We start from the raw sequence: 57,423 nt of genomic DNA, 5'->3' as shown, positions 1-57,423 counted from the left end.
ATCTGCGCGCAGAGCTCGTCCATGCGGACGGGGAAGCTCGGCGCGGCCATCTGCGTCGAGAGCACCTCGCGGAGGCTCCCGACCCCGTGCGCGCTGCCCACGAACGACAGCCGCGAGCTCGGCAGGTACGCCGGCACGAAGAACGGCAGGCCCTGGATGTGGTCCCAGTGCAGGTGCGACAGCAGCACCGTCGCCTCGACCGGTCCCTCCCGGAGCAGGGCATCTCCGAGCTTGCGTACGCCCGTCCCTGCATCGAGGATGATCCGCGACGATCCGCAGCGAACCTCGACGCAGCTTGTGTTTCCGCCCACCGCAGCCGTCTCCGGCCCAGGCGAAGCGATGCTCCCGCGAACTCCCCAGAACTTGATCTCCATCGTTGTTGTGAGCCTCCTGGGCCCTCTTCAGCGAGCGGCGTGCCAGGACGCATGCCCTTGAAATCTCTCCGCTTTTCTGCTGCGCCCGCGGAGGTCGATCGAAGTTGCAGCGCGAGGTCCGGATCGCCGCTTCAGAATGGAGCGCGTCGAGGGGACGGCCTGCGGCCCCTCGCGCCTCCATTTGCGCGGAGCGGCGCTTCGCGATTGACGCGCTCGCAGCGACGTGGAGAAACGTGGGGCGCGGGGGACGGGCCTGGCGTCGCGCCTCGGATCGCGCTGTGCGTCGCGTCAAGGCTGAGCTCCCTCGCTGGTTGGGGACTGCGCCGACGCTGGAAGGTTCGTCTGACCCGAGCGTTGACCAAGGTCCTTCCTGAGGCCTAGCATTCCTGCACCGCTCTCTTTCCCGCATCGTTACCGCTGCTCCGCACAATGACCGTTGCCACCTACGCCGCCGCACAGCTGTTGCGGGTGCTTCCGCGAGAGCGCATTACCCGGGCCGTTGGCCGCCTCTGCGACGCCAGAGCACCCGCCGCCGTCTTGAACACGGTGGTGAAGCTCTACGCGCGCGCGTACCGCGTCGACATGGACGCCGCCGAGGTGCTGACGAGCCCTTACGAGAGCTTCGACGCGTTCTTCACGCGCAAGCTCCGCGAGGGGATGCGCCCTGTCTGCTCCGATCCCGGAGCCATCACCAGCCCTGCCGACGGACGGGTCGAAGACATCGGCCCCGTGACCGAGGGCGGGCGGCTGACCATCAAAGGGCAGCCCTACCGCGTGGAAGACCTCGTGGGCGACCCCGCAGAAGCCGCGCGCTATGACGGCGGGCAGTTCGCGATCGTCTACCTGTCGCCCCGCGACTACCACCGGGTCCATTCGCCCGTCGCCGGGCGGGTGAGCCTCATCCGCTCGATGCCGGGGGAGCTGTTCCCGGTGAACGCGATCGGCGAGCGCCACGTCCCGGGCCTCTTCGCGCGCAACCGGCGCGTCGCGATCGTGATCGACACGGAGCGCCAGGGGCGCGTTACGGTGGTGATGGTGGGCGCGATGATCGTCGGACGGATCACGGTGAGCGCCGTCGACGCGCGCGACGTGCCGCTCGGCCTGCACACCATCTCGCCGGCCCTTCCGGTCGCGTGCGGCGAGGAGATCGGCAAGTTCCACCTCGGATCCACCGCGGTCATGTTCGTGGAGCGCGGGGTGGCGCCCCCCTGGAGCAGGGCTCCTGGGCCGATCCTCTACGGCGAGCCGCTGGACGGAGGGGGCCAGCGATGACCAGCGAGCGGCCGCGCAACCCCCTGGCTACGCCCGCCCAGGAAGGCGGCGCCTCCGGAGAGCCCGGCGCGCCGCTGCCGGGCGAGGCAGGGAGCGCGGCCGCACCGGCGCCGCAGGGAGACCAGGGCTCGCTCCCCGCGCGAGCGTCCGCTCCACGGCCCGAGCGCTCGCCCAGCGCGCGCCCGCAGCTCGCGACGACGACGCCGCTGCCGCGCCTCGATGTCATCGCGGGCATCGCGGACGGGAGCTCCGGCGGGCAGATCGCCGAGATCCCGGACCTCGATCTCGACCCGCGGATCGCCGGACCGCCCACCGAGCGCTCGCGGCACGGCGCTCCCCTGCCGACGAACCCCGGCTCCAGGCGGTCCTGGCAGTCGCTCGCGGCGGAGGTGGAGCGGGCGGCGGAGGTGGAGCGCGGCGAGGGCGCGAAGACCGGGCGACGGCGCTCGCGGCGGCTCGTGAACGTGTCCGGAGACGCAGCGCAGCAGGGTGACGATCAGGTCGCCACGCACGACCGCGCCACCGTGCCCGAGGACGCCGCGGCGCAGCGCTCGGGCGCGCGCGACGAGGCGGACGACGACGGGTGGCCGAGCGCCTCCGAGAGGCGGCCCAGCTACCCGACGCTCGATGCGCCCAGGCATCCCAGCGAGCCCGCGCTGGATGGATCCAGGCCCCCCGGCAAGCCGGCGGCGGCGGCGACGGCGGCGAACCTGGCCGAGCTGGTTCCGCCCCGTGCCGTCCCGCGCCCGTCACCGAAATCCTCGAGCATGCCGCCGATGCCGGCGCCGAGCGGGCTCATCATCGATCCCGATTCTGTCGCGGTGATCCGGCCGCTCCAGATTGTCAGCATCGAGTCGGACCTGCCGCCGGTGCCGCCGATCACCTCGGCCCCCGAGCCCGCCAGACCGCCGCTCTTGACCGATCCGGCGGAGCACGAGTGGCCGCCGCTCCAGTTCAGGATCCGGCCGGACGACGTCCCGACCGGGATGGGCCTCGAGTCGTTCCAGGAAGGCCTCCCCGAGGGCCCGCCGACGGCGCGCGACGCCGCCTTCGACGCCCTCCAGCCACAGCCTCGGAGGCGGCCCAGGAGGCAGGCCTCGGCGCCGGAGATCGACGCGCACCCCTTGGACTGGCCGCTGGGGGCGGGCGCGGACGAGGTCGCGGAGGTCGAGCCCGAGTCCGAGCCCGTCACCGAGGCGAAGGCCGAGCTATCGAGCGATCCTCCCGCGGGCGGCGAAGGCCAGCAGGCGCAGGGCGACCCGACGCGCATCACCGTGCCGCCCAGGAGCACCGAGGTCGAGCTCGAGGAGGTCGAGCCCGAGCGCGACGCCGAGCTCGCCGACGCGGGCTCGGCAGCGCAGGCCGATCCGCACGCCGCGCACCCCAAGAAGCCACCGCCGCCTCCCTTGCCGCCGCGGCGCCCGCGCGCGCAGGCGCTGGCATCGCCGGATCTCGCGACGTTCACGAGCTCGGTGCCGCCGCCGCCCGCGTCGGCGCCGCCCGTGTCGGCGCCTTCGTCGCACGGCGAGCCGTCCGCGTCCGCGCGGCCCGCCGCTCCCGCCGCGGCGCCCGCGGCGCCCGCGGCGAAGCAGGTCGAGCACGATTCCGGACCCTCGACCGAGCCCGCCGCGCGCCGGAAGCGCCCGTGGTGGGAGGAGCTCTTCGGCGACGACTTCCTGCGCACGCTCGACAAGATCGACAGCAAGGTGGTTCGCCGCGAGGTCGATTTCATCGAGGAGCGGCTCGGCGTCGAGAAGGGCGCGGTCATCCTCGATCTCGCGTGCGGCGCAGGCGGCCACGCGATCGAGATCGCCAGCCGCGGCTACAGCGTTGTCGGCTACGACCTGTCGCTCGCCATGCTCGCCCGCGCCGCCGACGAGGCGCAGGACCGCGGCCAGAAGCTGAACTTCCTCCAGGGCGACATGCGCGAGATGACGTTCGAGGAGACCTTCGACGGCGTCTACTGCTGGTCGACGAGCTTCGGCTACTTCGACGACGAGAAGAACGCGGATGTCCTCGCCCGCATCCGCCGCGCCCTCCGCCCCGGCGGGATGCTCCTGCTCGACATCGTCAACCGCGACTATGTGGCGTCCCGCCAGCCGAGCCTTGTCTGGTTCGAGGGGGAAGGCTGCGTCTGCATGGATGAGATGCACGTGGATTTCTTCACGAGCAGGCTCAAGGTGAAGCGCACCGTCATGTTCGAGGACGGCCGCTCGCGCGAGCTCGACTACTCGCTCCGCCTCTACGGGCTGCACGAGCTCGGCAAGGTGCTCCACGAAGCGGGCTTCAAGGTCACCGAGGTGACCGGACACCCTGCGCACCCCGGCGTCTTCTTCGGCTCCGAGTCGCCGCGGCTCATCGTGCTTGCCGAGCGGAGCTGAGGCGCTAGGGCTCCCCGGGAATGAGCTTCGAGGCCGCGATCGCGCGCGCGCTGCCGGGGATCCCGCGCAGCGCCTCCCCCGTCGATCAGATCGCCTACGCCCGCGATCTCTGGCCGCGGCACCACCTCGCGGTGACGGAGGGCCGCATCGCCGAGCACCGGCCCGGGATGATCGTCTGGCCGTCCTCCGCGGAGGAGGTCGCCCAGGTGGTGCGCTTCTGCGCGGACGAGGGGCTCCCGCTGGTGCCTTTCGGGGCGGGCTCGGGCGTGTGCGGCGGCGTCTTGCCGGACGAGCGCACGGTCGTGCTCGACCTCAAGCGGCTCTCCCGCCGCCGCTCGCTCGATCGTCAGGCCCCGTCGGTCGAGGTCGAGGCCGGCGCGCTCGGCATCCGCTTCGAGGAGGAGCTCAACGCCGAGGGCTTCACGCTCGGCCATTTCCCGTCGTCCATCCTCTGCTCGACCGTGGGGGGCTGGGTCGCGGCGCGCAGCGCCGGCCAGTGCTCCGGGCTCTACGGCAAGATCGAGGACATGGTTGCGTCGCTCGAGTGCGTCGTCGGCCGCGGCGAGATCGTCCGCTTCGATCGGCGCGCGCGAGGTCCGGATCTCACGCCGCTCCTCATCGGCAGCGAGGGCGTGCTCGGCGTGGTCACCGCCGCGACGCTCCGGCTGCACCCGGCGCCGCCGGCGCGCGCGTTCGCCGCGTTCTCGTTCCCCAGCGTCGAGGCCGGATGGGACGCGATGCGGGCGATGTTCCAGGCCGGCCTCCGCCCGGCGGTCTCGCGGCTCTACGACCCGTTCGACTCCTTCATGGCCCGGCTGGGCGCCGTGCGCCGGCAGCGCGCCCACGCCGGCGCAGCCGATGAATCCTCCGAGGGGGCGGCCGCGCGGGGGCACGGCGCGCGCGGCCCCGGGGCCGGCGCCGCGGTGCTGCGCGGCCTGCTGCGCGCGCCGGGGCTCCTCAACCAGATCGTCGACGGCGTCGGGTCGCGCGTGCTCCGCGGCGCGACGCTCATCCTCATCTTCGAGGGCACGGCGCGCGCGAGCGCGGACGACCTCGCCCGCGCCGCGGCGATCGCGGAGCGCGGCGGCGCCAGGCCGCTCGGCGAGGAGCCCGCGCGCCACTGGCTCGCGCACCGCTACAGCGTGAGCTACCGCCAGGCGCCCGTGTTCATGGCGGGCGCGTTCAGCGACACCATGGAGGTCGCCGCGCCCTGGTCGCGCCTCGACGGGCTCTACCGCGCGGTGCGCGGCGCGCTCGGGCGCCACGTGTTCGTGATGGCTCACCTGTCCCACGCGTACCCGGACGGCTGCAGCATCTATTTCACCTTCGCTGGCAGCGCGCCGAGCGTCGCGGCGGCCGAGGCGAAGTACGACGCGGCCTGGCGAGCGGCCCTCGACGCCGCGATCGACGCCGGCGGGACGCTCTCGCATCACCACGGGGTCGGCCGGAGCAAGGCGCCGCGGCTCGGCGCCGAGCTCGGCCTCGGCGTCGACGTCATCCATGCGCTCCGCGGCGTCTTCGACCCCGCCGGCGTCATGAACCCTGGCAACCTGCTCCCGCGCGAGGCGCCCTCCGCCGCGCGCCGCCCGCTGCCACCGCCGCCCGCGGCGCCTATGCTCGACGGCGACTCCATGCTCGTGCACGCCGCCGGTACCGCTCGCCTCGGCGAGATCGAGCGCGCCCTCGAGCAGCGCGGCCTCACGCTGGCGATCGACTTCGGCGCGACCTCGCCCGAGCTGACGCTCGACGCGTGGATCGCGGCGGGCGCCCCCGGCGCCCCGGATCCGTGGAGCGATCCGGTCGATCACCTCGTCGCCGGGTTCACCGCGCGGCTCGCGTCCGGCGCCGAGCTCGCGGTGCGGCCCGCCCCGCGGCGCGCGGTGGGCCCGGATCTCTTCGCGCTGTTCCTCGGCGTGGGGGGGCGCGTCGGCGCCATCACGTCCGCGCACCTCCGTGTCCACGGCGCGTCGCGGTCCCGCGCCCTGCCGACCGCGCTGCCGAGGCAGCCGTCGCTCCGCGACGACGAGGCGGCGTGGCTCGACGCGGCGGTGAGCGCCGCCCGCGGCGTCCGCTGAGCGCGGTCGGCGCCGCGCTCGCTCGGAGCGCGGACGGCGCGGACGGCGTTCAGCCGGGAGGCCAGGCCATCGGCCTTCCACCCATCACGTGGACGTGGATGTGGAAGACCGTCTGGCCGGCGTTCGCGCCGCTGTTCACCACGGTCCTGAAGCCGCTCTCCGCGATGCCGGTGAGCTCCGCGACCCGCCGCGCGGCGAGGAGCAGCCGGCCGAGGACGGCCTCGTCCTCGGGCGTGGCCTGGGCGATGCCCGCGATGTGGCGCTTCGGGATGATGAGCGCGTGCGTGGGCGCATGCGGGTTCACGTCGTGGAAGGCGATGACGTGCTCGTCCTCGAACACGACCTTCGACGGGATCTCCTTGTTCGCGATCTTGCAGAAGATGCACATGGCCGCCTCCTACTCCCAGGGTGCTTGCGAGTCACGCCGCGCCCGGTCACGCGGCAGCGCCCTGGTCCCGGGGTCCGGCTCTCCCGGCTCCCCCTCGCCAGGAGACTCCAGCGCTCCGCCGGGCTTCCCCTCGGGCAGCAGCCGGGCGAGCGCGCGCTCGATCCGCGACGTGTCCGCCGGCTCGGGGAGGAGCGCATGCGGCAAGGCGGCGCCTGTCGCCGAGCTCGGCGCGGCGTCCCCGCCGCCCGGCTGCTCGGCCCGCGGGACCGCCCCGCGCGCGACCGCGATGCGGAGCACCGCGAGCTCCAGGGCGTCGAGCGCGGCGGTGCGCTTCAACCCGAGCGACGGCACGTCGTAGGTGAGCAGCGCGCCGCCGCTCGCGGCGGGCGCGAGCCCGGCGCGGTCCGCGCCCGCGACCAGCTGCCGCACGATGCTCCTGAGCAGCGCCGCCCGCCGCCGCACCCGGCGCGCCTCCGGGTCGGCGTAGAGCGAGAAGAAGCGGTTTCGCGAGAAGGTCGACGGCGCCAGCACGAGCGCGACGAGCAGCGCCTCCAGATCGACGGGCGGCGCCCCTCTCTCGATGGACGGCGCCCCCATCACGTGGCGGGCTCCAGCGCGGGCCCCGAGAGCCCGCCGCGGCGCAGGAGCTCCGCCTGGCGGTGCGTGCGCAGCGCGCCGATGAGCTCTTCGAGGTCCCCTTCGATGATCTTGTCGAGCTTGTGCAGCGTGAGGCCGATCCGGTGATCCGTCACGCGGTTCTGCGGGAAGTTGTAGGTCCGCACCTTCTGCGCCCGCTCCCCCGTGCCGACCATGGTCCTTCGCTCGGCGCTCTGGGCCTCTTCCTGCCGCCGCTGCTCGAGCTCGAGCAGCCGGCTCCGGAGCACCTTCATCGCCTTCGCCTTGTTCTTCAGCTGGGAGCGCTCGTCCTGGCACTTCACGATCATGCCCGTCGGCAGGTGCTTGATCTGCACGGCGCTGTTCGTCGTATTGACGCCCTGGCCGCCGGGGCCGCCCGACGCGGCGATCGAGATCTCCAGGTCCTTGTCGTCGATGTGCACGTCGACCTCGTCGGCCTCGGGCAGCACGGCCACGGTCGCGGTCGAGGTGTGGATCCGCCCCTGCGTCTCCGTCGAGGGGACCCGCTGAACGCGGTGAACGCCGCCCTCGTACCGGAGGTGGGAGTAGACGTCCTGCCCCGTGATCAGCGCCGCGACCTCCTTGTAGCCGCCGGCGGAGGCCTCGCTCAGGTTGAGCACCTCGACCTTCCACCGCTTCGTCTCCGCGTAGCGGCAGAGCATGCGGAAGAGATCGGCGGCGAAGAGCGCCGCCTCCTCGCCGCCCTCGCCGCTGCGGATCTCGATCACGGTGTTCCGCGTGTCGTTGGGGTCCTTCGGCAGGAGGAGCACCTCGAGCTCGGCGGCGAGCCGCTCGCGCTCGATCTCGAGCTCGGGCAGCTCCGCCTGGGCGAGCTCGGCCAGGTCGGGATCGCTCAGCGCCTCGCGATCCTCGGCGATGCGCCGCTCGACGTCCCGCAGCCGGGCGAAGGCGACGACGACGGGCTCGATCTCGGTCCGCTCGCGGTTGAGCCGCTGGAGCTCGGCCGGCGCGGAGAGCACCGCCGGGCTGCACATGAGGTGCTCGAGCTCCTGAAAGCGGCGCTGAACCGCCTCGAGTTTCGCGATAGGTAGCATCTGCAATCCGAAGACGACGCGGGGTTGGACGGCGGCGAGGGGCCCGGCGGAGCCGGCGCGCGCTAGCCGTGAGCGCCTGCGTAGCCGGGATCGGCCAGCAGCTTGGAGTAGTCGGCGAACACCCGATCAGGCTGCGCGGGAGCGGCCACCGAGGCCTCGCGCCAGAGCGTCGCACGGAGCGACGCGAGGGCGATCTCCAGCTGCGCGTCGTCGGGCTCCGCCGTCGTGATCTTCTGGACCAGGAACCCCGGCCAGAGCAGCGCGCGGAGCGGGCCGGTGGTGCAATAACGCGCGAAGATCCGCTGGATCTCGAAGGTGACCGCGGCGATCAGCGGGAGGAACGGCAGCTTCATCAGGAAGAACGTGACGCTCTCGACGAGCCGGCCGCCGGGGAGCTTGGGCAGGAGCGCCCCGAGGGACGCCCCGGCCACCGAGAACACCACGATCGACACGAGCGCCACCATGACCAGGAACGTCGTCCCGCAGCGGGGGTGCATGGCCGTCTTCCGGCGCGCGTTCTCGACCTCGAGGACCTCGTGCGCCTCGTAGGTGGAGATCGCCTTGTGCTCGGCGCCGTGGTACTGGAAAACGCGTCGAACCTCGGGGATCTGGCGGATCAGCAGGAGGTAGCCGACGACGATGGCGAGCTTCGCCACGCCGGTGATCGCCTGGAACGCCGGCGACGTGACCTCGAGACCGAGGCCCAGGAGCTTGTTGATCAGCTCGGCGCCGGCCTGGGGCGCCGCCACGAAGAGCAGGACCGCGAAGAGGATCGGGATCATGCCCATCCCTCCTCCCCGCTTCTTCCCCTCTGCGCTGCCGCCCGGCGCGGGGCTGCCCGTGACCTGCGCGGGCTCCACGTCCTGCGCCGCGATCGCCGCCATGCTGAGCGCCAGGGAGGTGAGGTTCACCCCGCCCGCCTGCCCTGCGCTCGGGCGCTTCGACTCCGGCCCCTTGGCCGAGCCCGCTTCCTCGGCCGAGAGATCTTGCTCGTAGAGGTCCGCGGACCAGCGGAGCGCCTGGGATCCCAGGCGGAGCGATTCGACGAGGGTCGCGACCCCACGCACGAACGGCCACGTGCGCGGCCCCTTCGAGACGGCGGTCATCGGCTGCTCGCGGACAACCAGCTCTCCCGAGCGGCGCCGGCAGACGATCGCGACCGAGCTCGGCGACCGCATCATGACCCCTTCGATGACCGCTTGGCCGCCGATATACGGACGTGCAGGCTGATCGCTCATACGCGTTCCAATCTAGCGCATAACACGGCCAGCGCATCGGCCCGACCGACCATCGCCGCACAGGTGAATGTGCCGGCGTCGTTCGATCCGCGTCCGCCCCCGCGTCCGCGACGCGCGACGTCTCGGCCGCTCACGCTCCGCACAGGGGGCGAGCGAGCTCTGCGCGAACCAGCCCATTCGCCACGCCCCGGGCGGGCGCGGCGTGACGGGCGAATCCGGTAAAAGAAGGGAGTTTGGGGGTAGAGGGACGATCGGCCCGGCTACTTGCCTGCGGTCGCGTACTTCTTGCGGAAGCGGTCGACGCGGCCGGCGACGTCCATGATCTTGTGCTTGCCCGTGTAGAACGGGTGGCAGGCGGAGCAGACGTCGGTGGTGAAGCTGCCGCGGGTGGAGCGGGTCTCGACGACGGCGCCGCACGCGCAGGTGATCGTGGAGGCCTTGTACTCGGGGTGGATGCCGGGCTTCATGGTGAGTCCTTCGGGTGTTGCGAGGGAGGGCGCCTATAGCTCAGCGCGTCTTGGACCGCAAGAAGCCCCTCAGACGCGCCCGCTCTTCTATCTCTCGTCCGGTTCTCGTCCGGTCCGCTCGGCATTGTTTGCGCGAGTTCGCACGGGTTTGCGCGAAGCTGCGCAGCGAGGCGGCCCTGGCGTTGCCGGCCGAGCCCGCCGCGCTTCCCCCAGGAGCTAGGCCCCCGGCTCGAGACGCTGGCGGTGCGAAGCGCGGACCCATTAGGTGCGGCGCGACCGGGCTCCGGTCAAGGTGCGGGCAGCCCCAGCCCGCGCGCACGGCAATTGCTAGAGGCGGCGTTGACGCTCGGGCGCACATGGTTAGTTTCGCGGTCGCGAGCCAGCGAGCTCGCGAAAACTCGGCGAAAGTATCCGGATTCCCAGCGGTTTTTGACGGCTCTGGAGCGGTGGCTCGCGGCAGCTGTCAGCTGAGCCCTGCTGGCCGGTCGGGTCTTCTCGCCCCCCGTGGTCATCAGGCCGTCGCGCAAACAGTTCTCGGAGGGTTCAACGTCATGGGCAAGATCATCGGCATCGATCTCGGCACGACCAACAGCGTCGTCGCGGTGATGGAGGGCAAGGAGCCCAAGGTCATCGTGAATGAGGAGGGCTCCCGCCTCACGCCGTCCGTCGTGGCCTGGGACGACAAGGGCGAGGTGCTCGTCGGTCAGATCGCCAAGCGCCAGGCGGTCACGAACCCCACCAACACCATCTACTCCGCCAAGCGCTTCATGGGGCGCCGCTACGAGGAGGTGCAGGAGGAGGCGAAGCGCGTCCCGTACACGGTCAGCAAGGGCAAGAACAGCGACGCCTCGATCGCGGTGCGCGGCAAGCAGATGTCGCCCCCCGAGGTCTCCGCGAAGGTCCTCCAGAAGCTGAAGAAGGCCGCGGAGGACTACCTCGGCGAGAAGGTCACCGAGGCCGTCATCACGGTGCCGGCGTACTTCAACGACTCGCAGCGCCAGGCGACCAAGGACGCGGGCCGCATCGCCGGGCTCGACGTGAAGCGCATCGTCAACGAGCCCACGGCCGCCGCGCTCGCGTACGGGCTCGACAAGAAGAACGAGCAGGTCATCGCCGTGTACGACTTCGGCGGCGGCACGTTCGACATCTCGATCCTCGAGGTCGGCGACAACGTCGTGCAGGTCATCTCGACCAACGGCGACACCCACCTCGGCGGCGACGACGTCGACCACCTCGTGATGGACTGGCTCGCGGCCGAGTTCAAGAAGGACACCGGCATCGACGTCTCGAACGACAAGATGGTCGTGCAGCGGCTCAAGGACGCCGCGGAGCAGGCGAAGATCGAGCTGTCGAACGTGCAGGAGACGACGATCAACCTGCCGTTCTTGACCGCGGACGCCTCGGGGCCGAAGCACCTCCAGAAGCAGCTCACCCGGGCGAAGCTCGAGCAGATGATCCGGCCGCTCATCGACCGCACGCTCGAGCCGACCCGCAAGGCGCTCGCCGACGCGAAGAAGTCGCCGCAGCAGATCGACGAGATCGTCCTCGTCGGCGGCTCGACCCGCATCCCGCTCGTCCAGGAGACGGTCAAGAAGTTCTTCGGCAAGGAGCCCCACAAGGGCGTGAACCCGGACGAGGTCGTGGCCGTCGGCGCCGCGGTCCAGGCGGGCGTGCTCTCGGGCGACGTGAAGGACCTCGTGCTGCTCGACGTCACGCCGCTCTCGCTCGGCGTCGAGACGCTCGGCGGCGTGATGACCGTGATGATCTCGAGGAACACCACGATCCCGACCCAGAAGAAGGAGATCTTCTCGACCGCGACCGACAGCCAGCCCAGCGTCGAGGTCCACGTGCTCCAGGGCGAGCGCACCGAGGCCCGCTACAACCGGACCCTGGGCCGCTTCCACCTGGAAGGGATCATGCCGGCGCCCCGCGGCGTGCCGAAGATCGAGGTGACGTTCGACATCGACGCGAACGGCATCCTCTCGGTCCACGCCAAGGACACGGCCACCGGCAAGGATCAGCGCATCACGATCACCGCGTCGGGCGGCCTGAAGGAGGACGAGATCAACCGGATGGTCAACGAGGCGGCGGCGCACGAGGCCGAGGACAAGCGCCGGCGCGAGGAGATCGAGCGGCGCAACAAGCTCGATAACCTCTGCTACACGCTGGAGAAGACGATCAGCGAGAACAAGGACAAGCTGCCGGAGGGCGACGTCTCGGCGCTGAACGGGGTCATCGCCGAGGGGCGGTCGGCCATCGAGAAGCAGGACGACGCGGCCGTGAGCGCGGCGCTGGAGAAGCTCGAGAAGGAAGCGCACCGCATCGCGAGCGTCATGTACGAGAAGGCCGGCCCGCCCCAGGACGGCGGCGGCGCCGCGCCCGGCGGCGCGCCGGGTGGCCAGCCGCCGCCCCCCGCCGGCGGCAAGGGGAAGGATTCGGTCATCGACGCGGAGTTCGAAGAGTCGAACTGATCGCCGCGAGGAGCCCGCTCCTCGACGGTGTGCGACGAGCGCGGATTCCTCCGCGCTCGTTCGCCGAGCGGCAAACGCTAAACGCAACGAGCGCGGATTCGTCCGCGCTCGTTCGCATTTGGAGCGGCCGCCGCGCGCGAGGCGGCGCATGCGGCCGTCGCCTGCGCGGCGCGCTCCTTGGGCGTCGACTCGGATGTCCGGGAGCCGTATAACCGGCGCTCATGCGAACCCTCCTGCCGATCGCCCCCCTGGTCCTGATGGCCGGTTCCCTCGCCTGCGGGCCGTCGCCCGCGCCTGTCGCGCCGACAGCAGGACAAGGCGAGGTCAAGGCCGGGCCTGCCCAGGTCGCCGCCAGCCCAGCGTTCGATCTATCGCCCGTCGCCGAGCCGGCCGACGTCGTCGGCGTGCTCCGCTGGAGCAACCCCGCGGCCACGCTGTCGAGCATCGCGACGTGCGCGGGGCTGCCTCCGGCGCTCGCGGAGACGGGCGCGCAGGCGTTCTCCTCGGCTGTGCTGGGCGAGCTCGTGAGCCCTTCCATCGACACGGACCAGCTCGCCACGGTGCTCGCGCTCGACGCGCCGGTGCACCTGATCGTCGCGCTCGATGACAGCTCGAAGCGGGGCAAGCCCGTGGCGGCCGTGTCGTTCGGGCTCACGTCGCTCGAGCGGGCGAGGGGCGCGCTCGAGGCGGGCGCCGCCCTCACCGAGGTGAAGCCCGGCATGTGGAAGATCGGCGGCAAGGAGCCCTCGTCGTCGAGCTGCTTCCTCGCCGCGTCCGCCGGATCGGCGCCCGCGCGGCTCCTCTGCGGCGATCGGGACCGCGACGTGACGACGCTCGGGCCGTACCTCGCGCGCACGCTGCCGACGCTCGCGCCCGAGGCTCGCGACCTCCACGGCGAGGTCCGCTTCGTCCCGCTCAGCACGAAGTTCGGCGGCATGGCGAAGCAGCAGCTCGGCGGGCTCCCGATCCTCGCGCAGAGCCAGCTCTCGATCGGGCAGCCCCAGTTCGACCGGGCGCTCACCGACGCGGCGACCTCCGTTCAGCAGGAGCTCGAGGCGCTCATCAACGACGCGAGCAAGGCGGTCGTCGATCTCCAGGTCGACAACCAGTCCTGCGTGAACCTCACGGCTGCCCTGGAGCTCCGGGGCCAGTCGTCGTGGGTCGCCAAGACGATGGCCGACAGGGCGAACCGCGCCGCGGCCGCGCCGGCGCTGTACTGGCGCGCGCCGAAGGACAGCGCCGGCGCGTTCTTCGACCACGGCTACGACCCGGCGCACTACGGCGGCATCCTGAAGACGCTGCGCGAGATGCTCGAAGGGTGGCTGGAGAAGGAGAAGATCGGCAAGCCCGCCGATCGCAAGGCGCTCGCCGATCTCCTCTCGCTGCCGATCAACCAGGGGCCGAGCGTGTCCGCCCACGGGTACCCGGACGCGCCTCCTCCCGCTCCTCAGGCCGGAAAGCCGACGCCGAACGAGGCGCTCGACAAGATGATGGGGAGCTTCGTCGGCTGGAACCTGTTCGGGTTCGAGGAGGCGCCCGACGCGCTCATCAAGTACGTGAAGAACGCCGTCACCGCCTACAACACGCCCGGGCTGCGCAAGCGGCTCCCGGAGATCGACGTCGATCCGAAGGATTTGCCGACGGTCAAGACGGTTCAGGCGCCGAAGGAGCTCGGGAAGACGTCGCTCGCCGTCGAGATCCAGATCGTCCGCGATCTCCCGGCGCTCGACGGAGAAGCGAGCTCGACCCCCGCCGCCAAGGGCAAGCAGAGGCCCAAGCTGACGATGACGCTCTACCTGCTCCTCATGGGTGAAGAGAAGACGACGTGGGTCGCCTTCGGAAACGACAAGGGCGACCTGCTGAGGCGGCTCGCCATGGTGAAAGCGGACGCGCCCGCCGCAGCGACGCTCGCGTCACGTCCGGGGCTCGAGAAGCTGAAGACCGGGAAGTTCGCCTGGGGTGGATTCTCGACGCTCGCCCCGATCACCCGCACGTTTCAGAGCGTGCTCTCGACGTTGGATCAGCCCGGCGCGGCGCCGGTGGCGCTGCCTCAGGAAGCTCGCATCTTCGGCGAAGCGCTGGCAAAGCTCCCCCACAAAGGGGAAGGGCTGATGTTCGTCACGACCCAGCAGCAGGGCGGCGCCGCGCCGCGAGCCGAGATCTCGATCAATGTGTCGAAGCCCGTGCTCGAGGACATCGGCGCGCTCGTCGCGGCAGGGCTTCGAATGGCCGGCATCACGAAGCCATAGGCTCGTGGATGCGCTATCACCACAGCCAGTAAGCCGGCGCGGCTGCTCCTGCTCGGTCGTGTTCCCTGGTCACCGCGCCGCGCGTGCTTCGTCCGCCCATGTTCAAGATCGGTACGCGAATTGCCACCGAAAAGATGAGAGGAAACAATGAACAACCGTGAAGGTGCGAGTCGCGACGGAATGAGCCCGGCGCAGCCAGAGACGTCTGCCACGACGGCAGCCGCCATGCCGAGGCCGCCCGTGCGCCGCGCGACGCCCGAAACGGACGACTCCGATCTGCCGGATCTGACGCAGGAGCAGCTCGACGAGCTCAGGAAGGCGCTCGAGGAGCGCCGGGCGAGCCTCGTCGCCAACATCGATGAGCGGCAGCACGCGGAACGCGACATCTCGCGCGAGGTGGGCGACGAGATGGACGAGGCCAACGCCGAGGGCGCGACGTCGCTGACGTCGAAGCTCCTGGAGCGCGATGTCCGCGTGCTCGCCGAGATCGACCGTGCTCTCGCGAAGATGAAGGAAGGGAGCTACGGGATGTGCGAGGGCACCGGCGAGCCCATCGGTTACCGGCGCCTCAAGCTGCGTCCCTGGGCGCGCTACAGCGTCGCCTACCAGGAGCAGATCGAGCGCGAAGAACGGACCGGCGGCGGCGCCTGATTGCTCCCCGCCAGCAGGCACCGCACGTCCCTCCCCGCCAGCGCGGGCGAGGGACGTGCGGCCTGCGCTAGCGGAGGCGCATGTCCGCGTGAGCGCTCGATCTCGTGCCGAGCGCCCTGGTCCGCAGAGCGATCACACGCTCGAGCAGGACCCGCGCGACGAGGCACCTCAGCCGCCCATCCGCTGGATGAACGGGACGATGCGCTCGACGAAGGGCTGCTTGTGATAGCGGTCGAACTCCGCCCAGGTGCAGAGCGTCCGCGGATCCTTCACGCGATCGACGAAGAGCACGCCGTCGACGTGATCCTTCTCGTGCTGGAAGGTGCCCGCCGATAGCCCGCGCACGACGCGGTCGATCGGCCTCCCGTCGCGATCCAGGCCGGTGAGCCGGATCTCGGTGGTGCGGTCGACGACACCCCTCAGGTTCGGGACGCTCAGGCACCCTTCGTAGTTCTCGAACGTCTCCTGCGTGAGCGGCTCGATCACCGGATTGACCACGACGGTGAGCGGGATGTTCGGCTTGTACGGATAGCGGGGGTTGTTCTGCACCTCGACCGCGAAGATGCGGACCGGCACATGGACCTGGGTGGCGGCGATCCCCGCGCCGTTCGCGTCGCGCATCGTCTCCACCAGATCGTCGATGAACGCCTGCATCGCAGGGGAGGAGAGCTCTTCTGGCGTGACCTCACGCGCTCGCTGCCTGAGGACAGGGTTGCCGATGTGGGCGATTTTCAGGAGCGTCACGCGGCGATCGTACCATGGACCCGCGCCGTCGGCCTGGCCGGCCATGGCGGCGATCAGGCGCTGATCCATGCGGCGCGCGGCGGCGTCAGCTATGGAGACGGGGCATGCACTACTTCCCTGACGAGCCTTGCGTCCCCGAGCAGCAGCAGGCGACCGCCGTCATGCATCTTCGCTTCGAAGACGTCAGCCAGAACGGACGGGTGATGCTGGACGCGCTGCCGCACGGCCTCGGGCCCGCGGTCTGGATGAAGCTCCTGCGGGCGAGCCCCGTCGAGGCGCTCATGCTCACGCAAGGGATCGTCCCGATCCTCACCCGCCTCATCATCGAGGGCGGAGAGGGGCCGATCGCGACGCGGGAGCCGCTGGAGCTGCAGGGCCGCTACCAGCTGGCGCACACGGAGGACGCCACCTCCCAGGTGAACCGGCTGATCCTGGCCATGTGGCTCTCGGCCAGCGGGCGCCGCAGCCGGACCTACGGCCCGCCGCCGCCCGGCGCGGGCGAGCCGATCCAGGTCGGTCGCGTGTTCGCGGAGCACGTCTTCACGCGGCCCTTCGCGGCGCCCGAGGCGCGCAAGGTGCTGCGCTTCGAGTCCCCGGATCTGCCGGCGGTGCCGCCCGAGCGCTACGAGTTTCGCCCGCCGGAGGCGTTGATGGGCCTGCCCGAGGGCGCGGAGCTGCTCGACGCGAAGCCGACCCTGGATCCGATCCCGGTGGTGTTCGGCCTGGATCACACGGACGGGAACCAGCACGTGAACTCGCTCGTGTACCCGCGGCTCTTCGCGGAGGCCGCGCTGCGACGTCTCGCGGCGCAGGGCCACAGCACGGCGGTGCTCGCCCGGAGGGTGGAGATCGCCTACCGCAAGCCGTGCTTCGCGGGCACGCAGGCGAGGATCATGCTGCGCACGTTCACCCTCGGCGGCGCGCTCGGCGCGCTCGGCGCGTTCGTGCCGGACGCGCCGGAAGACCCCGCCGGCGCAGCCCCCGGGGCGCGCGCCTATTGCTACATCCGCACGCTGTTCCAGGGCTGAGCCGGCGCGAACGCGACGACGGCGCGCCCTCTGGGAGGACGGGCGTTCCGGGTCGGCGCCGCGCGCAGCGGCGCGCGCGATGATCGGCCCGCTACGCGCTCACCGTGCGGGGAAGGCCGGCGCGATCGGCGATCTCGTCGTGGAATGCGCGGAACGTCGACTCTTGGGGCCATGAGGGCGCGTCGGCGAGGAGCTCCTCGACGCGGGTGAGCTCGCCCTCGTCGATGGCGACGACGGCCGCGGCGTAGCGCATGGCCCAGAAGACGAGCGGGCTGGCCTCGCTCGCGCGCTCCAGCAGCGCGCGGTCGCCCGGCACGCTCGTGTGAGCGAAGGCGCGGGCGAGCGCGCCGGCCGCCGATCGCAGGGTGACCACCCGGCTGCGAAAGGGCGAGCTGATGTCCGGGAGAGGGAGGCGCTCCAGGCGACCTGCCTGCGCGAGCGCCGTGTCGCGATCGCCCTCGAAGGTGCAGAGGAGCGTGTCGAGGAAGAGGCGGTGCTCGAGGGCCGCTTCCCACGCGGGCCCCCGCTCGGCGGCGGCCATGGCCGCGCGCGCCTTCTCGACCCAACCATAGGCCGCGAACGCCGTCGCCGTCATGAGCGGCGCCATCGTGGCGGGGTGCGGGACGCGGTGGAGCGACGACGACCAGCGCCGCAGCACCGAGCCCACATCGCCCGAGCGCAGCAGCCGGCGCAGCTTGCGGCGCGCGAGCCAGCGGGCCGCGGCGAACACGAGAACCACGCTGAGCACCGCCGCCATGATCACCGGCTGCTGCCAGGCGAACCGGAGCGCGGCCGCTGCCAGCGCTGCGGAGCCGATGAAGAGAAGCACCGGAATCAGCCGGCTGCCCCGTCCCTCGTCCTCGGAATCGAACGGATTCACGACACCTCCAAGCGTACGGGGCTTCCTGAACGAGGCAAGTCCTGGCCGATGCCGCTCCAGGTCGATCGCTCCGCGCTCACACCGCCACCCTTTGCACACTCCGATCGCAGCTCACGCTCACACCTCACTCGCACCGCGCTCACCCCCGATGGCTCCGAGGAGGGAACCAAACGTAGGCGACGTGGGCGACGTGGGCGGCGCTGCGTTCGCGAAGGAGCCGAGGCGCCCTGGCCCACGAATCGCCGCCGCGCGCGCCATGGGGCTCGACAGAGGGACGAGGTTCGACTACGAAGTCCCTGCGTCAGGCAACAGCGCCTGGACCTCATGGGTCCGCCGACAGCGCGCCGTGAACCCCGCCAGGCCCGGAAGGGAGCAACGGTAGCGGAAAGCGAGTGTGGCGGGCCCACTTACTTTTTGTCGGTCCAGTTGTGGGCCCAACGCGCTCCCGCGCTCACCTCGGGACGCGGTCCGGAGCCGGGCCGTCGCCGCGCCGATGCAGGCCTCACGGGGCGTCGAGCGCCGCCGGCGCGATGGGCGCGACGGGCACGGAGAACAGCGCCTCCGGGCTCGTCACGATGCGCGGAACATCCGCGTCGCGCAGCGGGCTTACGCCGTCAGCGGGCAGACGCTGCTGCACGATGCCCGCCGCTTCGTCGCCGCCCTCCAGCGTCACGGCGGAGAGGCGGCTGTCCAGACCGACGCCGCCGTCGATGAGCACGCTCGCGCGGCGTGACGGGCTGATGGAGGGGTTGAGGGACTCGAGCCCGTTGCCGCTCAGGACGAGCCCGAAGATCGCGGCCTGCGCGCGCTCCTGCCAGCTGACGCCGTCGCCGACGACTTCCTGGGCGAGCCCGCCATCCGCGCTCACCACCGCCGAGTCGGCGAAGGTCCCGGCGATGCGCATGCCGTCGATGATGATGCCGCGCGCGTCGCCGCTCATCCCCAGGCCGATGGCCCGGTTCTTCTCGAGGAGGCCTCCCGTGAGCTGGACGGTCTGCTCCGGCGTCGTGTGCTGGATCCAGATCCCGGGCTGGTTGCCGCTCACCTCGAAGCCCTCGCCGCTCTCGCCGAGGGCGGCGTTCGCTCGATCGATCAGGAGACCGAACCCGGTGTTGTCGGCGACTTTGAGGGCCGCCGCGTCGAGGGTCGAGCAGCCGGACACGGAGATGCCGCCGCTCGGATCGAACCCGATCAGGCCATTGCCGCTGACCTCGACGAAAGACATCGAGGCGCGCGCCCCGACGAGCGACACGCCGACCACCTTGCTGTCGCGGACGAGCGCGTCCTCGACGTGGAGCTCCACCGGCGCCTCGCAGTCACAGCCGCCGGTGCACTGCGCCCACAGCCCCGGCCCCTGCGAGCCCGAGACGACGGACCGCACGACGGAGACGCGGCCGGCGTCGAACGCGCTCAGGCCGTACCGCGCGGAGCCCTCGATCGCCGACGCGACGAGGTCGAGCGACGCGCCGAGGCCGAGCGTCACGCCGTCGGACGCGCTGCCGACGACGCGCACCGCCTCGATCCGCGCCCGGGCGCCGGCCGCGATCCGCACGCCGCCCTCGCCCACGGTCAACGCCCGGAGGACGGCGCCGTCGCCGGCCGCGAGCGAGACCGCCGCGACGCTCACCGAGCCAGCGCCGCGGCCGAGCAGGCTCACGCCAGGGGGCAGATCGATCGGGCCGTAGGCGCCAGGGCCGAGCGCGATGCACGCCCCAGGTCGAGCGGCGTCGGTGGCCTGCGAGAGCGCGGCGGCGCTCGAGACCTCGATCACCTCGGCGCAATCGACCGACGCGGCGCAGAAGTCCCCGTCGCAGAGCGCTCCCGCGGGGACACCGATGCACGCGCCAGATGCGGCGCGCGCGCCAGGGCACCCGCCCGGCGGCGCGGGATCCGACGCGCACCCGAGCGCCGCCGAGCCGAGCGCGGCCGCGGCGGTCAGAACGATAGCTGCCTGATTCCAAGCCTTGATCATGACGAACGTCTCCCGCGCGGCACGTCGCGCTACCTGACGAGAAAGGGTCGGCGCCTCAGGGATCCGAGAGCAGCGCGCGGCACTCGGCCGCCCGCGCCGCGAGCTCGCCGTCCCGGAAATGCGCCTCCAGCGAGGCGGAGAGCTGCGCCACGGCCGCCTCGGCGCGAGGGCGCGTCGAGGCGTCGCGGAGGGCCGCGCGGCAGATCCGCGCGAGGCCGAGCGCGACGTCCGCGAGGTACACGCGCCCGCCGCCCACCTCGGCGAGCCGCAGCGCCGCGCAGCCGGAGTCGAGCGCCTCTCCGACGTGGCCGGCCGCGAGCAGCGCGGCGGCGAGGTTGCGGTACGCGTCCGGGAGATCGGCGCCGGCGCCGGCCTGCTCGCCGAGCCTCACGGCGCGCCGCGCGTGCTCCAGCGCGGCGTGAGGGCGCGCGAGGCGGAGCTCGACCTCCGCGAGGTTGTTGTGCCCCGACGCGATCGCCTGGAGATCGCCGAGCCGCTCCTTCAGCGCGAGCGCTCGGGCGAACACCTCCCGCGCGCCGCCGAGATCGCCCTTCGCGAACAGCACGGCCGCGACGCCGTTCAGCGCGAAGCCCAGCGCCTCTGGGTACGCGCGCTCGTCGACGGCCCGCGCGGCCTGGCGGTAGCAGCGCTCCGCCTGCGCCAGCCGACCGCGCGAGTAGAACACCGTCCCGAGCGCGAGGAGCAGCTGCGACGCCGCCGCGCGGCGGCGGTCGTCGCCTCGATGCAGCGTCCGGCAGATGCGCAGGCTCCGGAGCGCGACCGCGCGGCACGCGTCGAGATCGCCGGCGCGCCGGTGGAGCGCCGCGAGCAGCCCGTACATGGGGAGCGTCTCCGGGGCGGCGCCGCCGCGCTCCGCGAGCGAGATCGCGCGCTCGACCAGCGCGCGCGCGTCGGCCGTCGCGCCGCGCACCTTCAGCACGAGGGCGAGGCGGAAATCCACGCGCGCATCCCAGAGCAGCGCCGCCTCCGGGCCTTGCGCGGCCTCCGGGCCTTGCATGGGGAGCGCGGAGGCGCGCCGCTCGACGCGCAGGATCCGCGTCCGCGCCTCGAGGTACGCGCGCTCCGCCTCGTCGAGTCGGCCCGCCCTGCGGAGGGCGTCGCCGACGTCGAGCAGCAGCGCCGCGCGCTCGTCCCAGGTGAACAGCCGGCGCTCGTCGCCCCCCGGCGCGGCGGCCGACGGGGCGCGCGCCGCGGAGCCCCTCGCCGGGGCGCCGTCCGCCGCGCTCGCGTGGATCTCCCGAGCCCGCTCGAAGTGCCGCAGCGCCTCGGCGTTCTGCCCGAGCGACGACGCGCTCGCCGCCGCGCGCGCGTAGGCGAGCGCCGCGCTCCGCGCGTCGCCGCCGCGATCATGGTGGAGCGCCGCGAGCGCCTCCCCGAGCGCCCGCGGCGCGCGCGCAGGCGAGCGCCCCGCCGAGACGCCGTCGACCCAGGCGGCGACCGCGCGGTGCATGGCCCGGCGCACCTTGAGGCTGAGCGTCTCGTAGGCGATCTCCTGGGTCGCCGCCTCGGCGAAGACGTACTCGCAGTCCTCGGGGAAGGTCGACGCGTCACGCGCCTGGATGATCTGCTGATCCCGGAGCCGCCGCAGCACGTCCGCGGTGCTCGATCCGCCGCCGTCGAGCGGCGCGGCGCCGCGGAGGTGGTCGATCGCGCCCTTCCAGAACGTCCTGCCGACCACCGCCGCCTGCGCCAGGACCGCGCGCGCCTCGCCGTCGAGCCGATCGAGCCGCGCCTGGACGATGCCCTGGATCGTCGCCGGCAACGAGAGCCGGGCGAGCTGCTCCTCGTGCAGGATCCAGGGCTCGCCGAGGCGCCGCTCGAGCGCGCCGGCGTCGATGAGCAGGTACAGCGTCTCGGTCAGCGTGAGCGGGTTGCCCTCGGCGCGCTCCGCCAGGGCGCGGATGGCCTCGGCGGAGCAGCGCGCGACGAGCCGGAGGCGCTCGCGCGCCATGTCCTCGATGTGCCGCCGAGGCAGCGGGCCGAGATCGAGGCGCGCGTGGCTCGCCTTTCCTTCGCCCCAGTGCGGCCGCCGCTCGTAGAGCTCGGGCCGGGCCGCGCCGACGAGCAGCAGGGGCGCGTCCGACAGGCGCACGGCGAGATCGTCGAAGAGGTCGAGGCTGGCGTCGTCAGCCCAGTGGATGTCGTCGAGCAGGACGACGACGGCTCCGCGCGCGGCCATCGCTCGCAGCAGCATCGCGACGGCCGCGGCCACCCGCTTCGCCACCTCGGCGCCGCCCTCGTCGGGGACGATCGCCGTCGCGGGCGCGGCTTGCGCCGCCGGGCACGGGCAGAGCACGGCCGCGACCTCCGCCAGCGCGTCCTCCAGGGCGAGCGGGTGCGGCGCGCCGCCGGCCTCGCTTCCGGCATCGACGCCGAGGACGCCGCTCGCGAGCTTGCGCAGCACGACGTCGCGCGCGTCGCCGTCCTGGACGCGGAAATGAGCGCGGACGAGCGACGCGGCGAGGTGATAGCTCGCATCCATCGACAGCGACGAGCACGCAGCGCCGAGCACGATGCACGGTTCCGCCTGCGACAGCGCCCTCGTCCGGACCTCGGCGAGGAGGCGGCTGCGGCCGATGCCGCCCGCGCCGATCACCGAGACGAACGTCGCGCGCCGCTCCGCGATGACCGTCTCCAGCGCCTCCGAGAGCCGCTGCACCTCCGCCGCCCGCCCGACGAAGCGGGTGTCGAGGCCGAGGAAATCGGATCCCGCGCCCGATCCGCTCGCGAGCTTCAGCACACGGAAGCCCGGCGCGCGGTCGCCTTGCGGCTCGACCTGGAAGAGCCCGGCCACCTGCCGGAACGTGGGCTGCGCGATCAGCACCGCGCCGGGCACGGCGGCCTGCTGGAGCTGCGCGGCCGCCTTCAAGGCCTCGCCGGAGGCGTCGACCGGGGCGCCCCGCCCGGTCGCGCCGCTGACGAACAGCCTCCCCGTGCTGATGCCCACGCGCAACCTCGGCCGGGAGCGCGGCGGCAGCTGGACAGGGAGCGACCCGGCGTCGAGCGACGCGAGCTCCAGCCCGGCGCGGACGGCGCGCTCGGCGTCGTTGTCGCTCGCGCGCGGCGCGCCGAACAGCGCGGTGACGACGCCCTCGCTCCTGCCCTGCACGACGCCCCCGAGCGCCTCGACGCGCTCGCGGACGAGCTCGCGGCACGCCTCGCGGAGCTCCAGCTCCTGCTCGGGATCCAGAGGCTCCTGCCCGTCCTCGCCGGAGACGATCTCCGCGGAGAGCACGGTGCAGACACGGTACTCACCCGCGGGCGCCGCGACCTTCGCCCCGCCCGCGGGCGCCGCGACCTTCGTGGCGTCCACGGGCGCCGGGGCGGCCGGGAGCGCCGCGCTCGGCCCCCGCGGAGACGCCTGGTCGGCCCTCGGCGAGATCGCGGAGAGCGGGGCAGCCGGCGGCCGGAGCGCGGAGCCGGCGCGCGCGGACGCGAGCGCTTCTCCGAGCTCACGCGCGTCCCGGAAGCGCGCTGCGGGCTCGACCGCGACGGCCCGCGCGACGACCGCCTCGATCGCGGGGCTCGCCTCGACGCCGAGCCCCGCGAACGACGGCCGCCTGCGCGGGTCCACGGCGGCGAGGTAGAGCTCGGCCCAGTCGCGCCCGTCGATCGGCTGCTTCCCCGAGGCGAGCTGCAGCAGCACGAGCCCGAGCGCGAACACGTCGGTCCAAGGCCCCGTCGCGCCGAGCTTCGGCTCGAACTGCTCCGGAGCGCCGTAGAGCGGCGTGAACACGTGCAACGTCGGCGACGTCGCGAGCACCTGCGTCGTGTCGCTGGGGCTCACGCCCCGCGCCGCGGCCACGGCTCGCCTCGTCTCCGCGAGCGCCTTCGACATCGGCACCGACGCGTCGATCACCTCGGCGATGCCGAAGTCGACGACCTTGATCGTCGTCGCGCCGGGAATCTCGACGAGGAACAGGTTCGCCGGCTTCACGTCGCGGTGAGAGACCCGCTCGTCGTGCGCCATCGCGAGCGCCCCGACCGCCGGCGCCAGGAGCTCGATCGCCTCGTCGACGGAGTACGGCGCGCGCCCCGAGGCGCGCCGCGCCTCGATGTGCTGCGCGAGCGTCTCTCCCTCGAGCCACTCCATGACGATGTACGGCGTCCAGGAGCCCTCCGGCGAGGTCGCGGCAGAGACGTCGAGCGCCTGGACGATGCCCGTCGTCCGGCGCGAGAGCCGGTGCAGCAGCCGGGCCTCGCGCTCGAACGTGTCGAGCAGCGACTGCCGCTCTTCCGGCAGGAGATCTGCGGGGATCTTCAGGCACTTGACCGCCACCTGCTCCTGGAACCCCAGGTGGGTCGCCCGGTAGACCACGCCGAACGTCCCCTCGCCGGCCACGGCGTCCACCAGCAGCTTGCCGCCGATGGTGCTGCCCACCCAGCCGAACGGGTCCCGCGCGATCATCCGCGGAAACTCTACTGCCCGCGGCGCGGCGCCGGGAGCGCGCCGCCGCGCCGCGATGACGATCGCCGCCCCGCGCGCGCTGGACCACCTCGACCGCCACGCCCCGCTCGCCCCGCGGGCGCGAGGCGAGCGCGACGGCAGTCGCCCTGCGCGCGCGTCCGTGCTACGCAGCCGGCTGCTGGGCGTGCCCTCGGTCCTGGCGACCGTCCCGCGAACGCTGCCGCAACGGTCCCCGGAACGGATCGCACGCGCGCAGCGGCAGAACGTCGCTCGTCGTCCGGCGCGACTCTGGGGTGCGATGTGGCTGAGCCGGAGATTCTTTCCCGCGATGGTGGCTCGCTCGAGCTCCTGATCATCACCCAGAGCTCGATGAGCACCCGACAGCTGCCGGGCTCGGGCAGCGTCGTCCTGGGCAGGGACGAGGACGCCGGCATCTGCGTCCCCGACTCCTCGGTGTCGCGCCGGCACGCGGTGCTGCACCTCGGCCCGCCGCTCCGGATCGAGGACCTCGGCAGCAGCAACGGAACCCGCGTGCGCGCCCGGCACTGCAGCGCGGCGACCGAGCGCCTGATCGATGTGGGCAAGGGCACGCCCGCGCGGGGCGCCGCGGTCGAGCTCTCGCCCGGCGACGTCATCTACCTCGGCGCCGCGCGCGTCGTCCTCCGCCAGAAGGGCGGCGAGCGGGACGCGGGCAAGGACGTCATCGTCAAGGACGACGCGATGCGCGCCGTCTACGAGCTCGCCCAGCGCGTCGCGAACGGCCCGATCAACATCCTCCTCCTCGGCGAGACGGGCGCCGGCAAGGAGGTGCTGGCCGAGTCGATCCACAGGGCCTCGCCGCGCGCGAGCCGCCCGCTCCTGCGCCTGAGCTGCGTCGCGCTGTCCGAGTCGCTGCTCGAGAGCGAGCTGTTCGGCCACGAGCGCGGCGCCTTCACCGGCGCCGTCCGGGCGAAGCCGGGGCTGCTCGAGACGGCCGAAGGGGGCACCGTGTTCCTCGACGAGATCGGCGAGCTGCCGCCCTCGATCCAGGCCAAGCTGCTCCGGGTCATCGAGGAGCGGAAGGTGATGCGGGTCGGCGGGCTGACCCCCATCAAGATCGACGTCCGCTTCGTCTCGGCCACGCACCGCGACCTCGAGGCCGAGGTGAGCCGCGGCGCGTTCCGGCAGGACCTGTATTTCCGGCTGAACGGCGTGACCCTCTCCATCCCGCCGCTGCGCGAGCGGCCCGGGGAGGTCGCGGCGCTGGCGCAGCTCTTCGCGGAGCGCACGGCGAAGGAGCTCTTCCCCGGCGAGGCGAGCGCCGCGTCCGTTCCGATCTCGCCCGCGGCCCTGGCCGAGCTCCAGCGCCACAGCTGGCCAGGCAATATCCGGGAGCTGCGCAACGTGATCGAGCGCGCGGTGATCCTCGCCAACGGGGCGCCCATCGGGCCGGAGCACCTGCTCCTCTCCTCTCTGGCCGATCCCACCCGTCCATCGCATGCCATGCCCCTTCCGGCGCGCCCGCCGCAGGCGCCCCCGAACGCGAGTGCGGCGGCGTCAGCGTCAGCACCAGGGTCTACGATTGCGAGGAGCGTGCCCGACGGCGCGAAGAGCGCGCCGGACGGCGTGGACCCGGGCCCCACCCGGCTGCGCGACGCCATGGAGGCCCACGAGCGCGAGCGCATCGTCCAGGCGCTCGAGCAGTGCATGGGGAACCAGACGCGCGCCGCGGCGCTGCTCGGGATCTCACGGCGCACGCTGGTCGAGCGGATCCGCGTGTACGGGCTGCCGCGGCCGCGCAAGGCCTGAGCGTTGCGCAGATCGCCGCGCAACCTGGCGTCGATCCGGCGTCGATTGCGCGAGGGCTCGCTCAACCGAGCGGCCGCCCGCGCAACACCTCAGGCGGGCGTCTCGCGCCGCTCCAGCGGGGCGAGCTCGATCCCGAGCTCCGTGGCGAACCGGAAGATGCGCTCGTCGCGGTAGAACTCGCCGAAGACGACGCGCGAGAGCCCCGCGTTCGCGATCATCTTGAAGCACCCCCAGCAAGGCGAGGCCGTGACGTAGACCGTCGCGCCGTCGATCCGCACCCCGTTCCGCGCGGCCTGGATGACGGCGTTGGCCTCCGCGTGGATCGTGCGCACGCAGTGGCCGTCCTCGATCAGGTGCCCCTCCTCATCGCAGTGAGGCAGCCCCCGGATCGATCCGTTGTACCCGGTCGCGAGGATGCTCTTGTCGCGCACGATCACCGCGCCGACGTGCTTCCGATCGCAGGTCGCCCGCGACGCGACGACCTCGGCGATGCGCATGAAATATTCATCCCACGAAGCCCGATGCGTCATCGCTCACCTCCACGACGGGGGATCCGCGCCCGCCGCCCCCTCGACGTCCCCTCGACGTCGAGCGACCCGCGCTCGCCGATCCCTCCAGAATGTTCAGGGATCCGCCCTCCGGTCCCCCTCGCGAAGGGCCCGGCGTTGCGCGCCCGCGGCCCCGGCTGAGCCGCGCCGCGCGCCCCGCGGGCGCTTCTATCACGACGCCGGGCGCCGCGGAGCCCCCCGCGGGCGCGGGACCGCGCGAGGCGCCTCGACAGCGAGGCCCGGCGCGTGGTAGCGCGCGGGGGTGAGCTCCGCCGCCCCCCGAAGGTCAGATCGCCGCATCCTCGTGCTCGGCTCCGGGGGGCGCGAGCACGCCCTCGCGCGTGCGTTCGCCCGATCGCCCTCGGTCGCCGAGGTGATCGTGGCGCCCGGCAACGCCGGGACCCACGCGCAAGCGGGCGCCGGCCGCGCCCCGATCCGCCGGGTCGACCTCCCGTCCCTGTCGCCCGCCGAGGCGACCCGGCTCGCCGTCCGCGAGCGCGCCGACCTGGTCGTCGTCGGCCCCGAGGCGCCGCTCTGCGCCGGCGTCGCCGACGCGCTCGCCGCCGAGGGCATCGCCGTCTTCGGGCCGAGCCGCGAGGCGGCGCGCCTCGAGGGGTCGAAGGCGTTCCTCAAGGAGTTCGCCGCCCGCCACGGGATCCCGACCGCGCCGTTCCGGATCGTGCGCTCCTTCGACGAGGCGGCCCGCGTCATCCGCGAGCGCGGCGCGCCCATCGTCGTGAAGGCCGACGGGCTCTGCGCCGGCAAGGGCGTCGTCGTCGCGACGACCGTCGACGAGGCGCTCGCGGCCGCGAAGGACATGCTCGTGGATCGCCGCTTCGGCGACGCCGGCGCGACCGTGATCCTCGAGGACGCGATCCAGGGCGAGGAGGCCAGCGTGCACGCCATCAGCGACGGCGAGGCGATCTTCGTCCTGCCGGCGGCGCGCGATCACAAGCGCGTCGGCGAGGGCGACACCGGGCCGAACACGGGCGGCATGGGCGCGTTCGCGCCGAGCGCCCGCGTCACCCCGGCCCTGGCCGCGCGCGTCGAGCGCGAGATCCTCCGGCCGACGATCGACGGCATGCGGGCGGAAGGGAGGCCCTTCCGCGGGGTGCTGTTCGCGGGCCTGATGATCACGCCCGCGGGGGACCCCATGCTGCTCGAGCACAACGTCCGCTTCGGCGATCCCGAGTGCGAGGCGCTGATGGAGCTGCTCGAGGGCGACGTCGCCGAGCTCTGCGCGTCCGCCGCGGCGGGCGCGCTCGCTCCCGGGGCGGCGCGCGTCGCCCCCGGCCGCCACGCGCTCACCGTCGTGCTCGCGGCGCGCGGCTACCCCACGGCGCCGGTGACCGGCGACGTCATCCGCGGCCTCGACGCCGCGGCCGCGGTGGAGGGCGCCTTCGTGAACCACGCGGGCACGGCCGAGCGGGACGGCGCGGTCGTGACCGCGGGGGGCCGCGTGCTCGCCGTCACCGCCGCGGGCGACTCGCTCGCCGAGGCGCGGGAGCGCGCCTTCCGCGCCGCGGGCGCCATCGACTTCGACGGCAAGGTGCTCCGCCGCGACATCGGGGTGGACGGAGCGCGCGCGGCCGGGTGAGGCGGCACCATGGAACCCATCGTCGATCTCGCCCCAGGCGCTGAGGAGAACCCGCTCGCGGCCTACCTCGGTCATCTCATCCGCGAGCACCTCGCGCGCGACCCGAAGCGCGCCTCCGATTTCCGGGCGCTGCGCGGGTCGGTGCTCGTCGTCGCGCAGGACGCCGATACGTCCATGACGATGCGCTTCGACCACGGGCGGCTCACCATCCACGATGGCGCCATCGGCATCCCGTCCGTCACGTTCTGCGGCGACGAGTCGGCGCTCCGCCGGCTCCCCGACGTCGCGTTCCACCGCTGGCTGCGCCTCCCGAAGCTGGGGGTGCTGCACCGCCGACAGAGCGGCCCCCTGCGCGACCTCGCGCGCCTCGTGGCTCGCGGGGAGCTCAAGATCTACGGGCTCGTCGCGCACCCAAGGCTCCTCCTTAGGCTGCTCCGGGTCCTCTCTCGCCTCCCCTGAGCGCCTCGCCCAAGCCGGTAGCAACGGCGCGTGACGGCACGCGACGACGACGCCGACGACAACGAGGACTGGTGTGATACTGTAAGACGGCACCGGACGTCCCGTCCGCATTGCACGGCCGTTCTTGTGGGCTTGCAAACCAATGCTACACGGCCCGAAAGCTGTCTTTTGACGGCCTGTTGGGCTGTTGGTATGGCTCGATCATGGGCATCCGATTGCGCTACCTCGCCCACGATCTCGAGGTGCCGCTCGGCGAGTTCTTCATCGGACGGAGCGCGGACTGCCAGCTGTCGCTGGACGACCCGCTGGTGTCGCGCAGGCACGCGCTGCTGACCGTCGGTGAAGGCGGCGTCGCGATCGAGGATCTCGGCAGCCGCAACGGCGTGCTCATCAACGGTGCTCGGATCGCGGGGCGCCAGATCCTGACGGACGGCGACAAGATCGCGATCGGGGGGCAGGAGATGTTCCTGCTCGGGGCCATCGAGCCGAGCTCGGCGCACTCGCCGCGGAGCGCGCCGCTCTGGACGAGGCAGCAGAACGCGCGCACGGTCGACATGAGCGAGATGCCCGCAGGCGAGGACGACGGCGCGACGGCCATCGCCTCCCGGAGGTCGCTCCCCGGGCTCGTCCCTCAGCACCCGGACAAGCGCGTGCACGCGCTCAGCCTCATCGGCAGCGTCGCCGACAAGGCGCTCGCCCTGGGGCGCGTCGACGAGGCCGAGCGCATCCTCCAGCGCTCGCTCACCGACATCCTCACGAAGGCGCGGGACGGGGGCGTCGGCGCCGTGCAGCCCGAGCTGGTCGAGAAGGCAAGCATGTATGCGGCCCGCCTCGCCTCGGCGACGGGTCGGGGCTCGTGGATCAACTACATTTTCGAGCTGAATACCCGGCTCGAGCTCCTCCTCCCCGCCTACCTCGTCGATGAGCTGTATAGTGTCCTGCGCAAGGTGAAGGCCGTCGACATGTCCATTCTCCGTGGCTATGCGAAGCGGCTCCGCGAGCGCGCAGGTGAGCGTACGCCGGCGGAGCGGTTCATCCTCCAGCGCATTGAAGGGCTCGAGCGCCTCGGCGCACTGAAATAGACCATGCCTTTCCGCCTCCGGTACTTGGCGCACGATTTCGAGCTCCCCGAAGGGCCCTTCGTGATTGGCCGGAGCGGCGACTGCCAGCTCTCGCTCGATGACCCGCTGGTGTCGCGGCGCCACGCGACGCTGCAGGTGCGCAACGACGGCGTGGCCTTGCACGATCTCGAGAGCAGGAACGGCGTGTACGTCAACGGCACGCGCATCTCCGGCCAGCGCGAGCTGACCGACGGCGACCGCATCATCATCGGCAGCCAGGAGATGCTGCTCTACGGCGGGGAGGAGTCGCGCCCCCACGACGCCTACGGGGTCGAGTTCCGCCGCGCGACGGCGACGCTCGGCGCGATGGCGCTGACCGAGATGCGCAAGATGTCGGACGACCCGACGGAGCTCACGAGCCCGACGGGAGACGGCGGATCCAAGGGCTTCCAGTCGCTGCGCCTGCTCGCGAGCCTCGCCGACAAGGCGCTGGCGATGGGCCGCAGCGAGGAGGCCGAGCGCATCCTGCAGACGGTGCTGATCGACATCCTGAGCCGCGCGCGGACGAACGTGCCGCTGGAGATGCCGGCCGCGGAGCTCGCCGCGCGCTACGCGGCTCGCCTCGCGGGCGCCACGACCAAGGGGACGTGGGTCAACTACGCGTTCGAGCTCTTCACGATCGCGCGCCGCCCGCTGCCCGGCCCCGTCGTCGACGAGCTCTACACCGTCGTCCGGCGCGTCAAGACGCTCGATATCCAGCCGCTCAGGATCTACCTCGACGACCTCCGCCGGATGGCTCCGTCGTTCGGTCCGACCGAGCGGTTCTTGATGCAGCGGATCGAGGGTCTCGAGCGCCTCGTCGCGGCGAAGTAGCCTCCGCATCGCCGCCGGGCGTCGCGGGAGCGGCGGCCTCTGGCGACACGCGCGACACGCGCGGAGCCGGCGGCTGCGCCGCGCGAGCGGCCCCGTGCTGGACAGGCGGCTGCGCCGCGCGAGCGGCCCCGTGCTGGACAGGCGGCGGCGACACACGGGGGGCCGGCGCCGCGGAGGGCTGGAGCGGCGGCGGTGCATTGCGGGGACGCGCGCCCGCCTCGGCTTCCTGCCAGCCGAGGTTCCTCGCGGCGGCCTTCGCGATCGCATCGCGCAGCTCGGTATCGGCGACCTTCCCGAGCTCTCGCCGCACCTCGACCGGGAGCGGCGCCTCCTTCGGGGTCGGGCGGACCTCCTCGCGCCAGGGCGGCCGCGCGACCGGCTCCACCTTGCCGACGCGGAACCGGAGGGACTGCACAGGGAGGCCGCGCGACCGGAGCTGCGCGGTGATGGCGTCGCCGAGCAGCGAGAGCTCCTGCGCCCACATCGAGCTCGCCGCGCGGACGTGGAGCACGCCGCGCTCCAGCTTGAGCGGCCGCGCGCGCGCGGCGATCCGGGACCCCACGGCCGCTTCCCACTCTCGGAACGGCATCGGCGAGGTGTCGATCTCCGCCGGCGCCGAGAGCGAGGACCCGCGCTGGATCAGCGCACCCAGCCGTTCGATCCCACCTCCGCTCCGACGCGACATGCGCGCCGAGCGTAGCAGCCTGACAGCGCCGTGCTCCGGCAGAGGGCGCCGTCCAGGCTCGCCCAGCGTAACGAACGGTCAGCCCCTACGGCGCCGCCCTGTGACCAGGACGGTCGCCCGCCAGAGCGAACCACCCGCCCTCGGCTGCCTGGCGGCGAACGATCGTGAGGGGCGCTCTCGGTACCGAAGGTGGGACTCGAACCCACAAGCCCTTGCGGACAGCGGATTTTGAATCCGCCGCGTCTGCCATTCCGCCACTTCGGCTCAGCGCTGCGATGTCAGCGAGCTCCTGGAACCGTAGATCACCGGGCACGATCCTGGCAACCGTCTGAACGCCTGGGAGCCTGAGAGCTCGCAGGCCGGAGGCACGGCGAAGCCAGGAGCAGCGCCGCCGCGCCGCCGCCGCCACGCATCGAGGCGCGGCCCGCGAGCGCGGCGCGGCGCGAGGTCACACCACGAAATCCAGCATCTGGAGGCGCGTCAGGTAATCCTGGAGCGCAGAGGCGTACTCGTCGATCAGGAGATCGAGCTTCACCAGCGCGCCGTGATCGTCGACCGCGTCGATGGTCCCGCTCACCGGGATCTCGCGCGCGGGCAGGACGAGCACGCCGCTCCAGTGCGCGTCCTTAGCGACGTCACGCAGACCGGCGAGGCGCAGCCAGCCGTCCGAGAGCTCGACGACGGGGACGAGGGCGCCGCTGTCCAGGCGGACCGAGCTCTTCAGCGTGTGAGCCGGCTCGACCATGTAGTGGGAGCGCCGGTTCTTCTCGATGAGCTCCTCGAGGGTCGCGCAGATGACCTTGCTCAGCGGCGTCTCCTCGCTGTCGAGCACGAGATCGAGGAGCCGCTTCATCGCCTTCTGCGTGCGGATCAGGTTCGCGCGGGTCTCCTCGAGGCGGCGCGCGTCGCGCCGGATCTTGCCGGCCACGACGTTGAGCAGGTTGTTGTAGAAGGGGTACGCGACGTCCCCGTGGTCCTCGAAGAAGTTCTGGAGCTCGGCGACGCCGATGCGCCAGATCTCCGAAGGCTGCGTCGTCACCGCCGTCGTCGTCCGCCGGAAGCCGGTCAGCGCGCCGAGCTCGCCGATGGGCGAGATGGGGCTCAGGCGGAAGCGCGTCTCGCCCGCCTCGAGCAGCGCGACCTCGCCCCGGACCAGGAGGAACAGGTGCGCCGGGGCGCTCCGGGCCTCGAAGAGCACGTGGCCGGACGGGACCTCCTGGCGCTGGAACGCCTTCATCAGGTCATCGAGGTGATCCTCCGTGATTCTCTCGAACAGCGGGATCGCGTGCAGGTCGGATGGGCGGACCGCCATGGGATGACACTCCTCTTCAACATGGGTCGGGCTCCGCGTCCGCGTCGCGGGACACGGAGCCTTGCGGCGCGCACGAGCTCTGCGTGGACCGCGGGAGCGGCATCCTACTCCAGGTCCCGAGCCGAGGAAGAGGGATGGCCTCGCCGCAGCAAGGTGCGCGCGCAGGACCGCGAGCCCGCGCACCTTCTCGCATCGTCGCCGCGCAGCGCGTCGTCGCGTCGCGCGTCGGCGAGCGACGATCGCGCGGTCGGTCCGTCGACGCGCGCCCGGCGACGGGCGCCCTGGAGGTTTGCCCCGCTGGCAGGATCGGGTAGGTGCCGGTAACGTCGCCCGGGTGATGCCGTCCGTTCGCCAAGGGCTCCCCGACGCGATGCGCGCCTCGCCGCTGCGCCGCTCGCTGCTGCGGCTCGCCGCCATCAGCCTCGCCCTCCTCGCCGCCTCGTGCGGCTCCGCGTCGTCCGGAGCGCCGGTCAGCGCGGAGACGGCGCCGCCGCCGAAGCCGCGCAACGCGGCCGCGATCGCGCAGTCGATCGCCGGGGGGAAGGTCTCGGTGCTCGTCTACGGCGAGAGGACCCGGGGACACCCCATCCTGGGGCGGCTCGCGGCGCTCGATCTGTGGGGCCCCGTGCTCACCGGCACGGGGCTCGATCCGGAGCGGGACGTCGAGCGCGCCTTCGTCACCGCACCGCGCGCGGACGCGGCCCACGAGGCGGTGGTCGTCGTCCAGCACAGCGTGCCGCCGGACAGGCTGGCGTCCGGCCTCGACGCGCTCCTCTCGCGCAGCCAGCCGCCAGGGACCCGGGAGAGCGGGCTCGGCGTGCCGGCGGTGCGCGTGACCATCAAGGGGCACACGCGCGTCGTGGCGACCGTGGAGCCCGACTTCCTCGTGGTCTTGCCGGTCGCGCGGGCGCGCGAGGCGCGGCGCTTCCTTGGCACGGGCGGCTTCCCCGATCCGACAGGCGACGAGGCCGCGATCGCCGCGGCGATCGACCCGGCGAGGACGCTGAAGGGGCCGCGGGAGGCGCCCCGGGTGCCGCCCACCCTGAGATCGCTCGAGGCCACCGTGACGCTGACCAAGGACGGCGGCGCCACGGTCGCGCTCGACGGCGCGAGCGAGACCCCCGAGCTCGCCGCCCGCGACGCGGCCTTCCTCAACGAGGAGATCGAGCGCGCGACCTCGTTCCGCATCGCCATCGTGACGGTCCGCGTCGTCGACCCGATCGTCTTCTTCGCCGAGGGGGACCGCGTGAAGTCGAACCGGCGCGTGACCCCCGGGGAGCTCGACAAGCTCTTCGGCCTGCTCAGCGCCGTGCTGCCGCGGTAGGCTGCCGCCCGATGCGACTCGTCAAGATCGGAATCGCCAACGTCAACGCGACCGTCGGCGCCGTCCGCTCGAACACCGACCGGTGCCTCTCGCTCGCCCGCGCGATGGCGGGCGACGACGTCACCCTGGCGGTCTTCCCGGAGCAGGTGATCGGCGGCTACGCGGCCGAGGACCTCGTGCAGTGGCCGGCGTTCGTCGCGAGCCAGCAGCGCGAGCTCCGCCGGTTCGCCGCGGGTACCGCGCAGCTCCGCACCGTGTTCGTCATCGGCGTGACCGTCGGCGTGGGGGGCGACCTCTTCAACGCCGGCGCCATCGTCCACGCCGGCCGGGTGCTCGCCTTCTCCCCCAAGGAGAAGCTGCCGACCTACAACATCTTCTACGAGGCGCGGACGTTCTCGCGCGGCATGCCGTTCATGGAGCTCGACGCCGACGGCGTGCTCTGCGGCGATCGCGTCTACGCCTTCGATTTCGGGACGATCGCCGTCGAGGTGTGCGAGGACATCTGGTCGCCCGACGGCCCGATGCGGCGCCGCTGCTACGCCGGCGCCGAGATCGTCTGCAACATCTCGGCGTCGCCGTTCCGCGCCGGGGTGACGGGCACCCGGCGCGAGATGATCGCGACCCGCGCCTCGGACAACCAGTGCACGATCGCCTACGCGAACCTGGTCGGCGGCAACGACGGGCTCGTCTTCGACGGCGGCGGGTTCATCAACCAGAACGGCCGGCCGATGCTGGAGGCGCCGCGGTTCCGCGAGGGGTTCTCCGCGGCCGTCGTCGACCTCGACCGGACCACCCGCTGCCGCCGCGAGGCGAGCACCTGGCGCAGCGATCTCGAGGAGTTCCGCCGCGCCTCCGCCCGCATGGTGCAGGTACTCCGGATCGACGGCGAGACGGCGGACCGCGCGCGCCTCGCCTACCCCGCCCCGCCGGCCGGCACGACGCCGTTCCTGCCCTCGGCGGCGCTGCCCGCGATCTCCGCGCGCGACGAGCTGCTCGACGATTTCTACGAGGCGCTCGCGCTCGGCGTCGCCGACTATTACCGCAAGATCGGCGCCTTCAAGAGCATCGGCCTCGCGCTCTCGGGCGGCCGCGACTCGCTCCTCACGCTGCTCGTCGCCTGGCGCGCGGTGCAGCTCATCCACCCGGGCCTCGAGGGCGCGGCCCTGCGCGAGCGGATGGGGGCGTCGCTCTACGCGTTCTTCATGCCGTCCCGCTACTCCAGCGACGCCACGCACCGCGCCGCCGCGCAGATCGCCGACGATCTCGGGGTGTCGTTCGCGGTCATCCCGATCGAGGACGCGTTCCCCCGGGAGCTCGAGGCCGCCCAGGCGATGGTCGGCGAGGGCGGGCAGCTCACCGAGCTCACGAAGCAGAACGTGCAGGCGCGCATCCGCGGCGGGCGCATGTGGAACTGGGCGAACACGAGCGGCGCGCTGTTCCTGCAGACGGGGAACATGAGCGAGAAGGCGCTCGGCTACACCACGGTGGGCGGCGACCTCGAGGGGGCGTTCAGCGTCATCGCCAACCTGCCGAAGACGGTGGTCATCGCGCTGCTCGAGCGCCTCTCGCAGCGCTTCCGCTTCCAGGGCATCCAGCAGACGCTCGCAACCACCGCCGGGCCGGAGCTCGCCGCGAACCAGTCGGGCGAGGCCGAGCTCATGCCGTTCGAGGTCCTCGACGCGTGCCTCCACCTCTACGGCGCCGAGAAGCTCGCCGCCGACGAGGTCGCGACGGCGCTCCCGAGCCTGTTCCCGGACAAGGACCCCGCCGCGCTGCGGGCCTGGGCCGAGAAGTTCGCGACGCTGTTCTCGAGGTCGATCTTCAAGTGGGTGCAGTCGCCGATCGCGATCCATCTCGGCTCGCTCGACCTCGACCGCGAGCGCGCGCTGCAGCTGCCCGTGGTGCAGCGGACCGAGTGGAAGGGCGGCTGAGCCCGACGCCAGGGCGCGGCCGCCGCCGTGCGCCGCGCGATCGACGCTTCGATCCGCGGCGCGCGGCGCGTCGGCGGGCAGCGCGTCAGTTGGCGGCCTTCTCGACGGAGGCCGGGGGCCCCTGCCTGCCGTCCTTCCCGTCCCTCGAGGCGATCTCGATCCCGTCGTGGCCGGCGGCCATGCCAGGAGCCACGGGCGCCACCGCGGGGCGGATCGAGCCGTCCGCCGAGAAGCGCTCGAGGTCCTCGGTGACGCGGCGGAGATAGGCCTGCTTGATGTGGAACGGCAGGAAGGCGCTCTTGAAGCCGGCCACGATGGTCGCCTTGATCTCCTTCAGCCCGAACCCCATCTTCGTGTGGCAGTGCCAGAGCTCGTGCGACACCGTCGTGTCGGTGACGAGCCGGTTGTCGGTGTTGACCGTCACGCGCAGGCCGAGGCTCTGGTAGAGCTTGAGCGGGTGCGAGGCGAGGTCGCGCACGGCGCCGGTCTGCACGTTCGACGACGGGCAGCACTCGAGCGGGATGCGGTGATCGTTGATGTAGTGGAGCAGGTCGCCGTCCTCGCGCAGGCGGCAGCCGTGGCCGATCCGGTGCGCGCCGCAGACGTGGAGCGCCTGCGCGATCGACTCGGGGCCGTACGCCTCGCCGGCGTGGATGGTGCAGTTGATGTTGTTCTGCCGCACGAGCTGGAACGCGGCCTTGTGGTGCTTCGCCGGGTGGTCGTACTCGGCGCCGGCCAGGTCGAACCCGACGACGCCGCGGCCCTTGTACGCCACCGCGAGCTCCGCCATCTCCAGCGACGACTCCGGCGAGATGTTGCGGATGCCGCAGACGATGACGTTGCTCTCGATGCCCAGCGCGTCGCGCGCCGTCCTCAGCCCGGAGAGCACCGCCTCGACAACGCTCGTGAGCCGCAGGCCGAGGCGGGTGTGCAGCATCGGCGAGTAGCGGACCTCCATGTAGCGCACGTTCTCGCGCGCTGCGTCCTCCGCGAGCTCGTAGGCGACGCGGTGGAGGGCCTCCTCGGTCTGCAGGACGCGCAGCGTGATGTCGAACGCCTTGAGGTACTCGACGAGCGAGCCGCAGTTCTGGCCCAGGTTCATCACCCTGCGCAGCTCCGCCGGCTCGTACGTGGGGAGCTCGATGTGGTGGCTGCGGGCGAGCTCGATGATCGTCTCGAGGCGCAGCGAGCCGTCGAGGTGGACGTGCAGATCGGTCTTGGGTAGTTGCCGGAAGAACTCCAGGGGGAGCTTGCCGGCTAGCTCGGGATGATCACTCATGAGCCATTCTGTCACCCGGCGGCCAGCCGCGAAAGGCAGCGCGGGGCGCGACGTCGCTCACGATCGCTCTGGCGAGGACGACGAGGGCGCGGCGCCCCCCTCGTCCGCCGCGCCGCGCGAGCGATCCCTTCCGCCCACGAGCACGGCGACAGCGGCCGCGCCGAAGAGGGCGACGAGGAGCCAGGGGAGCGGCAAGCTCATGTCGTCCCCGGCGGCCTCACGGCGCAGCGCATCGCGGATCCGCTCGGGGTTGTACGCCACCACGAGCCGCCGGCCGACGTAGGTCGTCGGGAGCCCGCGCGCCTCCATCCGCCCATACAGCGCGACGTCCGCGTCGATGGCGGCCTGGGTCTCGGGCGCGGCGAGGCAAGCCGCGAGCTCCGCGGCGGAGAGGCCGAGCGGCGAGAGGACGGACGCGACGCGCTCGTCCGTGAGCTTGCTGGGCGACGCGCTGTAGAGCAGCGCCGCGGCCTGCTCGCGCTTGTCCTCGGGCGTGCAGACGTAGGCCTTCGCGGCGGGGAGCGCGCCGGGGTGGATCGGGAGCGGCACCATCTTGCGCACGTGGCGCACCCTGTCGCCGTAGGGCTCCTCGATCTTGCTCAGCTCGGGGTGCAGCCTGCGACAGAAGGGACACTCGAAGTCGGTGAAGGCCACGATCGTGATCTTGCCCGGCTCCTGCAGCGCCGCGAGCTCCGGCGGGAGCGGCGGAATGACCGGGTGGCTGCCCCAGAGGAACGGCAGGCCGATCGCGGCCGCGGCGGCCGCGCCCCACACCGTGACGCCCAGCGGCCCGCCCTGGGCAGCGCGCTCGAACGCCCTGGCCGGCATGCGCCGCGCCTGCCGCGCGACGAGGGCAGACGTGACCGCCGCGGCGAAGGCCGCGAGATCGACCGCGATGCACCACGCGCAGAACGCGCCGATCACGAAGCTCTGGAGCCCGAGGAGCACCGCGGCGGCGAGGCCGCCGACGGCCGAGGCGGCCGCGATCGCGGCGTGGTGCCAGCGCGCCCGCGCGAGCAGCGAGGCGGTGAGGAGCGCGGTGAAGGCGGCGAGGCCGAGGTTCGGCAGCGGGACGCCGAGGAAGCGGCTGTACGGCGAGATCCTGACGGCGAAGCACCCCGACGTGACGCCGCAGAACGCCGGATCGCCCGCGTTCTGGTACTCGACGACGAGCGCCGCGCTCGCCGCGATGGCGACGAAGAGCGCGAGCCGGAAGAGCGTGACGAAGAACCGGGCGCGCCCAGCCTGCCGCTCGTCGCTCGAGGACAGCGACGCAGGCGCCTCGGGGCTCGCCTGAGGCGCCTCCGCGCGCCCAGGCCGTCCGTCGCGTCCTTCACGTCCCTCACGCCGGTCACCGGCCGGACGCACCGCGAAGACGTTGCCCCTGCCGGCGAGGGCGACGAGGAGCACCAGCGCGAGGAGCAGGGCGATCGAGTTCAGCGGCATCGGTCGTTGCGGTCGGTGAGGGGTGGGTTCGAGGCATACCGGACCCGGGCGGAGACAGCCAGCGCGAGGAGACTCGTGCTAGTCGAGTTTCATGCGTTCTTCATCTCGCGGAGATCCTCCGACGACCGGCTCCGGCGCGCGCCGCCGGGAGGCCGTGGTCGACCTGCTGTCCTCGTTCAAGCGCGCCCTGCACGCGAACGAGATCGCCGAGCGCCTCGGGGTCGAGCCGGGCCGCTACGCGAAGCTGCAGCGGCTGCTCGAGGAGCTGTCGCTGGAGGGCAGCATCGTCGCGCTCCCCGGGCAGCGCTTCCGCACGAGCCAGAAGCAGGTCGAGGCGCGCGGCGCCGAGCGCGAGGGGACGCTGACGGTGCACCCGCGCGGCTTCGGCTTCGTGGCGCTCGGAGGGGCGGCCGAGGACGTCTACGTCTCGCCCGAGGCGATGGGCGGCGCGCTCCACGGCGACACCGTCGCCGTGCGCATCTCGACCCGCTCGCGGCGCGGCGTGGAGGGGGAGATCGTCCGGGTCGTCAAGCGGCGCCACGCGCGCGTGGCGGGCGTGCTGCGCCGGCGCGGCAGGAGCGCGTGGCTCGAGCCGGACGACGGGCGCGTCCGCGGGCCGATCGTGATCGTGCCGCGCGAGCCGGGCGGGCCGCTCGTTCCGCCCGACGCGGAGGACGGCGCCGCGGCGGTCGTGTCGATCGCCCGCTTCCCTGACCTGGCCGACGAGAACCCGGAGGGCGTGATCGAGGCCGTGCTGGGGACGCCCGGCGATCCGAACGTGGAGGTCGCCAAGATCCTGCTGCGCGAGGGGATCGAGGAGGAGCACTCGCCCGAGGCGATCGCCGAGGCCGAGGCGTTCGGGGGCGAGGTGCCGGCCGAGGCGCTCGAGGGGCGCACGGACCTCACCCACCTGCCCATGCCGACGATCGACCCGGAGGACGCGCGCGACCACGACGACGCGGTGTGGGTGATCCGCGAGGAGGACGGCTCGTACCGCGCCTGGATCGCGATCGCCGACGTCTCGCACTACGTGCGGCCGGGCACCGCGCTCGACAAGGCGGCGCTCGCGCGGGGCAACTCGGTCTACCTGCCCGATCGCGCGATCCCGATGCTGCCGCGGGCGCTGTCGTCGAACCTGTGCTCGCTGCTGCCGGGCGTGATCCGCCTCTGCCTGTGCGTCGAGGTCGAGCTCGACCCGACGGCGACGGTGCGGCGGGCCCGCGTCATCGAGGGGTACATCCGCTCGATCGCGAAGCTCACCTACCCCGGCGTGGCGCGCGCGCTCGGCTTCACCCCCGAGCCGCCGCGCAGCCCCGAGGCCGAGGCGCTCAGGAACGATCTCCAGGTGATGTGGGACCTCGCCCGGCTGCTCCGCGGCAAGCGGATGCGGCGGGGCGCGCTCGACCTCGACCTGCCCGAGGCGAAGGTGGTGCTCGACCCGAAGACGGGCGCGCCCGTCGACGTGCAGAAGCGCAGCCACGACCCCGGCGTGGCGAAGGCCTACCAGCTCATCGAGGAGATGATGCTCCTCGCGAACGAGACGTGCGCGCAGTTCGTCGTCGACCAGGGCATCCCCACGGTCTTCCGGTACCACGCGCCCCCGGACCAGGCGAAGCTCGAGCGCTTCGCGACGATGTGCGGGGAGCTCGGGCTCGCGTTCGACCCGGAGGACGCGGCCGACCCCAAGCGGCTGTCGGTGTTCCTGAAGAAGCTCGACGCGCACCCGCAGAAGCAGGTGCTGCACATGCTGCTGCTCCGCGCGATGAAGCAGGCGGTGTACGACGTCGCGAACGTGGGCCACTTCGGGCTCGCCTCGAGCGCGTACCTGCACTTCACCTCGCCCATCCGGCGGTACCCGGACATCACGGCGCACCGGGCCATCCGCGCGGTGCTGCGCGGCGAGCGCGTCGACAGGAGCGAGGCGGCCACCGAGCGGCTGCGCGAGGCGGCCATCACGGCGTCGGAGCGCGAGCGAAAGGCGATGGAGGTGGAGCGCGAGGTGGTCGACCTGCACCGCGCGCTCCTCATGCGCTCACGGCTCGGCGACACCTTCGAGGGCACCGTCACGGGCATCGTGGGAGGGGGCGTTTACGTCAACATCGAGGATCCCTTCGTCGACGTGCTCGTCCGCATGGAGTCGCTCGGCCCGGATCAGTACGAGATCGACGACGAGGGGCTGCGCGTCATCGGCCGCCGCTCGGGGGACCGGATCGCGATCGGCGACGCGATGCTCGTGCAGATCGAGGACGTGGCCATCCTCCGGCGCGCCGTCTATGGCCGGCGCCTCGCCGGCGAGCCGGCGGCGGATGAGGCGAAGCCGCGCCGGCCGCGGCGCGACGCGGCGGACGCACGGCCCCCCCGTCGTGTCAAGATCAGCAAGAGCACCAAGCCCCTGAAGGGCATTAAGACCAGCAAGCGCACCAAGGGCGGCAAGAGCGCCAAGGTGCGAAAGAAGCAGCGGTAGCAGCCCGCCCGAGGGCTCGATTCCCTGCCAGCTTTTGCCGCTCGAACGCACGAGCGCACAGCACCTCCCCAGCCACGCTCGCTCTCGCGGACAAGCGCGCGAAACGTCGTCGAAATCGTCGAGACGATCCGGCGAAACAGAGCGAGTCGAACCCGTCGAAATCGCCCAAGCGCACGAAGCGCACGAAGCGGACGAGGCGCTCGAGACACACGCGACGACCCAGGCAAACAGCCGACCGGGGCGCTGCGGACGCCGACGCCAGATCCAAAGTCGCACCCCCTCCGCGCCCCTCTGTGCCCCTCCGCGACTGACACCCGCTCAAAAGAGGGAGGGCTCCTGCATTTTCCTTGCGTCCAGAAAACCACTATGTTCTCAACTAACTCATTCTAGGAGAGAGGTAACCAATGCCCAAGCCGACGTATCCCGCCTACAACGCTGGTGACTTCCTGGTCGATTACGAGGAGAAGGTCTTCGAAGACGTCAAGGCGAAGCCGGGAGAGAAGGCGCTGGTTACCTTTCACACGGTGGCCTTCGAAGGGTCGATCGGCCTCGTCAACGTGCTGACGGCGATCCGCCTGCAACGTAAGGGGTTTGAGACATCCATCCTGCTCTATGGGCCGGGCGTCACGCTGGGGCTCCAGCGCGGCTTCCCCAAGCTCGGGAGCGAGGCGTTCTCCGGGCACCTCGCGGTGAACCAGCAGATCGGCCGGTTCATGGAGGAGGGCGGCAAGGTGTACGCCTGCCGGTTCGCGCTGCAGGCGCTCTACGGCCACGGCGAGCACGCGCTGATCCCGGGCATCAAGCCCATCAGCCCGCTCGACGTGCTCGACATCCAGCTGATCCACCGCCGGGACAACGCGTTCATGGTCCACTCCTGGACGCTCTGATCCAAGCGCGGTCCATGGAGTTCAACCGCAAAGTCCGGGCCGCCGCGGTGCAGGCCAGTCCCGTCCTCGGCAGCCGGGACGGGACGACCGAGCGAGTCGTCGCCGCGATCGCCAGGGCCGCGAAGGAAGGCGCCGAGCTGTGCGTCTTCCCCGAGGCGTTCGTCCCGTATTACCCGTACTTCTCCTTCGTGCTCCCGCCGCCCGCCATGGGGAAGGAGCACATGCGCCTTTACGACGAGGCGGTCACCGTCCCCGGCCCGGTGACGCGGGCCGTGGCGGCCGCCGCGCGCGCGCACGGGGTCGTCGTGGTGCTCGGCGTGAACGAGCGCGATCACGGGACGCTCTACAACGCGCAGCTCGTCTTCGACAGCGACGGCTCCCTGGTGCTCCACCGCCGCAAGATCACGCCGACCTACCATGAGCGCATGATCTGGGGGCAGGGCGACGGCTCGGGGCTCAGGACCGTGGACACCGCGGCCGGGAGGCTCGGGGCGCTGGCCTGCTGGGAGCACTACAACCCGCTCGCGCGGTTCGCGCTCATCGCGCAGCACGAGCAGATCCATTGCAGCCAGTTCCCCGGCTCCCTTGTCGGGCCCATCTTCGCCGAGCAGATGGAGGTGACGATCCGGCACCACGCGCTGGAGTCGGGCTGCTTCGTGGTGAACGCCACGGCCTTCCTGACGCCGGAGCAGGTCCGGGAGGTCGCCCCGAACGAGCAGATCCAGGGCGTGCTGCGCGGCGGGTGCATGACGGCGATCGTGACGCCCGAGGGCGTGCACGCGTGCCCGCCCGTGACCGACGGCGAGGGGATGGCCGTCGCCGAGCTCGATTTCGCCCTGATCACGAAGCGAAAGCGGATGATGGATGCGGCGGGGCACTACGCCCGGCCCGACTTGCTGCGGCTTTGGATGGATACGGCGGAGCGCTCGATAACGCTCGGCGCGGGCAGCCCCAAGGCCTCCTCCCTTGCCCCTGCGGCGGTGGACCATGGATACCCAGACGCTGATCACCGAGCTCCAGTCGTTCGGCCTGAGGCTGGCTGAAGCCCCCGAGGGCGCCCCCGAGGCGGGCGCCGCGCCCCCGCCGGAGCCCGCCTCCGGCGAGGCCTCCTGCGAGGGAGGCGGCCGCCGCGCGGCGTGGACCTCGCGGCGCGGCGGCGCGGGGCCGACCCAGCACGTCGCGGCGACGCTGCGCGGCGCCACGGTGATGATCCCGATCCACACCGACCAGGCGGCGGCGTCGCCGTTCGTCGCGCGGCTCGGGCGCGACGGCGCGGGGACCGTGGAGCGGGACGGCCAGGCGCTCGCGCCCATCGCCCTCGTGAAGACGCCGCGCTTCTACGCCCTCTCGACGAAGGACGGCATCCCCTACCCCAAGATCGCGCTGCTGCACGGGGCGGACGTCCTCGCCTCGACGGTGCTCCAGACGTGCATCCGGTACACGGAGCCCGAGAAGGCCTGCACGTTCTGCGCGATCGGGCAGTCGCTCGCGGCGGGGCGCACCACCGCGAAGAAGACGCCCGAGCAGCTCGGCGAGGTCGCCGAGGCGGCGGCGCGGCTCGACGGGGTGCGGCACGTGACGCTGACGACGGGCACGCCGCGGTCGGCGGATCGCGGCGCGGCGCACCTCGCCGACTGCGCGCGCGGCATCAAGGCGCGCGTCGATCTGCCGGTGCAGGCGCAGTGCGAGCCGCCTGACGATTTCGCCTGGTTCGAGCGGATGCGCGCCGCCGGCGTCGACAGCCTGGGCATGCACCTCGAGGCGGTCGAGGACGAGGTGCGCGCGGCCGCGATGCCGGGCAAGGCCGAGGTGAGCGTGGCCCGCTACTTCGAGGCGTTCGAGGCGGCCGTGCGCGTGTTCGGGCGCGGCCAGGTGTCGACGTACCTCATCGCGGGGCTCGGCGACTCCCTGGCGTCGCTGCTCGACGCGAGCGAGCGGCTCATCGCGCTGGGGGTCTATCCGTTCCTCGTCCCGCTCGTGCCCATCCCCGGGACGCCCGGGGCCGATCGCGCGCCGCCCTCGGGGGACTTCATGCGGGCGCTCTACGAGCACATCGGCCCGCTGCTCGCGCGGGCGGGGTTGCGCTCGACCGACGTGAAGGCGGGCTGCGCCCGCTGCGGCGCCTGCTCGGGGCTCTCGGGCTTCGAGGCAGAAGGCCGAGCCGCGGCGCGGTCGGGATCCGGCGCGGCATGGACATCAACCTCGGAGAGCTCCGATGACGCCACGTTACAGCTTCGAGCTTGTGCAGAGCAGGGACACGTACCTCGAGTACCTCCGCTTGCGCCGGGCCATCTTCTGCGACGAGCAAGGGCTGTTTAAGACCACCGACGAGGACGACTGGGACGGCTCCGCGTTCCCGATCGCCGCCCTGGAGCACGGGGCGCCAGGGGGCCCGCGGCTCGTCGGCACCGTGCGCATCTACGAGGCGGAGCCCGGCCTCTGGTACGGCGGCCGGCTCGGCGTCCAGCGCGCCCACCGCAAGCAGGGCGTGGTCGGCCGCGGCCTCGTCCACAAGGCGGTCACCACCGCCCACGGCTGGGGGTGCCGCCGGTTCCTCGCGCTCGTCCAGGCGGCCAACGTCCCGTTCTTCGAGGGCATCCACTGGCGCTCCCTCGAGGAGCGATCGCACCGCGAGCGGCCGCACCACCTGATGGAGGCCGACCTCGACAGCTACCCGCCGAGCGACGAGCCCCGCCCGCCGCCCGGGCAGAGGTTCCGCTGATGCTCGGCGGCGTCGCGGCCCAGCTGCGCGGCGCGATCGGCGTCCTCGCGAAGCGGGACGTGCAGATCCCGGCGCGGTACCTGTCCGGCGAGCGGGGCGCGGCGCTCGCGGCCAGCTCCGTCGAGCGACCCGCGGCGCTCGGCGACGACTGCGCGGCCATCCCCGACGGAGACGGCTACCTGCTCCTCGCCGCCGAGGGGATCTGGCCCGCGTTCCTCGAAGGGGATCCGCGGTTCGCCGGCTACAGCGCCGTGATGGTCAACGTCAGCGACGTCTACGCGATGGGCGGCCGACCCATCGCCGTTGTCGACGTCGTCTGGGGGACCTCGGCCGGCGCGCTGGAGCCGGTCTGGGAGGGAATGGTCGCCGCGTCGCGCGCCTACGGCGTGCCGATCGTTGGAGGGCATACGAGCGCGCGCAGCCCGTACAACGCCCTCGCCGTGGCCATCGCGGGCCGGGCGCGGCGGCTCATCACGAGCTTCGCGGCGCGCCCCGGCGACGTGCTCGTCGCGGCGATCGATCTGCGCGGCGAGATGCACGCGGAGCACCCGTTCTGGAACGCCTCGACGGGCGCGGACCCGGCGCGGCTGCGCGGCGACCTCGAGGTCCTGCCCGCCCTCGCCGAGGCGGGCCTGTGCGACGCGGGCAAGGACATCAGCATGGGCGGCGTCGCGGGGACGCTGCTCATGCTCCTGGAGACGTCCGGCGCCGGCGCGGTGCTCGATCTGGAGGCCGTCCCGCGGCCGCGCGACGTCCCGCTCGCGCGCTGGCTGCTCGCGTTCCCGAGCTACGGCTTCCTGCTCAGCGTGCGCCCGGAGGTCGCCGGCGACGTGCTCTCGGCGTTCGCGCGGCGGGGCATCGCGAGCGCGGCGGTCGGCGCCGTCGACGGCTCGCGGCGGCTCACCCTCCAGGCCGCCGGCGAGCGGCAGACGCTCTGGGACCTCTCGGCGGAGCCGCTCACCGGGCTCGCGCGCGAGGGCGCGCGATGAGCGCCCGCGCTGCCTCGGGCGCGATGAGCGCCGGCGCCACGAAAGCCTCGGGCGCGCCGCTCTCGGTCGCGCTCCTCACCTACTCGACCAAGCCGCGCGGCGGCGTCGTGCACACGGTCGAGCTCGCGGAGGCGCTCCACGACCTCGGCGTCTCGGTCTGCATCTACGCGCTGAACAAGGACCAGGGCGGCTTCTACCGCGCGCCGCGCTGCCCCTCGGTCCTCGTGCCCGCCGCGCCCCCGCCGGCGGGGATCGACGCGGTCGTGAAGCAGCGCATCGCGGAGTTCGAGGACGGGCTGCGCCGCCTCGGGGCGCGGCACGACGTCTGGCACTCCCAGGATTGCATCAGCGCGAACGCGCTCGCGGCGCTGCGCGCCGAGGGGCGCGTCCCCCACTTCCTCCGGACGGTGCACCACCTCGACGACTACGACAGCCCGTACCTGCGCGCCTGCCAGGACCGCTCCGTGCGCGAGGCCGACGCGTGCCTCGTGGTCAGCGAAGCGTGGAGGGAGGCGCTCCGGGCCGAGCACGGCGTCGACGCGGCGATCGTCCCGAACGGCGTGAGCCTGCGCCGCTACACGGCCACGCCCGACGAGCGGGACGCGGCGCTGCGCGCGCGCCTCGACGCCACCGGATCGCCGCTCTTCGTGACCGTGGGCGGCGTCGAGCCGCGCAAGAACTCGATCGGCCTGCTCAAGGCGTTCCTGTCGGTGCGGAAGCGGCTGCCCGGAGCCCAGCTCATCATCGCCGGCGGAGAGACGCTGTTCGACTACGAGCCTTACCAGCGCGAGTTCGAGGCGATCGCGCGCGAAGGCGGCGTATGGCCCTCGCCCGCGGGCGCGTCGCCGCCGCCGCTCGTCCTCGCGGGCGTGCTCCCCGACGCGCTGATCCCGCCGCTCTACCGGCTGGCCGACGCGTTCGTCTTTCCGTCCGTCCGCGAGGGGTTCGGGCTCGTCCTGCTGGAGGCGATGGCCTCCGGGGCGCCGGTGGTGAGCTCTGCGCAACCTCCCTTCACCGAGTTCCTCGCCGACGGCGAGAGCGCGCTGCTCGTCGATCCCTCGAGAACAGACGATCTCGCCGGCGCAATGGAAGCTATCCTGGACGAGGGCGTGAGGCGGCGCCTCCGCGCCGCGGGGCTCGAGACCGCGGCCCGGTACACGTGGGATCGATCGGCCCGCATCGCGGCCGGCGTGTACCGCGAGTTCCTTGGATCCCGCCAAACGTAGGACAAGCGAGCGACGTATGCCGGAGATGCGCTTCGTTATCGAGTGGCCGAGCGGCGAGCAGCAGGTCTGTTACTCTCCGTCGCTCGTCGTGAAGGAGCACCTCGCCGTCGGGGAGAGCTACGATCTCGACGACTTCGTGTCGCGTTGCCGGACGGCGCTCGATATCGCGAGCGAGCGGGTCCTCAAGAAGTATGGGTTCCCCTGCAGCCTGGCGCGGGCCGAGGCGGCGCGCATCGCGAGCGCGGCCGCGCGGTTCCACGGCCGGAGCGGGGCCAAGGTCCGGGTCCTCAGGTTCGTCGAGTGACGGAGTCCTCAGGTTCGTCGAGTGACGGAAGGAGCAGGAGATGGTGACGAAGTCGAAGATGGAGCGCCTCCTCAGCGAGCGCCAGTTCCTCGTTTCCGCCGAGCTGACGCCCCCGCGTCACTACGATCTGGAGAAGTTGCTGAAGCACGCCCGAAACATGGCGGGCTGTGTGGATGTGGTGCAGATCAACGATCACCTGCTCTCGCAGGCGCGCTGCGCCAACATGGCAGTCGGCCATTTCGTGAAGCAGGAGGGGCTCGAGCCGGTGCTCCAGTTCTCGCTCCGCCACAAGAACAAGATCGCCCTCCAGGGCGACCTGCTCGGGATGGCGGCGCTCGGGCTCTCGAACATCATCGTCCTCGGCGGCTACCCGTGCGCCATCGGCTCCGATCCCGACGCGAAGGAGGTGAGCGACGTCGACAGCTACGCGGCCATCGAGCTGACCCGCCGGCTGACGCGCGAGGGGAAGCTCTTCAACGGAGACGTCGTCTCGCCGGCGCCCTACTTCCACGTCGGGACCATCGATTTCCCGTGCGCGGAGCAGGCGATCGCCGGGGCGATGGACCGGCTCGCCGCGAAGATCGACGCGGGCGCGAGCTTCATCCAGGTGCAGGCGGTGTTCGAGCTCGCGTCGATGCGCCGCTGGATGGCCGCGGTGGTGGAGCGCGGGCTGCACGAGCGGGCGCACTTCATCGCGGCGATCTTCCCGTTCGCGGGCGTGGATCGGCTGAGCTTCCTGCAGAAGGTGCCGGGGCTCGTGGTCCCCGAACACCTGATCGAGCGCGTCCGCCAGAGCGGCGACGCGGAGGGGGAGAGCTACCGGATCACGCTGGAGCTCATCCGCGGGCTCCGCGACATCCCCGGGCTCTCGGGCATCCACATGCGGTCCATCGGCGCGGAGGACTGGGTGCCCCGGCTGGTCGACGAGGCAGGGCTCCGGCGGTCGGCATGAGCCTCTAGCGCGGGGCTCCGCGCGCCGGGCGAGGTTCGGTTCGGGGCCGGTGCCTGGCGCCTGGGCGCTCGGGCGGCGCGCTCAGGCCTTGCGGGCGATCCAGAGCAGCGCGAGGCCGTTCATCCGGCGCTCGCGGCGGTCGACCTGGAGCCCTGCGCCGCCGATCTCGCCGCCGAGCTTGTCCTCGGTGTGACGGTAGGTGACCTCCGCCGCGTCGGCCCACGCCAGCATCGCGTGGGCCGTCGACGGGTTGTACCGGTGGCCGCGCAGGTAGCCGGCCATCGCGGCGCGGCTCATCGTGGCCGCGGGCTCGAGCAGCGCCAGGCGGCCGCCCGGGCGGAGGACGCGCGCCGCCTCGGCCAGCACCGGGCCCGGCTCGGGCAGGTGCAGGAGCAGGTTCGACGCGGTCACCACGTCGAACGAGGCGTCGGGGAACGGCAGCCGCGTCGCCAGCGCCTCCCGGAACGTCACGTTGTCCAGGCCGAGCGCCTTCGCCCGCTGCGCGGCGCGCTCCACCATCGCCGCCGTCGCGTCGATCCCGATCGACTCGTGGCAGCGGCGACCCATCTCGCGCGTCAGGCGGCCCGTGCCGCAGCCGAGATCGAGGCACCGCTCCTCGACGCCCGGATCGACGAGCGTGACGAGCTCGTCGATGAGCGTCGCATAAGGGCCCTCCGCCTGCATGCGATCGAAGAAGTCGACGAGCTCGTGGAACGGGGTCGCCTGCTCTCGCGCCGCATAACGATCGCGCCACCGCCAGACGTCGTCGAGGGCCTGGTACGTGCCCCGGTAATACAGGAGCGGCGCGCCCGCCTCCCCCCGGCCCGACGCGAGCACGCGACCGACATAGATGATGTGATCACCCCCGTCGTACGTGTGCTCCACCTTGCAGTCGAGGAAGGCCAGCACGTCCTTGAGGATCGGGCTGCCCGACTCGGCCACGTGGGCCTCGGTGAGCACCGCCTGCCGATCGATGTCCGTGCCCTTGCCGGCGAACAGGTCCGAGAACTCCCGCTGCTGCTCCCGCAGGATGTTCACCGCGAAGACCCCGGACGCCTCGATGGCCGCGCTCGTGCGCGACCGCCTGTCCGCGCAGAACAGCACGAGCGGCGGGTCGAGCGAGACCGCGCTGAACGAGTTCACCGTCATCGCCTGCGGCGTGCCGTCCTGCACCGTGGTCACGAGCGTGACCCCGGTCGCAAACTGGCCCAGCACCTTCCGGAACTCCGCGGGATCGAAGAGCATGGGGCATAGTACGCGCTCGGCGCCCACCAGGGATCGAGGATCTGCGCGGCGCGGTGCGCGGCGCCAGCGCGCGCGCCGCGCACCGCGATGCGCGCATCCTGCGGCGGCGCCGCTCAGATCACGCGCCGGCGCCGCGCACTGCGGAGCTCACTCGGCGTCGCGCCGCGCCAGATCCGGCGCGAAGGCCGGTATGCAGAGCGCGAAGTACTCGCTCTCCTCGTCGAACGGGTTGCTGTAGCGGACGCGCTGATCGGGCTCCGTCCAGAGGGCCTGGCCGGCCGAGACGTCGACCGCCTCGCCCGCGATCTCGGCGCGCACGCGGCCGCGGATCACGAGCGTCAGCTCGCCGAACGAAGGCGTCTGTGCCGGCTCGCTCCAGCCCGGCGGGGCCACCATGTGCGCCAGGCTGAACCCCTCCGTGCCGGTGTTCACGCGGCCGAAGATCTCCTCGATGAGCTTGCCGCCAGGGACGGGGATCCGGGCCCTGGAGGTGACGAGACGGTAGGGATGCGCCATGGGGTACCTCGCGTTCAATCACATCGCGCGCGTCCGATCATCGGACACGCGGTAGAGCTGCATGAGCAGGTGACGGCCGCCGTACGGCTGCAGGTAGCGGATCGCGCCCGCCTTGCTCGCCATGAAGCGATGGTAGCGCCGCGCCGGCACGGCGATGAGATCGCCCGCGCCGACCCAGATCCGCAGCCAATCGTCGTTCGTGCAACGGATGTCGTAACAGCCCTGTCCCTCCACGAAGAGCCGCACCTCGTCGCCCAGGTGACAGTGCTCATCCGCCTCTCTCGCGCTCTCCGCCTCGTCGCGCGGCTTGCTCCCGTCGCGGCGGACATCCTCGTGCTCCGTCCATCCGCGGTCCGCGACCACGCCCTGCAAGGCGAGCACAGCTGCGCCCGGGTCGAACGCGCCGCACCGGATCCCTTCCGCCTGAAGCTCCGCCTCGGTGGCCTCGCCCTCGCCGTCAGCTCTCATTCGGATCGCACGCATGCGCACCCTCCGGGACTGCGCTCTTCGAACCCTGCGCGCGCGCGACGTCAAGACGCTAAGAGCGCCCCAGCAGCCACAACAGGCCAGCAATGCTGAGCGCCAGCACACCAAGCGCGAGCAGCGCAATGAGCGCCTCTGTGAAGCCCCATCCACTTCCCTGCGCCGCGCGAGACACCGGAGCCGCTTCAGCGGGCTGCGCGAGCGGCGAACTCGTGCTCACCGAGGCAGGCGGAGGCGTCGACGTGGAATGCGCTGCCTTCGGCTCCTCGAGCGAAGGCGGCTCGAACACCGCGTCTGGACGGAGCGGCTCACAGGGGCTGCGCTCGATCTCCGCGAGCGCCTCGGCGGCCGGATGCTCGAAGATGAGCCGATCACCCGAGATCGCGAGCACCTGTCCAGGACGCCAGATCGTATCGAACTGAGGCACCGGAACGCCGTCGAGCGAAGCGCCCGAGCGCGATCCGAGATCTTGAACAGAGAATTGATCGCCCCTGCGGGTAATGGCCAGATGACGGCGAGAGACGTCCGGGTCGTCGAGGACGAGATCGGTGTCCTTGGCGCGCCCGAGGATGTAGGGCCGCGCCGCCTCCTCGATCCGCAACGCGCGGCCGCTGTCGGGGCCCTCGACGACGACCACGCGCGGCGCCGGATCCTCCCCTTGCGCGGCGAGGCCGCGCGCGACGAGCTCGAGGGCGAGCTCCTTGGCGGCCGCCGCCGGGGCGGCCTTCGCGACCGCCGGCTCGATCCGGAGCAGGAGCCACACGCGCCCGATGCGGATGCGATCGCCGGTCTTCAGGGGCATCGCCGTGCGCAGGGCGATGCGTGTCTTGCCGAGGAACGTGCCGTTCTCGCTGCCCTCGTCGAGGAGCAGGTACGTGGCGCCCCGCTGCCGGATCGACGCGTGCCGGGGGCTCACGCTCGTGTCGGGGAGGCGCACCTCGCAGCCCTCCGCGCGGCCGAGGATGACGCGGGGCGCGTCCAGCGTCAGGGAGAGCTCGCCCCCGTCCGCCTTCCCCGCCCCGTCGGGCGCGAGCACCACGATCGTCAACGCCATCGATGCTGCCTGCGCGCGAGGGGGCGGCTCGGCCTCAAATCGCCGCCGTACGACGCATCCGCTCGGTGGCGCTGAGGAGCTGGCGCACCGCCTGGTCCTGCTGCCGCGCCGCCTCCTCGATGCGCTTGCCGGCCTCGACGAGCTGCTCGCCGCCGCGCGTCTGGCTGCGGTGCGAGGCGTTGAGGCTGTTGACCCCGTGCGAGATCTGCTCGATCGCGCTCGTGATCTGGCGACCGCCGCGCGCCTGCTCCTGGCTCGACCGCTCCACGTGCTGCGTGATGGTCCGCATCTTCTCGGCGCTCTTCATGATGAGCTCCGAGCCGCGCGCCTGCTCCGCCGTGGCGGCGGCGATCTGCTGCACCGTCTCGGCGATGCGCCCGATCGCGTCCGTGACCTGCTTCGACCCCTTGGCCTGCTCGACCGTGGCGCGGGCGATGGCGCGCACCATGTTGGTCGACTTCTGCGAGCTCTCGAGGATCTTCTTGAGGGCCCGCTCGGCCTCGTTCGAGACCTCGACGCCGCGGTCGACGTTGTGGGCGCCGCGCTCGACGGCGGCGATCGCGTTCTTCGACTCGGACTGGATGGTCTTGATGAGCTCGGCGATCTCCTTCGTGCTGCCGCCGGCGCGCTCGGCGAGGTCCTTGATCTCGTCGGCGACGACGGCGAAGCCCTTGCCGTGCTCGCCGGCCTGGGCGGCGATGATCGCGGCGTTCAGCGCGAGGAGGTTCGTCTGCTCGGCGACGTCGTCGATGACGGCGAGGATCTGCCCGATCGCCTCGATGCGGAAGCCGAGGTTCGAGATGACCGCCACGGCCTCCTGGCTCGACTCCTTGATGCGGTAGATCTCGCCGATCGTCTTCAGGATCGCCTCGGCGCCCTTCTCGGCGTCGGTCGCCACCTCCTCCGAGAGCCGGGCCGTCTCGTTCGCGTTCGACTGGACCTGGTCGATCGAGACGTCCATCTGGTTCATCGAGGAGCTCGTCTCCTCGGCCGTCAGCGCCAGGGCGTCGACGTTCTTCGCGACCTCGCGGATGGAGTAGGCCATCTCCTCGATCGAGGAGACCGTCTCGCGCACGCTCGACCCGAGCTCGCCGACGTTCTCGGCGACCTCCTCGTTCGTGGCCGTCATCTCGAGGATGCTCGAGCTCGACTCCTCGGCGCTCGACGCGAGCGACTCGACCGACTGCGCGATGTTGGCGAGGGCGGTCGTCATCTCGCGGATGTACACGGTCGCCTGCTCGCTCGCGTGCATGACGCTGCTCACGCCGTCGCTGAGCTTGGGCAGCAGCTCGTCGAGGAGCCCCGTGGCCTGCGCCAGCTCCGAGCGGCGCTGCTTGTCGCGCAGCTCCGCCTGGGTGATCCGCTCCGCGATGCCGCTGAGCTCCGCGTAGAGGCGCGAGAGCTCGGACGGCGCGCCCGTCGGGACGCGCACCCGCTCGCCGGCGGTGGCGCGGAGCACGGCGTCCACGAGCGCGTCGACGTCGATGTCGGGGCCGCGCTGCGCGAGCTCGTTCACCTTGCGGGTGAGCGTCGAGCACTCCCGCTCGAGGGTGTCGCGCTCCTTCGCGAGCCCGTCGCGCTCCCGGCTCAGGGTGTCCCGCTCCCGCTCGACGGTGTCGCGCTCCTTCGCGATGCCGTCGCGCTCCCGGCTCAAGCCGTCGCGCTCCCTCGCGAGCTTGTCGCGCTCCTCGGCGAGCGCGTGGCGCTCCTCCGCGAGCTCGAGCTGGCGGCCGGCGATCTCGGCGATCTGCTCGTAGGTCTCGGCGACGTCGGCGGGGGCGCCCTCGGGGAGCTTGGGCCGCTTGCCTCGGGCGGCGCCGCGGAGCGCGTCGCGCAGGCCTCCCAGGGGGACGCCGCCCTTGGCCCCGAGGCTCGCGTACAGCACCGCCACCGCCGCGGCGAAGCCGAAGACCATGAACAGCTGGCCCGAGAACTCCGCCAGCCACTTCGACGCGAAACTCAGCCCGAAGCCGATGAGCGCCAGGATGGCGGCGATGGGGATGGAGAGCTGCTTGGAGTTCATTTCGTGCGTTCCAGCGCGGTCGAGCTGCGGCGCGCGCGTTGGCCGGCGCGCCGAGGGCGACCCCGAAGGACGACCGAGCGTAAGAGGCGAGTGCCCCCCGGTGCAAGGAGAGCGCGCGGCAGAGGCGCGGCAAGCGCCGGCAAGCTGCCGAGGGCAGGCGAGCCGTGAACCGAGATCTCCTGGGCAGAGGCGCAGGGGGCGGGCCCGCGCGGCTGGGGGAAACGCGATGAACTTGGACGATCTCGACCCGATGGCGTATGCACGGAGGTTGCGGCGGAGCAGGAGCCCGCCGCGGGGGCTCGGCGCCGGCGCCGATTCCTTTAGGTTCGACCGCACCGACCCTGAACACCGCCGCGGACCGCGGCGGCCGCCCGGCCGTACCGGCGGCGGCGCGGCCGGGCGGGCGTGGCCGTCCCGCCATGTCCCTCGCCGCTCGCCTCCTGCTCGCCTTCGGGCTCGTCGCGATCATCGCGACGGCGTTCGTCGGGCTGACCCTCCGCGAGGCGTCGCGCGAGATCATCGAGGGCGGCTTCGCCGAGCGGATCGACGCGGCGCATGCAGGCGTCCGGCAGCAGCTCGCGTGGGAGGCCGACGCGCTGCGCGACCTCCTCCCGCCGCTCTGCCGGCACGACACGTTCGTCGACAAGGCCCACGTCGAGCTCGAGCGCGCCAAGGGCGACCCGGACGCGATGGACACGGGGAGCCGCATCGCCCTCGGGCGGCTGGTCCCGAGCCAGGCGAAGGCGCTGCGCCTCGACGAGCTGTCGCTCGTGGCGGGCGACGGGAGCGTCCTGGGGGCCGAGGACGCCGCGCGCATCGGCGCGCGCGACAAGCGGCTCGCCGAGCTGATCCAGGCCCCCGGGGGCGCGCCGCGGCTCCGCCCAGCGAAGGCGGGCGGCGAGCCGTCGCTGGAGGTCCACTGCGCCCTGTCGCGCCACGGGGTGACCATCGGCCTCGTGGGGGCGCGGCGGATCGGCCCGGTCCTCGCGCGGATCGGCGAGGCGTACCATGTGCGCCTCACGGCGGCGCGGGAGGGGGAGCTCGCCCCTCGGAGCAGCGAGGCGGAGGTCGTGCGCGTCCTCCATTTCGCCGAGATCCCGGGCCTTGACGTTGTCGCGTCTGTGCCGCGCGATCCGCTGAGGCAGGCGCTGGCCCGGCTCGATCGCGCGATCGCGCTGACGGGCGCCACGGTGCTGGCGATCGCCGTCGCGATGGCCGTCGTGCTGGCGCGCAGCCTGTCGCGTCCGCTCGTGGCGCTGGCCCGCGAGACGCGCGAGGTGATGAGCGGCGCGCCGCGGCGTGTGGAGGGGCGTGGGGGGCGGGAGATCGCGGATCTCGCGGCGGCGTTCAACGCCACCATCGACGAGCTCGCGGCGATGCGAAAGCGCCTGGCCGCGACCGAGCGCATCGCCGCGCGGCGCGAGGTCGCGCGCCAGATTGCCCATGAGATCAAGAACCCGCTGGCGCCCATCCGTGCGGCGGTGGAGACGCTGCGCCGGCTCCGGCAGCGCGACGACCCGGCGTTCGACGACTACTTCGCGGAGGCGACGTCGACGGTCCTGAACGAGGTGCACCGCATCGCGAACATCGTGACCGAGTTCACCCAGTTCGCGCGCCTGCCGCCCCCGAACCTCACGCCCATCGATCTCGTCGCGGTCGCGCGCGGCGTGATCACGCTGCACGCCGCCCCGGCGTCGGGCGAGGCGACCTCTGGCGCGGGCTCGACCTCTAGCACCGGCGCCACCTCCGGCGCGCCGTCGCCGCGCGTGGAGCTCGTGGCGGATCCGATCCCGCAGGTCTCGGCCGATCGCGATCAGCTGATCCAGGTGCTCACGAACCTGGTCCAGAACGGCCTGGACGCCGCGAGCGCCGTCCGGCGCGACCCCCGCGTCTCGGTGACGATCGGCCCGCTGCCGAACGACCGTGTGCGGATCGTGGTGCGCGACAACGGCCCAGGCGTGGCCGAGGAAATGGTGCCGCGCCTGTTCGAGCCCTACGCGACCAGCAAGGAGAAGGGGACGGGTCTAGGCCTCGCGATCGCGCAGCGGATCGTGTTCGAGCACGGCGGAGAGATCACCTACCGCAAGGCCAAGAAGGGTGGCGCTGTCTTCGAGATCTGGCTTCCCATTGCGGGCCCCCCTCTCCTGGAGAAGCCGCTGGGCGACACCACGGTGCGCCCGCGCCCCCCCGACGCGCCGCGCTCGTGAGCGTTCGCGCCCCCCGGTGAGCCCATCCAAGGCTGTTCTCCCGCCTCTCGCGCCCCCTCGGCCGGGCGACGCCGACGGCCACCCGCACAGGAGACGGGCCCAGATCGGCGTTTTCGGCGCGGAAGCGTACTCCTGTACGCTGAGCACCGAAAACGCCGAGGTGGGCCCGGATCCGCCGCGGGTGGCCGTCTCTACTACTGGGGTTGGCCGTCGTTCTTGCAGGCCGAGCTGCAGCCGTCGCCGCTCGTGTTGTTTGCGTCGTCGCACTCCTCGTACAGGCTCTGCCGGACGCCGTCGCCGCAGTACGGCCCGTAGATGCACCCCGGCGCGCACTTGCCGTAGCCGCCGGTGTTGTTGCCGTCCCCGTCGTCGCACTGCTCGGGGCCGTTGACCACGCCGTCGCCGCAGCGCGGGCCGTACAGGCAGCTGGGGCCGCACTCGCCGTAGCCGCCGTCGTTCACGCCGTCGTCGCACTTCTCGCCGAGGTTGGCCTGCACCACCGAGTCGCCGCACTGGGCGCCGAGGCGGCAGTTCTCGCTGCAGCCGGTCGCCTCGTTCGGGGGATCGCACTGCTCACCCCAGTCCTCGTCGACGTTGCTGTCGCCGCACTTGGCCGCCGGCGTGCAATCGGGGAAGCAGCTGCCGTAGAAGCCGTCGTTCACGCCGTCGTCGCAGGTCTCAGCGCCGTTGACGGCCGCGTCGCCGCAGTACGGCCCGTACGCGCAGTGCTGCGTGCACCCGTTGTAAGCGCCGTTGTTGTCGGCCTCGCCGAGGTCGCAGTCCTCCTCGTCGGGCTGCACCACGCCGTCGCCGCAGCGCGGGCCGTAGAGGCACATCGGCGCGCACTCGCCGTAGCCGCCGTCGTTGACGCCGTCGTCGCACTCCTCGCCGTAGCTCGCCTGCACCACCGTGTCGCCGCAGAGCGCCCCGAGCTGGCAGCCCACGCAGTTCGGGTCGGCCGGGTCGTCGCACTCCTCACCCCACTCCTCGTCGACGTTGCTGTCGCCGCACCGCGGGGCGGGCGTGCAGTTCGGGTTGCACGTGCCGTAGAAGCCGTCGTTGCTGCCGTTGTCGCACTGCTCGGGGCCGTTCGTCACGCCGTCGCCGCAGTACGGCCCGATCTCGCACTCGCGCGTGCAGCCGCCGTAGCCGTTCGCCGTGTTGCCGGAGCCGAGGTCGCACGCCTCGTACGGCGCGTTGACCGCGCCGTCGCCGCACCGGGGCGGCGCCACGCACCCCGGCGCGCAGGCGTTCGAGGCGTTGGCGTACGCGCTGTTGTTGAGCCCGTTGTCGCAGGTCTCCGGGCCGTTCCTCTGGCCGTCGCCGCAGTACGGCCCGAGCTGGCAGTTGTTGCACTCGCCGTAGCCCGTCCCGTTCTCGGTGCCGTCGTCGCACTCCTCGCCCGGCGTCACGACAGGCGGGTCGACCCCGCACTGCGGCGTGCACACCGACGTGCCGGCGCTGAAGCCCGACAGCGTGAGCTGGTAGTTCGACCCGGTGACGTGGCGCTCGGCCTGGAACACCGCGATCTCGTAGACCTTGCCCGGCTCGAGGTTCAGGTCGACGTCGTAGGGCGTGCGGGCGCCCGCAGGGCACGTGTTCTGGGTGCAGGGGGTCACGCGGGCGTCGCCGTTGTCCAGGATGGTCACGCTCTCCTGGAGCTGCCCGTGGATGCCGCCGATGTCCGCGGTCAGCGTGTTCTTGATGAACACCCAGACGTCGTCATCGCCGAAGAAGG

The 57,423-nt window shown here is 72.5% G+C and carries 45 protein-coding genes, 1 tRNA gene and 1 other RNA gene (2 of these 47 running past the window's edge); 25 read left to right on the top strand and 22 right to left on the bottom strand.

Annotated features, from left to right (window positions below):
• On the bottom strand, nt 1-374 hold the start of the coding sequence (locus tag WME95_RS49370) for an MBL fold metallo-hydrolase (RefSeq protein ID WP_437743285.1). The gene continues 469 nt to the left of window position 1, outside the view; only the first 374 of its 843 coding nucleotides appear in the window; the start codon lies at nt 372-374; its stop codon lies beyond the left edge, outside the window.
• 546 nt (nt 375-920) lie between these two features.
• On the opposite strand from WME95_RS49370, the gene asd reads away from it, so the two are divergent.
• From asd to WME95_RS49355, 3 genes are read left to right on the top strand one after another with little or no spacing between them, the layout of a single operon-like run.
• A complete protein-coding gene (asd, locus tag WME95_RS49365) occupies nt 921-1,646 on the top strand; it encodes an archaetidylserine decarboxylase (RefSeq protein ID WP_437911116.1) in 726 nt (241 codons plus the stop codon).
• Entirely contained in the window at nt 1,643-4,027 is a 2,385-nt protein-coding gene (locus WME95_RS49360) for a methyltransferase domain-containing protein (protein ID WP_437906100.1), read from the top strand. The genes asd and WME95_RS49360 overlap by 4 nt, the downstream gene beginning before the upstream one ends.
• 20 nt (nt 4,028-4,047) lie before the next feature.
• A complete protein-coding gene (locus WME95_RS49355; protein ID WP_437906099.1) occupies nt 4,048-6,102 on the top strand; it encodes an FAD-binding protein in 2,055 nt (684 codons plus the stop codon).
• Between the two features lie 49 nt (nt 6,103-6,151).
• On the opposite strand, the gene WME95_RS49350 is transcribed toward WME95_RS49355, so the two are convergent.
• The 5 genes from WME95_RS49350 to rpmE form a co-directional block, all read right to left on the bottom strand.
• Nucleotides 6,152-6,490 carry a histidine triad nucleotide-binding protein gene (locus WME95_RS49350; protein WP_437547915.1) on the bottom strand — a complete coding sequence of 113 codons (339 nt, stop codon included), beginning with the start codon at nt 6,488-6,490 and terminating at the stop codon, nt 6,152-6,154.
• 9 nt (nt 6,491-6,499) lie between these two features.
• Complete coding sequence (locus tag WME95_RS49345; protein WP_437906098.1) at nt 6,500-7,087, bottom strand: hypothetical protein; 588 nt, start codon at nt 7,085-7,087, stop codon at nt 6,500-6,502.
• Complete coding sequence (gene prfA / locus WME95_RS49340; RefSeq protein WP_437906097.1) at nt 7,087-8,181, bottom strand: peptide chain release factor 1; 1,095 nt, start codon at nt 8,179-8,181, stop codon at nt 7,087-7,089. The genes WME95_RS49345 and prfA overlap by 1 nt, the downstream gene beginning before the upstream one ends.
• A gap of 62 nt (nt 8,182-8,243) precedes the next feature.
• Nucleotides 8,244-9,419: a DUF1385 domain-containing protein gene (locus tag WME95_RS49335; RefSeq protein WP_437906096.1), complete on the bottom strand. Its 1,176-nt coding sequence runs from the start codon at nt 9,417-9,419 to the stop codon at nt 8,244-8,246.
• A gap of 260 nt (nt 9,420-9,679) precedes the next feature.
• A complete protein-coding gene (gene rpmE, locus WME95_RS49330) occupies nt 9,680-9,886 on the bottom strand; it encodes a 50S ribosomal protein L31 (protein ID WP_012241637.1) in 207 nt (68 codons plus the stop codon).
• A 551-nt stretch (nt 9,887-10,437) separates the two neighbouring features.
• Here rpmE and dnaK point away from each other — a divergent pair.
• The 3 genes from dnaK to WME95_RS49315 all read left to right on the top strand — a co-directional run bounded on the left by dnaK (nt 10,438) and on the right by WME95_RS49315 (nt 15,257).
• Nucleotides 10,438-12,357, top strand: coding sequence for a molecular chaperone DnaK (dnaK, locus tag WME95_RS49325; RefSeq protein ID WP_437296781.1), 1,920 nt, complete (start codon nt 10,438-10,440; stop codon nt 12,355-12,357).
• 221 nt (nt 12,358-12,578) lie between these two features.
• Nucleotides 12,579-14,606, top strand: a complete 2,028-nt coding sequence (locus WME95_RS49320; RefSeq protein ID WP_437906095.1) for a hypothetical protein — start codon at nt 12,579-12,581, stop codon at nt 14,604-14,606.
• 225 nt (nt 14,607-14,831) lie between these two features.
• On the top strand, nt 14,832-15,257 hold the full coding sequence (locus WME95_RS49315; protein WP_437906094.1) for a TraR/DksA family transcriptional regulator: 426 nt from the start codon (nt 14,832-14,834) through the stop codon (nt 15,255-15,257).
• A gap of 168 nt (nt 15,258-15,425) precedes the next feature.
• Here WME95_RS49315 and def read toward each other — a convergent pair whose 3' ends face one another.
• Nucleotides 15,426-16,001, bottom strand: coding sequence for a peptide deformylase (def, locus tag WME95_RS49310; protein WP_437547902.1), 576 nt, complete (start codon nt 15,999-16,001; stop codon nt 15,426-15,428).
• 104 nt (nt 16,002-16,105) lie between these two features.
• Between def and WME95_RS49305 the strand changes: the two genes are divergently transcribed.
• A complete protein-coding gene (locus WME95_RS49305; protein WP_437906093.1) occupies nt 16,106-17,029 on the top strand; it encodes a hypothetical protein in 924 nt (307 codons plus the stop codon).
• A 91-nt stretch (nt 17,030-17,120) separates the two neighbouring features.
• Here the strand turns inward: WME95_RS49305 and WME95_RS49300 are convergent, their stop codons facing one another.
• A complete protein-coding gene (locus WME95_RS49300; RefSeq protein ID WP_437906092.1) occupies nt 17,121-17,909 on the bottom strand; it encodes a hypothetical protein in 789 nt (262 codons plus the stop codon).
• A 322-nt stretch (nt 17,910-18,231) separates the two neighbouring features.
• Here WME95_RS49300 and ffs point away from each other — a divergent pair.
• Nucleotides 18,232-18,321, top strand: an RNA gene (gene ffs / locus WME95_RS49295) — signal recognition particle sRNA small type.
• A 90-nt stretch (nt 18,322-18,411) separates the two neighbouring features.
• Here the strand turns inward: ffs and WME95_RS49290 are convergent.
• Nucleotides 18,412-19,881 carry a hypothetical protein gene (locus WME95_RS49290; RefSeq protein ID WP_437906091.1) on the bottom strand — a complete coding sequence of 490 codons (1,470 nt, stop codon included), beginning with the start codon at nt 19,879-19,881 and terminating at the stop codon, nt 18,412-18,414.
• Nucleotides 19,882-19,936: 55 nt separating this feature from the next.
• The gene (locus WME95_RS49285) at nt 19,937-24,310 is read right to left on the bottom strand and encodes a serine/threonine-protein kinase (RefSeq protein WP_437906090.1); all 4,374 of its coding nucleotides are present in this window, start codon (nt 24,308-24,310) and stop codon (nt 19,937-19,939) included.
• 369 nt (nt 24,311-24,679) lie between these two features.
• Here WME95_RS49285 and WME95_RS49280 point away from each other — a divergent pair, with 369 nt between their 5' ends.
• Complete coding sequence (locus WME95_RS49280) at nt 24,680-26,098, top strand: sigma 54-interacting transcriptional regulator (RefSeq protein WP_437906088.1); 1,419 nt, start codon at nt 24,680-24,682, stop codon at nt 26,096-26,098.
• A gap of 89 nt (nt 26,099-26,187) precedes the next feature.
• Here WME95_RS49280 and WME95_RS49275 read toward each other — a convergent pair whose 3' ends face one another.
• A complete protein-coding gene (locus tag WME95_RS49275) occupies nt 26,188-26,628 on the bottom strand; it encodes a deoxycytidylate deaminase (RefSeq protein WP_437547892.1) in 441 nt (146 codons plus the stop codon).
• A gap of 322 nt (nt 26,629-26,950) precedes the next feature.
• On the opposite strand from WME95_RS49275, the gene purD reads away from it, so the two are divergent.
• The 4 genes from purD (at nt 26,951) to WME95_RS49255 (ending at nt 30,636) form a co-directional block, all read left to right on the top strand.
• A complete protein-coding gene (gene purD / locus WME95_RS49270; protein WP_437906087.1) occupies nt 26,951-28,243 on the top strand; it encodes a phosphoribosylamine--glycine ligase in 1,293 nt (430 codons plus the stop codon).
• 9 nt (nt 28,244-28,252) lie between these two features.
• Nucleotides 28,253-28,702, top strand: coding sequence for a hypothetical protein (locus tag WME95_RS49265; RefSeq protein ID WP_437547888.1), 450 nt, complete (start codon nt 28,253-28,255; stop codon nt 28,700-28,702).
• Nucleotides 28,703-28,905: 203 nt separating this feature from the next.
• The gene (locus WME95_RS49260; RefSeq protein ID WP_437547886.1) at nt 28,906-29,784 is read left to right on the top strand and encodes an FHA domain-containing protein; all 879 of its coding nucleotides are present in this window, start codon (nt 28,906-28,908) and stop codon (nt 29,782-29,784) included.
• A gap of 3 nt (nt 29,785-29,787) precedes the next feature.
• A complete protein-coding gene (locus WME95_RS49255; RefSeq protein WP_012241622.1) occupies nt 29,788-30,636 on the top strand; it encodes an FHA domain-containing protein in 849 nt (282 codons plus the stop codon).
• Here the strand turns inward: WME95_RS49255 and WME95_RS49250 are convergent.
• The 3 genes from WME95_RS49250 to WME95_RS49240 all read right to left on the bottom strand — a co-directional run bounded on the left by WME95_RS49250 (nt 30,527) and on the right by WME95_RS49240 (nt 32,633).
• Complete coding sequence (locus WME95_RS49250) at nt 30,527-31,225, bottom strand: DciA family protein (RefSeq protein WP_437911115.1); 699 nt, start codon at nt 31,223-31,225, stop codon at nt 30,527-30,529. The genes WME95_RS49255 and WME95_RS49250 overlap by 110 nt on opposite strands.
• A 277-nt stretch (nt 31,226-31,502) precedes the next feature.
• Nucleotides 31,503-31,585, bottom strand: a tRNA-Leu gene (locus WME95_RS49245).
• Nucleotides 31,586-31,769: 184 nt separating this feature from the next.
• Nucleotides 31,770-32,633 (bottom strand): Crp/Fnr family transcriptional regulator, encoded by an 864-nt coding sequence (locus WME95_RS49240; protein ID WP_437906086.1) that lies wholly within the window; start codon nt 32,631-32,633, stop codon nt 31,770-31,772.
• Nucleotides 32,634-32,970: 337 nt separating this feature from the next.
• On the opposite strand from WME95_RS49240, the gene WME95_RS49235 reads away from it, so the two are divergent.
• Together WME95_RS49235 and nadE are read left to right on the top strand one after the other, a co-directional pair.
• Nucleotides 32,971-33,957, top strand: a complete 987-nt coding sequence (locus WME95_RS49235) for a hypothetical protein (RefSeq protein WP_437906085.1) — start codon at nt 32,971-32,973, stop codon at nt 33,955-33,957.
• Nucleotides 33,958-33,968: 11 nt separating this feature from the next.
• Entirely contained in the window at nt 33,969-35,888 is a 1,920-nt protein-coding gene (nadE, locus tag WME95_RS49230; RefSeq protein WP_437906084.1) for an NAD(+) synthase, read from the top strand.
• Between the two features lie 85 nt (nt 35,889-35,973).
• Here nadE and add read toward each other — a convergent pair whose 3' ends face one another.
• Both add and WME95_RS49220 read right to left on the bottom strand, forming a co-directional pair.
• Nucleotides 35,974-37,167: an adenosine deaminase gene (add, locus tag WME95_RS49225; RefSeq protein WP_437906083.1), complete on the bottom strand. Its 1,194-nt coding sequence runs from the start codon at nt 37,165-37,167 to the stop codon at nt 35,974-35,976.
• Nucleotides 37,168-37,224: 57 nt separating this feature from the next.
• Nucleotides 37,225-38,613: a vitamin K epoxide reductase family protein gene (locus WME95_RS49220; protein WP_437906082.1), complete on the bottom strand. Its 1,389-nt coding sequence runs from the start codon at nt 38,611-38,613 to the stop codon at nt 37,225-37,227.
• Between the two features lie 91 nt (nt 38,614-38,704).
• On the opposite strand from WME95_RS49220, the gene rnr reads away from it, so the two are divergent.
• The 9 genes from rnr (at nt 38,705) to WME95_RS49175 (ending at nt 48,157) form a co-directional block, all read left to right on the top strand.
• A complete protein-coding gene (gene rnr / locus WME95_RS49215; protein ID WP_437906081.1) occupies nt 38,705-41,077 on the top strand; it encodes a ribonuclease R in 2,373 nt (790 codons plus the stop codon).
• 404 nt (nt 41,078-41,481) lie between these two features.
• Nucleotides 41,482-41,964 carry an MSMEG_0572/Sll0783 family nitrogen starvation response protein gene (locus WME95_RS49210; RefSeq protein WP_012241614.1) on the top strand — a complete coding sequence of 161 codons (483 nt, stop codon included), beginning with the start codon at nt 41,482-41,484 and terminating at the stop codon, nt 41,962-41,964.
• Nucleotides 41,965-41,978: 14 nt separating this feature from the next.
• Entirely contained in the window at nt 41,979-43,007 is a 1,029-nt protein-coding gene (locus WME95_RS49205) for a Nit6803 family nitrilase (RefSeq protein WP_012241613.1), read from the top strand.
• The gene (locus WME95_RS49200) at nt 42,952-44,283 is read left to right on the top strand and encodes an MSMEG_0568 family radical SAM protein (RefSeq protein WP_437906080.1); all 1,332 of its coding nucleotides are present in this window, start codon (nt 42,952-42,954) and stop codon (nt 44,281-44,283) included. The genes WME95_RS49205 and WME95_RS49200 overlap by 56 nt, the downstream gene beginning before the upstream one ends.
• A complete protein-coding gene (locus WME95_RS49195) occupies nt 44,180-44,686 on the top strand; it encodes an MSMEG_0567/Sll0786 family nitrogen starvation N-acetyltransferase (RefSeq protein WP_437906079.1) in 507 nt (168 codons plus the stop codon). Before WME95_RS49200 ends, WME95_RS49195 begins: the two co-directional genes overlap by 104 nt.
• Nucleotides 44,686-45,675, top strand: a complete 990-nt coding sequence (locus tag WME95_RS49190; protein ID WP_437906078.1) for a sll0787 family AIR synthase-like protein — start codon at nt 44,686-44,688, stop codon at nt 45,673-45,675. Before WME95_RS49195 ends, WME95_RS49190 begins: the two co-directional genes overlap by 1 nt.
• Nucleotides 45,672-46,901, top strand: coding sequence for an MSMEG_0565 family glycosyltransferase (locus WME95_RS49185; protein WP_437906077.1), 1,230 nt, complete (start codon nt 45,672-45,674; stop codon nt 46,899-46,901). The genes WME95_RS49190 and WME95_RS49185 overlap by 4 nt, the downstream gene beginning before the upstream one ends.
• Nucleotides 46,902-46,917: 16 nt before the next feature.
• Nucleotides 46,918-47,205 carry an MSMEG_0570 family nitrogen starvation response protein gene (locus WME95_RS49180; RefSeq protein WP_437906076.1) on the top strand — a complete coding sequence of 96 codons (288 nt, stop codon included), beginning with the start codon at nt 46,918-46,920 and terminating at the stop codon, nt 47,203-47,205.
• A 40-nt stretch (nt 47,206-47,245) separates the two neighbouring features.
• Nucleotides 47,246-48,157, top strand: a complete 912-nt coding sequence (locus WME95_RS49175; protein ID WP_437906075.1) for a methylenetetrahydrofolate reductase — start codon at nt 47,246-47,248, stop codon at nt 48,155-48,157.
• Nucleotides 48,158-48,238: 81 nt separating this feature from the next.
• Here the strand turns inward: WME95_RS49175 and WME95_RS49170 are convergent, their stop codons facing one another.
• The 5 genes from WME95_RS49170 to WME95_RS49150 all read right to left on the bottom strand — a co-directional run bounded on the left by WME95_RS49170 (nt 48,239) and on the right by WME95_RS49150 (nt 53,478).
• Entirely contained in the window at nt 48,239-49,402 is a 1,164-nt protein-coding gene (locus tag WME95_RS49170; RefSeq protein ID WP_437547862.1) for a flavin reductase, read from the bottom strand.
• A gap of 147 nt (nt 49,403-49,549) precedes the next feature.
• Entirely contained in the window at nt 49,550-49,918 is a 369-nt protein-coding gene (locus WME95_RS49165) for a cupin domain-containing protein (protein WP_437547860.1), read from the bottom strand.
• 18 nt (nt 49,919-49,936) lie between these two features.
• The gene (locus WME95_RS49160) at nt 49,937-50,401 is read right to left on the bottom strand and encodes a 1,2-dihydroxy-3-keto-5-methylthiopentene dioxygenase (protein ID WP_437906074.1); all 465 of its coding nucleotides are present in this window, start codon (nt 50,399-50,401) and stop codon (nt 49,937-49,939) included.
• A gap of 55 nt (nt 50,402-50,456) precedes the next feature.
• On the bottom strand, nt 50,457-51,455 hold the full coding sequence (locus WME95_RS49155; RefSeq protein ID WP_437906073.1) for an FHA domain-containing protein: 999 nt from the start codon (nt 51,453-51,455) through the stop codon (nt 50,457-50,459).
• 34 nt (nt 51,456-51,489) lie between these two features.
• Nucleotides 51,490-53,478, bottom strand: a complete 1,989-nt coding sequence (locus WME95_RS49150; RefSeq protein ID WP_437906072.1) for a methyl-accepting chemotaxis protein — start codon at nt 53,476-53,478, stop codon at nt 51,490-51,492.
• Between the two features lie 419 nt (nt 53,479-53,897).
• Between WME95_RS49150 and WME95_RS49145 the strand changes: the two genes are divergently transcribed.
• On the top strand, nt 53,898-55,685 hold the full coding sequence (locus tag WME95_RS49145; protein WP_437906071.1) for an ATP-binding protein: 1,788 nt from the start codon (nt 53,898-53,900) through the stop codon (nt 55,683-55,685).
• A gap of 194 nt (nt 55,686-55,879) precedes the next feature.
• Here WME95_RS49145 and WME95_RS49140 read toward each other — a convergent pair whose 3' ends face one another.
• Nucleotides 55,880-57,423: the 3' portion of a DUF4215 domain-containing protein gene (locus WME95_RS49140; RefSeq protein WP_437911114.1), read on the bottom strand. The gene runs 2,344 nt beyond the window's last position; only the last 1,544 of its 3,888 coding nucleotides appear in the window; its start codon lies beyond the right edge, outside the window — the gene reads right to left on this strand; it ends in the stop codon at nt 55,880-55,882.

The organism is Sorangium sp. So ce327 (genome assembly GCF_051530205.1).
In the GTDB taxonomy this organism is placed as follows: domain Bacteria; phylum Myxococcota_A; class Polyangia; order Polyangiales; family Polyangiaceae; genus Sorangium; species Sorangium cellulosum_B.
Note: the sequence above shows the minus strand (reverse complement) of the source record. Positions and strands in the feature narration are given on the sequence as shown.

Coding starts and splice junctions, on each gene's coding strand:
- WME95_RS49360 (WP_437906100.1), top strand. CDS start 1,643: ATGACCAGCGAGCGGCCGCGCAACCCCCTGGCTACGCCCGCCCAGGAA.
- WME95_RS49355 (WP_437906099.1), top strand. CDS start 4,048: ATGAGCTTCGAGGCCGCGATCGCGCGCGCGCTGCCGGGGATCCCGCGC.
- WME95_RS49350 (WP_437547915.1), bottom strand. CDS start 6,490: ATGTGCATCTTCTGCAAGATCGCGAACAAGGAGATCCCGTCGAAGGTC.
- WME95_RS49345 (WP_437906098.1), bottom strand. CDS start 7,087: ATGGGGGCGCCGTCCATCGAGAGAGGGGCGCCGCCCGTCGATCTGGAG.
- prfA (WP_437906097.1), bottom strand. CDS start 8,181: ATGCTACCTATCGCGAAACTCGAGGCGGTTCAGCGCCGCTTTCAGGAG.
- WME95_RS49335 (WP_437906096.1), bottom strand. CDS start 9,419: ATGAGCGATCAGCCTGCACGTCCGTATATCGGCGGCCAAGCGGTCATC.
- rpmE (WP_012241637.1), bottom strand. CDS start 9,886: ATGAAGCCCGGCATCCACCCCGAGTACAAGGCCTCCACGATCACCTGC.
- dnaK (WP_437296781.1), top strand. CDS start 10,438: ATGGGCAAGATCATCGGCATCGATCTCGGCACGACCAACAGCGTCGTC.
- WME95_RS49320 (WP_437906095.1), top strand. CDS start 12,579: ATGCGAACCCTCCTGCCGATCGCCCCCCTGGTCCTGATGGCCGGTTCC.
- WME95_RS49315 (WP_437906094.1), top strand. CDS start 14,832: ATGCCGAGGCCGCCCGTGCGCCGCGCGACGCCCGAAACGGACGACTCC.
- WME95_RS49305 (WP_437906093.1), top strand. CDS start 16,106: ATGCACTACTTCCCTGACGAGCCTTGCGTCCCCGAGCAGCAGCAGGCG.
- WME95_RS49290 (WP_437906091.1), bottom strand. CDS start 19,881: ATGATCAAGGCTTGGAATCAGGCAGCTATCGTTCTGACCGCCGCGGCC.
- WME95_RS49285 (WP_437906090.1), bottom strand. CDS start 24,310: ATGATCGCGCGGGACCCGTTCGGCTGGGTGGGCAGCACCATCGGCGGC.
- WME95_RS49280 (WP_437906088.1), top strand. CDS start 24,680: ATGAGCACCCGACAGCTGCCGGGCTCGGGCAGCGTCGTCCTGGGCAGG.
- WME95_RS49275 (WP_437547892.1), bottom strand. CDS start 26,628: ATGACGCATCGGGCTTCGTGGGATGAATATTTCATGCGCATCGCCGAG.
- WME95_RS49265 (WP_437547888.1), top strand. CDS start 28,253: ATGGAACCCATCGTCGATCTCGCCCCAGGCGCTGAGGAGAACCCGCTC.
- WME95_RS49260 (WP_437547886.1), top strand. CDS start 28,906: ATGGGCATCCGATTGCGCTACCTCGCCCACGATCTCGAGGTGCCGCTC.
- WME95_RS49255 (WP_012241622.1), top strand. CDS start 29,788: ATGCCTTTCCGCCTCCGGTACTTGGCGCACGATTTCGAGCTCCCCGAA.
- WME95_RS49250 (WP_437911115.1), bottom strand. CDS start 31,225: ATGCCGTTCCGAGAGTGGGAAGCGGCCGTGGGGTCCCGGATCGCCGCG.
- WME95_RS49240 (WP_437906086.1), bottom strand. CDS start 32,633: ATGGCGGTCCGCCCATCCGACCTGCACGCGATCCCGCTGTTCGAGAGA.
- WME95_RS49235 (WP_437906085.1), top strand. CDS start 32,971: ATGCCGTCCGTTCGCCAAGGGCTCCCCGACGCGATGCGCGCCTCGCCG.
- nadE (WP_437906084.1), top strand. CDS start 33,969: ATGCGACTCGTCAAGATCGGAATCGCCAACGTCAACGCGACCGTCGGC.
- add (WP_437906083.1), bottom strand. CDS start 37,167: ATGAGTGATCATCCCGAGCTAGCCGGCAAGCTCCCCCTGGAGTTCTTC.
- WME95_RS49220 (WP_437906082.1), bottom strand. CDS start 38,613: ATGCCGCTGAACTCGATCGCCCTGCTCCTCGCGCTGGTGCTCCTCGTC.
- rnr (WP_437906081.1), top strand. CDS start 38,705: ATGCGTTCTTCATCTCGCGGAGATCCTCCGACGACCGGCTCCGGCGCG.
- WME95_RS49210 (WP_012241614.1), top strand. CDS start 41,482: ATGCCCAAGCCGACGTATCCCGCCTACAACGCTGGTGACTTCCTGGTC.
- WME95_RS49205 (WP_012241613.1), top strand. CDS start 41,979: ATGGAGTTCAACCGCAAAGTCCGGGCCGCCGCGGTGCAGGCCAGTCCC.
- WME95_RS49200 (WP_437906080.1), top strand. CDS start 42,952: ATGGATACCCAGACGCTGATCACCGAGCTCCAGTCGTTCGGCCTGAGG.
- WME95_RS49195 (WP_437906079.1), top strand. CDS start 44,180: ATGACGCCACGTTACAGCTTCGAGCTTGTGCAGAGCAGGGACACGTAC.
- WME95_RS49190 (WP_437906078.1), top strand. CDS start 44,686: ATGCTCGGCGGCGTCGCGGCCCAGCTGCGCGGCGCGATCGGCGTCCTC.
- WME95_RS49185 (WP_437906077.1), top strand. CDS start 45,672: ATGAGCGCCCGCGCTGCCTCGGGCGCGATGAGCGCCGGCGCCACGAAA.
- WME95_RS49180 (WP_437906076.1), top strand. CDS start 46,918: ATGCCGGAGATGCGCTTCGTTATCGAGTGGCCGAGCGGCGAGCAGCAG.
- WME95_RS49175 (WP_437906075.1), top strand. CDS start 47,246: ATGGTGACGAAGTCGAAGATGGAGCGCCTCCTCAGCGAGCGCCAGTTC.
- WME95_RS49170 (WP_437547862.1), bottom strand. CDS start 49,402: ATGCTCTTCGATCCCGCGGAGTTCCGGAAGGTGCTGGGCCAGTTTGCG.
- WME95_RS49165 (WP_437547860.1), bottom strand. CDS start 49,918: ATGGCGCATCCCTACCGTCTCGTCACCTCCAGGGCCCGGATCCCCGTC.
- WME95_RS49160 (WP_437906074.1), bottom strand. CDS start 50,401: ATGCGTGCGATCCGAATGAGAGCTGACGGCGAGGGCGAGGCCACCGAG.
- WME95_RS49155 (WP_437906073.1), bottom strand. CDS start 51,455: ATGGCGTTGACGATCGTGGTGCTCGCGCCCGACGGGGCGGGGAAGGCG.
- WME95_RS49150 (WP_437906072.1), bottom strand. CDS start 53,478: ATGAACTCCAAGCAGCTCTCCATCCCCATCGCCGCCATCCTGGCGCTC.
- WME95_RS49145 (WP_437906071.1), top strand. CDS start 53,898: ATGTCCCTCGCCGCTCGCCTCCTGCTCGCCTTCGGGCTCGTCGCGATC.